Source organism: bacterium (genome assembly GCA_016699595.1).
GTDB lineage: Bacteria > Patescibacteriota > Dojkabacteria.
In genome coordinates this window covers 692,057-749,727 of record CP064982.1, presented here as the reverse complement: position 1 = coordinate 749,727, position 57,671 = coordinate 692,057, and the positions used below count along the sequence as shown (strand labels likewise).

The following is a 57,671-nucleotide window of genomic DNA, read 5'->3' as shown; positions in this document are numbered from 1 at the left end:
AGTCTTATGAAATATTGGGAATTCTTAAGTCTACAGCTAGAACAGGCAAAAGTGTCAGAGTTCAGAAATACAAGCTTCATCTACCAGTACAATCCATATTTGATCACGAAAGAAGCTTGGCGTACAACCTAGATTTGTTCTTAGATGCAATGCATTTGGATTTGAATCGAAAGATACTGGCTGAGTTTTGCATTTTTCATGATATGAGCGAACTTGTCATTGGCGATATTCCAGCTTATACAAATGAAGAGTTGGCAGGCATGAAAATTTTGAGTGCAGACGAACGGGAAAAACTTGAAGCAAGTGTAAATATGCATATTTTGAACTCACTCCCATTCAAGCTGAAGGAACCTTTTAACGACTTTTTGCAAAATTTCAAACCCATTCAGTTGATACAAAAAGATATGGACCTCTATTATAACTTCGAACTAATTGATGAACTTGAACCCATAGTCACTGTATGGAGGTATGTCTATTTCAACCGTACGAATATCAATATTTTTCAGTTTCTAGAAGCAATGTATAATTTTTTTACCAATCCAAGACCTGCCAGCCTTTGTTACAGTGAAGACCTACGAAATCTCATGGAATTTTTGCAATCAAGTGAAAACGCACAACATTACTTCGAAATTGGCAGTGAAGTTTTTATGAAAATGAAATCAAGTGTTTTCAATTGCGAATTTTGCACAAAGTTAATTGAAAATAATCCCATAGAATATATTTTCTAAGGTAATAAGGTATAGACGCACTAAGCATTGGACTGTGCAAATATCTTCAAGCCTTGACCACCCTATGGCACAAAGTCTTGATCAAGTACACTAAGTTCACATGATCTAGTTATAGAGTACCTGAGTAAGGCATTTCGAAACATTACGAAGTCAAAGATATCAACCTTTTTATCATCATTGAAATCTCCAAGTAAATTTTCATTTGTGGTTGCAAATGATTCTAAGAACTTTGTGAAATCTCCAAGTATTTGAACTGCACCATCACTATTGAGGTCATACATTGTACATTGCTGTTGCAAAGAACTAGAAGATGCACTTGTCGCAGGTGTTGATGTTGTAGCAGTCGCTGATTCAGGCAAAACTTCAACCATGTGGAGAGCCAGATTATTTGTCCTATCATTATTTACAATACAGAAATCATTACCCGAAATCGAGTTTCTAAATTCAACACTTCCAAGATTCAAACTGACCTTTGTCCAATTAGAAGAATTGACTGCAATTGCTTGTTGCTTATTCGTATCATAAAGCAATGCCAGATTTCTTGAATTAGTCTTCAATGTAATATTTATTGCCAGATTAAAGTTTGATGCAAATTTGCTTCTATAAGCATCTTCTATATTGAAGCAGAATCTATCGTAACCATTAATTATATCTGTCTCTCTGTAGGCAAAGTCTTCTTTTGCTATTGCAGAGTTTGGAATTCCATTAACTGGATTCCATAGATTTGAATATGCTGATGGAAAGTTCCACTTTGGTAAATTTTGACCATTATTCCCAGATTTCCCATCATTACCAGTCATAAAGAAATTATAGTTCCCCATATCACAGTAGTAACAACCTCCAGAACCTTGCTCCTTAGCCAGCATACTACTCACTTGACTTGGATCATGCCACTGAGCATTAGTTATATTTTCATGGCTAAGTAATGCATTTTCTCTCAAAATTACAAATGCACCTGGACTACTAGAGATATTTACTCCAAGATACTTCTTTGCCCAGTTAGTATAAGTGGAACTTACTCCTAAGTTCCATGTAGAGTCTCCTCTGGCTGGTTCAAAATGATTTGACAAGTACTGAACTTGATCCGCATGCATAGAAAGAGATGTCAACAGTAGCCAATAGTAGCCAAATGGATGTATTTGTGTTGCAAGCCTATGAAATGCAGGCTCTGCTGAGGTCCCATGTTCGTGTATAATGTTCGTATCTCCACTATTGTCCCAGTACATTCTATGTATCGACCACCAGTTTGCAAATGTAAAACCATTTGGACCAGTTCCCCAAGTAGCATACTCTTTGCCACTACCCGGCCCTAGTACACCGGATAATCCAGTAGACTTCAATCCTATTCCTAGTGATAATGCATATGGGACTACTTGACCTGCCTCAGTAGCAGAATCCAAAGCTCCACTGTGTATATAGTATAAATCAACTTCTGTACCAGAGAATACCTCAGAATACTTTTGCAAAAGCCACTTTTGCCAATTTGTCCAAGTATCACCGTTATACCCATTTTGTATATAATGACAGTAATCTGAGTACTTTTCTGGAGTAGCAGGATTGTATTGGTCACAAGATAAAAGAGGAAACGGAAAATCCGAATGAACATTCTTGCTAATTGGTCTTGCCTCACCTTGATGACCGATACTTATCTCAATATCCGGAACTGCATCAATGAGTTTTTTACCCGTGCCATCAAGATCAGTTTCCTTTAGATGGACTTTCAGTGCCAATACTAGGTTTGATATTGCATTCTTAACTTCACCGTCTAAATAGTTGACTTGTTTATATGGTATATCCCAAACAAAATGCGGACCTAGTTCACATTCAGATTCTCCTTGATCATCGCCCTTTGAAGCCATATACCTATTTCCAGGAATTGGGTTATAGTTACTATCACTTAGCAAAAACTTAGGCATTTCTTGATAATCGTTATATGTAGCACATTGATAATAATAATCACCTCTAAACATTATTGAAGGTATTGAGTACTTACCATAAGAATAGTTTGACCGTATCCAGTTATCAAGACTAGAAAAGTCAAAATCAGACATCCTAAGTTGTGTAGATGAAGTTGCAGCACTATAGTTTCCAGATCCATGACCTAACTGAATATCATTCCATGGCATGCGACAATGAAGAGCATCTATGTCACTAAAGTATTGAGCCGTTGACGGATTTATACCAGAACATGCCGATGCAGCGACAGTCTTTACATCATTTTTGTTTATTTGAGGCGGTGAGCCTGCACTACTTTGGGTAGGTGCTAGATCAGATTTTCGATCAAGATAAGAAGCAAAGAACATCAGCAATCCAAATAGAATTATTATCACTACAACTAGGCCAGCTATTCTTTTTTGTTTATTTTTATGATCCAATTTACGGTCTAAACTCTGTCTCTAAAACAGATACGTCACAGCTCTTCGTAACAGCATATTGATACAATGCATTTCTGAACATTACAAAATCTACTATATCCACCTTACCATCTTTTGGATTACTAAAGTCAGCTACAGAATTTACAGCTGGATTCGAAAATTCTAACAAAAACTTAGTAAAATCACCCATAATAGTTACCTTGTCATCGTTATTTAGGTCGTACTTTGTACATTTACTAACAATTGGAGGTTCAGGTATAGAAGGGATATCTGAAGTTACATAAAAATTCAATGCACCAGATCCAACAAACATACTTACCGTAAGATTACTTGTAGATAGAGATAGCGTATTGTTTACATGTGTACCAAAATCGACATTTATACCTTCAACATAAGATGTTGTCGACAAATGTTTTATTACACTCTGAATAAAGCTTCCTTCTCTCCATAGAACTTCGCAGTAATTTGCATTACAAGAAGAATTTGATATAACTGACGAACCCGTCAATGAAATCGCGCTTTTTTTGATACCATCTTCTATAGTTATAATTTTAAGCTCAGGATCTAAAACAGCAAATCCGATAGATCTATTTTGCACCTCATCTACTTGATCCCAAGAGATAAAGTAATTTGCTGAATTCGGGATATTGTGTAATTTTACAAATGCACTAGAACGAATACCTTCATTTGTTCTCACGACAGGAACATTAGTACCAATGAAGTTTGCATCTTTGTCCAAGATCTGTCCCCAAATCTCAGCCGTTGTATTTGTATTTGTTTTTGTAGTTCTACTATCATGCCATAGAACGATGTAATGCTTCGTGCTTTCATCGTAAATCAAGCCGGAGTACTCTTGGTAGTATTTTGCATTTGAAGTGCCCTCTTTAGTTATTACAAAATTTGACCCTTTCCTATATAGCTGCCCTTGGGGATCAAATCCAAGTATTTGGGCATATATATCTTTTTGAGGGTCAACACCAATTGCACCTCTATTTCTATGATCATGCCAAGTCAATAAATATTCATTATTATCTTTGTTGTATGCTATTTGAGGAACCCATTGACTATCTTGTGCATTTGAGACCAAAGATTTCGAGCCAAGCTTACTTACTTGTCCATTTTGAATTTTTATCCTTTGTGCGTATATATCATAACCAACCTCGAAACTTCCTTCGTAGCCATTATAGTTAAATCTACTTGTATTTGCAGGCAATTCTTGCCACGCTACTAAGTATTCATCCTTTAATGAATTGTAGATTATCGAAGCATATTCCTGGTTCAAGATGCCTTCCGCATTATCATCTGCTAGTAAAATTTGCGATACTTGCCTTTGTGATGCGATGTCAATAATTGTGAGGTATATATCACCATTACCACACAAACCTCCGCCTTCAGTAAGTCCATTACATTCGGGAATGCCAGTGCGAACATTTGGATTCCAAGAAGTTGAAACTATAGCTATTTGATTTGCATTTGGAAGAATTATTCCTGAAATTTCATCAAATTTATCACCATTGATCTCGAAATTATAGCTATCGGGCAAAGCATAAACTGTACTATTGATAAAAAATATCGCCACAATTATTGTTAGAAATACTTTTATTGTTACTTTCATAATATCTATTATCATATAAAATTACATGCTCAATTACAACCAAAATTGATATAATGAGATATTTGAAATAACAAATGTCTCATCCTACACAAACAAAAGACTGGAAAAGCATTCTAATTAGGTCGCAAATTCAATGTGTTGAACATACATCAAATGACGGAAGGTATTTTTTGATCAAAATCGAAAATTATAGAAATGTTGTCAAAATGGCTGATTTGTCTATGTGTGAAAATCTATATGTAGAGGATCTACGAGAAATATTGAAAATCCTTCCCAAAGGTATAGCACACCTACATATCGAACCTAATATTGACAAGGAGGTTTTGCCTGATAAAACCAGCATAATTGATGGCAAGCCTGTAATTCTATCTTTTTATCATAACTATTATCACTATACTTCGAGAATTGACCTTGAGCTAGATGAGGGCCAAATCTATAGTAACTTTAGCTCAAGCAATAAAAATAATTACAATAAAGCTAAAAAAGTTTATACTTTGGAGACAAATTCTGAAAGTAATGAAATAGAATTGAATTTAGTAGAAAAGTTTTTTGATTCATATAGTTCTAGCAAGAATCAAAGTTTTAAAGGACACGAACTAGAGTTTTTTGTAAACCTTGCTAAATCAGCCTCCAGAAGTTTCATTTTTAATGTTTTGAATGATACTAAAGTTATCTGTTCTGCATGGTTGATTGTAAGTGGAAATACAGCTTACTATATCTATGGTGGCAAGATGAAATTCGAACCAGTCAAAGGATCTTCTGTTTTTTTGCATTTTGAAATAATGAAATTCTTGAAATCACTCAATGTCAAGTACTATGACCTTTGCGGCATCATTGGAAGAGACTTGATCCCAGATCCTACATGGGATGGTTTTACAAAATTCAAACTTTCGCTTGGTGGATCAGAAGAACAGTTAGATCCCGGAGTAGATATAATCCTCAATAAAAGAAAGTACTTATTTTTCAAATTGACTAGGTCAGTAGCAAAGTTAGCCAAACGCAATAGTAACTTGTAAGCCTGGTTAGCTTAATTTTGGACCTTTTTATTGAAGTGAGAAATAATTCAATGGATTGACTATAGCACCATTCACTCTTAATTCATAGTGTAAATGTGGTCCAGTGCTGTTTCCAGTACTTCCCAAACCTTGTACTGCTTGACCTGGAACAACCCTATCACCAACTTTTACATAATAAGTTCCATTACCATGGTAATATATTGCTCTTGTCCCATTATCATGCTCAATTATCACCGTATTTCCACAAGCACCACAATAATAACTGGCAACAACTACAGTACCACTCCAAACAGCCAATTCTTTGCACCCAACAGATCCCCAAATATCTATACCTGTGTGTGTCATATAATTCCCACTCCACTGCAGTCCTCTCGAAAATCCATGATTACATGAAGTATCTAAAGGAAAATTGGAAGTAGAAGACACAGTCGCAGCACTTACATTTGTTGTTTTCACATTAGTTACAGTAACTTTGACCGGTGCAACATATTGTTTTCCGGGTTCAATATATGGCCTAGGAAGTAGCAAGACTTGATTTGTAATAAGCGATATTGATTTATCTTCACTATATTCAAGTTCATTTATCTGAACGACATCTTCTATAGTGATTTTAAACTTTTCTGCAATACTGGATATATTATCTCCGTCTTTGACTTGATAAACCATACCATCAAAATGATAGATCTGAAGTTGTTGACCTACTTTCAATACTGGATTTTCATAAATCAAATTATTGGCATACCTAATCACATCTTTTTTTGCCTTAATCATTTCTGGTGTTACTTGAATATCAATCATTTCTTTATACATATCTGCAAATTTATATGCCATCTTCTCGGCGATTTTTTCAAGTGTATCTCCTTGCTGAACTGTGTAAGTTTCCGTTTCCACAGATATTATCTTTCTGGATTGCGAGTCAGCAATGTTTTTTAGGGAAGCAGATTCCCTGATAATCAGATCTGATGATGGATTGTAGTATGAATCATAGTTTTCACTAGCATATGCTACTGAAAGAATAGATGTCAGATTGTAAAGAGCAATCAATACTGTGAATATAAATATTCCACCCTGAAGACCAATTTTATAAACTGGGCTTCTACCCCAAAACATTTTTTTGACTAGGAAATCTTTTGTTAATTCTACAATTTCAAGAAGCCTAAAAAAACTATAGTAAAGATAAGTGAGAAATGATTTGAACTTATACAAGACATATCTGAAAATAGATAGTAGAAAATTGTCTACATCGCTATTAGGCAATGGATCAGCTTCCTCAACAACAGCTATTTCTTCATGTAACTTGTTTTGTAGTTTGTTGTAACTAACAAAAAATCTGCTCATAAATACTACATTTTACTATATTTGCGAAAATATGACAACAGTGTTAGTATTTTAGGATATATTAATAATCTCCAAGTAGATTCAGCGAAAAGAATCCATAGAAAAGAGTAAATACTACAAATTAGCCTTCCACTAATGATTGAAGAAATTCAGTATTGTTTTTTGTCTTCTTCATTCTTTCAATTATCACATCATTCTTCTCATTACTATTTAGAAGTTCCATCATTCTTCGAATTCTCCAGCTTTGAGATAGTACTTCCTGACCCAAAAGAAGTTCTTCATTTCTTGTTCCAGATTGTTCTATATCAATAGATGGAAAAACTCTTTTGTCAGCGAGATCCCTACTTAACTTCAGTTCCATATTTCCAGTTCCTTTGAATTCTTCAAATATAACTTCATCCATCCTAGACCCCGTTTCAACCAATGCTGTAGCTAAGATAGTTAGTGAACCACCTACTTCAAAGTTTCTTGCAGCTCCATAAAATCTTTTCGCAGGATACAAAGCTATAGGATCCATTCCGCCTGATAGTGTCCTACCAGAAGCAGGTAACGCTACATTATAAGCTCTTGCTAATCGAGTCAAAGAATCCATCAAAATAACAACATTTCTACCAACCTCAACTAGTCTTTTTGCTCTCTCTAATGCAAGTTCTGCGACTTTGACTTGATCTTGGGGGGATTCATCAAAGTTCGATGCAAAAACTTCAGCACCTTCAACTGTTCTTCTCATGTCTGTGACTTCTTCGGGTCTCTCGCCGATCAAGACTATCATTAAGTGATATTCGGGATAATTTTTACGCACTCCAAGAGCTATATCTTTCAATAAAAATGTTTTCCCTGATTTTGGAGGTGCTACAATCATGCCTCTTTGTCCATTTCCTATAGGTGCAAGTAAGTCAATAATCCTGGTAGAGATAATTTCTTTGGTAGTTTCAAGCTTGATTTGCTTGTCTGGAAATATTGGAGTTAGTTTTTCAAAAGTTGGTCTGCCCAAAGATTTTTCTGGATCAACTCCATCAATTGCTTCTATTTTCAATAGAGACAAGTATCTTTCTCCTTCCTTTGCTGCTCTTGCTTGCCCAGTGACAAAATCACCCTTTCGTAGGTTAAATCTCCTTATCTGTGATGAACTTATATATACATCATTCTCACCTGGTAGTAGTGAATTTGAGTGTAGTATCCCATGCGAGTTATCATTGACAATTTCTAGAAATCCATTCACGAAAATATTACCTCCTTTCTTTACTTGTTCTTCAACAATTTTCAATATCAATTCCTTTTTTTCGAAATTTTCAACACCCCCAACAGACAAATCTTGTGCAACTTTCCTAAGTTCCAAAAGTGTTTTATCTTCAAGGTCTGAGACTCGCATTGTCTCACTTGTTCTATCAAACTTTTCTTTTCTTTCTTGATATCTACTATCAGTATTCTGCATCTCTTCTGGGCTAAATCTAGATGTAGCTGTTGTTCTTCTCTTTCTGTTGGTTACTCCAGATTTTGATTTTGAACTTTCCTTTTCCAAGAAATCTTTCTCATCGGTCTTGTTGTCATCAGTAGGAAAAGATTGAAAATCAATAGCAGATGATGTGGTATTATTCATTTGAGTTTGTGATAAATTATCTTCGTCTAATTTCGATATGTCGTTGATTGTAAGCATAGTTATTTTATAAATTATTTATAGATATTTAGTAATATTGTTATTAAATTTAATTTCGTTTAACTTTTAAAATATTCAATAATCCACTCAATTCCATATTATCTTGAAACATGCCAAAACACGAATTTCAAGAGCTATCTCCAATTGGTACTTCTATCTCACCTCATTCGGAAAGTAAATCAAACATTCTTTCAGCCTCTTCTTTGCTTTCTAAATTTATTGCAATTTTACTTACACTTTCTCTTTCATTTACTTTACCCCAAAGCTCGGGGACATCATTACCTATGAGTAAACCGTTGTCAATTGATAATACTACATGCATTATTTTTCCTTCTCAGCTAGAGCAACAGACATTTCAGGACCGTCAATTTCGTTCGTATAAATTATATTGGAAAATTCACCGCCAAAAACCGCTTTAAAAAATTAGACGCTTCTAAGCAGTGCCCATTAAAATTGACGTGGGGATTTATCCTAAGCATAATTACTTTGATCAATGTAAATAATTTTTGAAAAGATGAAACTAGTCAAAAGCAGAAAAGTTGGTTGAAAATAATTTCTTAAAGCACAAAGTTTCTACAAACATCATTTATTGGTAAGCAGTTCAGCTTCATTGGCATATATATCAGCAGTTCGACCACCAAGTACAAATGTACTTACAGCCTGAACTCCTAATGATATACCTCCAGCTAACATTGGATATACAAACCATATATAGTCCTTGGAATAAAGTAAATTTATAACAACAAAAATAATGGTTGTCAAAAGAAAATAAAACAAATTTATGAAAAAAGATTTTCTTTGCTTGCTTTTTATTAGATCTTTATAAATGTCTCTAAATGACCTTTTTTGAATTGGAGTTTCGTTTTGAATTTGATCCATAAGAATTTGAAGTTAAAAAATTTGTAGAAAGTAAAAAATTTCTTTAGTGGGATGCGCCACTGCCCCAAACGCATCCCACTAAAATCATCCATCCTCAACTTCACCGAGAATCCAGTAGCATTTCTGTCAACCAGACTCTGGATGAAACTGAGGATGATGTATTATACCAAAACTATTCCTTATTGTCAACATTGTCGATATTCTCAGTCTCCGACTTCTTCTTTGATCTTCTTACCTTTGGTTTGACATCCTTATCTTCATCTTTATTTATAAGTTCTGATTTATCTATATTGCTGTTTCCACTGTCTGCATTAGCATTTTCTTGAATTTCAGCACCTACTTGCTCCACCTCTTTTTTCATCATATTGCGAATTGAAAGTGCTATTTGTCTATCTGGCACAGAAATATGCAATATAATTGCACTTACATCTTGACCATCTTGCAAAATATCAATTGCCTTTGCACTTGAACTTTCAGATACTTCAGAATTATGTATCAATCCATTGACACCATCCTCAATTTTGACAAATGCACCATAAGGAACTACTTTCGTAATTTTTCCTGCAATCACATCCCCTACATTATATTTTTCTTTTATTGATTGCCAAGGATCCTTCTCCAACATTTTGACAGAGAAGCCAACTCTTGCAGTAGCTTGATCTATAGCTATAACCTTAACTTGTATTTTGTCACCAATTTTATAAAGATTTGAAACATCTTCAACTTTCTCCCATGAAATTTGAGATATATGGATCAAACCTTCAAGACCTTGTGAATTTACAAAAATACCGAAAGGAGCAAAACCAGTTACCGTAGCTTCCACAACATCACCTACCTTGAAATTTTCAAGAATAGTTTTCTGCTGTGATAGTCTTGCTGCATCAATCATTTCACTAGAAGAATTCCTATCATCCGAACCAACAGAATGTGATTCCATCAACATTTTTTCAGAGAGAAGAATTTTTTGCTTTTTTTGATCAGCTTCCAAAAGACCGAGTTTCAGTTTTTGACCCTTGAGAGGCCTCAAAATTTCAAGAATTTTATCTTGCATACTTATTCCATCATTTCTGTTTGTATTTAGAGTAGCAAATCTTGCTTGATCTAATTGAGATGCAGGCAAAAATCCTTTGATGTTTCCTGGTAAAGCAACCATACATCCTCCAGTATTTACTTCTATCACAACACCGGTAACTTCAGTACCGTTTTCTCTAGCTTTTTCAAGATTCTCCCAAACTTTGACATTTCCAGTTTTTTTTATGGAAAGCCGAGGTGTGCCTGAATACGCACCATCATTCATAACATAAATTTGGACAATTTCACCTACTTTAGGATATTCCCTAAATCCTTCAGTAAAAATTTCCGGCCCCAAAATCTCACCTTCTGAACGATAGTTGACATCAAGAAGTATCCTACCGGGTTCGACAACGGTTACTACTCCCTTGATCAAAGTATCCCTCTTTATAGCTGTTGGGAATTTCTCAATTTCTTCGATCCAATTTGGATCTAAATTATTATTCATAAAAATAAGGTGACTCAACTGTTTGAATTTATTCTGAAGAATAGCAGAAGAGTGGCAAAGAAACTTTGCTTTTGCAATTATACCAAGTCATGACGATTTTGCAAGTAAAATCTTTTCCAAAAGTCTGTTTAACTTGACATACATATATATATAATCCATACATGACAACAAAACCAGGTAGTATTAATTCACAAAATACAGAACTAATCCATCTCGAAGCTAAACAAGACCCACTCGAAGGTATCATTGAGAAGTATTTCGGCGATTATTTTCCACAAACCGAATCTCAAACTTTAGCGCTCCAAACCATCGCTAAATTACTCAGCGATATAATAGATCACAAAGAAATTATACTACCTTCGGCACCATATTCAAACCCTTTTCAATTTAAGTTACCTCTGTGGTTAAATCTTTTTGGCAAATCAGGAGTTGGAAAAAGCCACTTAATTGAAAGCTTACAGAACGCTTTAAGTGCAGAGGGTTTTGTCTCAAGAAGACATTTTATAAAGTTTTCAAATAATGCATGGATTATTGACAGCCACGAAGTCCCTATTGTATTAGTTGATGATTGGTTCTCTGAGTTATCAGGGTCAGATCGATCGTTTGGAGACGAACAAACGAGACAGATAGCAAAAGTATTACAATACGTATATGAACATAAGGTCCTATTGATCACGGGATCAAACTTTGACATTATGGGAGATCCTAACTTAGCAAAAAGAATCGCAGCATTTGATACAACTGGTAGACTAAGAAGTAGAATGGAGGAATTTGCGAATGGTCAAATTGAGATGATTGTACCCGATTATAGAACAACCAAAAGAAAAAATGGTACCATCGTTATTTTGAGATTTTTTCATAAAGACGGATATATTCCTCTATGCTTAGTTCCCAGCTAAATATCTCACTCATTGCATTTTCGACTATTAGCTTCCATTCATCCTTACTATTATCAAATATCTTGTATGCAGTATTGAGTGTATTGGTCAAATTATCCCCATTATTACCATCGTAAAGAAAGCCTGTTCCGGTCTTTAAGTGTAGATCATAATTATCTATCGAATCAGCAAGCCCGCCAACACTATTTGCAACAGGTATAGTGCCATACCTCATCGCCTTCATATGCGCAAGACCACAAGGTTCAAAAACTGAAGCACAAATGACTACATCTGCACTAGATATAAGCTTTTCTTCCATTTCTATTGAGAATGGATGTATAAATTTGAATCTTTCAAAGTTCTTATCCAAATCTCTAGCTTTGTTAATGTAATAATTATCACCATCTCCCAACACTATCATGTAAACAGGCAATTTCATCAAGTTTTCTATCTCTTGAAAGATATAGTCAAATCCCTTTTGGTAACAAAGCCTATGAGTCGTTATTACAAGTAATTTGCTTAAATGTGATTTTGGTATTTGCAGTTTTCGAAACAATCGTTTCTTGTTTTTCCTTCGTTTTTCCCAAAAATTGGTTTTGTCATAACGAAATGACAAGCTTCCAGGTAGAGATGGATTATATTTCTTGTAATCAATTCCATTTCTGATACCATACAGCACTTTATTCCTTTTTATAAACGCTGCAAGCCCTTCACCAAACTTGCCTGAAATCACTTCTCTTGCATAAGTATTACTCACAGTATTTACAGCATCAGAGAATTTTATACCTTGTTTAAGAAAGTTCACATTATCCCAACTCTCGTTGTCATTAAAATTCGGTAATCTATTTACAATCCTTCCAAATCCTTTTTCAAACCTATGTAGATTGACATTGTTCGCGCCTTGATATGCAGCATTGTGTATTGTGAGTAATGTTTTAGGAGGGTTGGCAATCTCCTTTCTTAGAATTTGAGGAACAAGTCCCGCCATCCAGTCATGGATATGGACTATGTCAAAGTTTAGGTTCAATAGTTTAATTACTTCTACTGTTGCTTTTGAGAAAAAGTACATTCTCTTGTGCGTCTCAGGATGATAAAACAGGTTTTGGGAATACTTTCCAAAAAACTCATAGTGTGCTATGAAATAATATTCTATAGAATTATCTTCGTCAATTTCAACTTTATGCTTGATGCAAGAAAACTTAATCTTTGTCTCATTATCAAGCTCAAGCTGAATATCTTTCAAGATCACTTCTCTTTCATCTAAATCTAGCCTTTTGACAGTGCTTCCCCAAAATGGAGCGAAAACACTCACATTATAACCTAGTTTTGCTAAGTTATTTGAAATGTCTGCACTAGAAAACGCCAATCCACCTGTTCTAGAAAATGGATAAACTTCAGGTGTGATCTGGGCTATGGTTTTTATTTTCTTTAAATTATGCACTTGATTCAATTTGCCTAATTAGTTCTTGATATAGTTTATCTACAGAAGATGAAGAACTTTTTGCAAAAGCTTGCCTATCTCGTACTTCCAAGCTCTTCTTGTTGACTTGACTAAATGCATCAATCACATTTTTGTATACAAGTTCATATTGCGATGCCATTATCTTGTAGTTAAATTTTCTTCTAAAGGATGTTGCTACCACACCTCTGTCAATTGCTTTGATTTCTTGCAGTTTGAATATTGCTTCATCAAAATCTTCAACCAATACGCCTGTTCTCCCATCTTCAATCAACTCTGCCATAGAACCTCTTTTTATTGCTAAAGTTGGAGTACCCATATAGCCAGCTTCAAGAACGGTCAAACCAAAAGGTTCCCGAAATTTGATGAAATGCAAGTTTGCCAAAGCATTTGAAAGCAAATCTATCTTCATCTTCATATCAGTTTCTCCGATAAATTCAACATTATTTCTTGTAAGTAGTTCTTCAACTTCATTATGGAAGTAGTCATTATCTTGAAAATTATAGTTACCTGCCAATTTTATTGGCACATTATTTTTTATCGCCCACCAAATTGCCAAGTTTGGAGATTTCACTGGACTAAACCTACCTATGAATGCGAAGTAATCCTTGGGGTCAGTATTTATTGGGAACTCATCTGGATCTAATCCATTGTAAATTGTTGCTACATAGTTTAGTATTGGAAACGCCCTGCGTTGATTGTGCGAAATTGAGTTGTAAAAGATTTCATCTTTTGCTTGGTAGTATTTGTCGGTATTGAATCCATTCGAGAAAGGGTTGTGTAATGTTTGCAAATGTGGAAAATCTTTAAAAGGCAACAGGTCAAATTGTTCTTCATGTGAATTTATAATATCTAGCCTGCCTATATTTTCCTGAACTTTACTTGATATTTCCTGCAAAACTTGGCTAGTTTGCAGATTATATCTCGATTCCTCTTCATTGGTCATTGCATAACTTATAGTATCGGCGACAGAAATTACTTCACAATCAACTTTTGAGTCTCTCGGTCCAAACAATGTAACTTCATGCCCCAGCTCTTGGAGTCCTTTTATAAGAAAATACACTACTCTTTCTGCACCTCCGTATCCGATTGGTGGGACGCATACTCGGGGTGAAGATATTATGCCAATTTTCATATAATTATTAGTCCAAGTATCTTTTTACGATACTTGCAAAGTTTGAATTGCTACTTTTGATAGATTCTTTAGTTAAATCTTTCAGATAATCATAACTAGATGCATTGCCCCATAAATGAAAGGCATAGCATCGGTCAAAACTTCCATCATAGTCTTCTAGGAAAAAATGATTTAATTCTTCAGGTGTATAATTTGGGTAGTAAAAATACCCTCTGCTAACCTCAATTATTTCTTCTGGATACAAAAAGCCTAGAAACTTTGAGTACTTTACTGACAATTCCGTATAAAACTTGTCATACCCTTCTGACCTTAAGCCTTTCCAAAGAGATTTGTCTTTATCAAACCCATCAAGCCAGCGATTCAAGAATGTAGACTCTGCAGAAGCAATCATAACTGCATTTGCATAACCTACAAACTTACCATAAACTTCTTCTTTTCCAAGTATTACCGTACTATTCATTATTGAACTAGCTTGACTTCCTAACAAATCATCGATAAGCCCAAAAAATGGTCTATTTGAAATAACATCTGTATCAAGGTAAATACCACCTGTAGCATACAGTATTTGCAATCTAAGTATATCTGCCTTGTGAGCAAAACTCAGCTTTGCATACTCTACATTTCTAATTTTGTCAAAACTTGGGATATCCATAACTTTCAGGTTGTGAATTTTTGTTATAGCTCTTCCCCAGTCTCCTGGCAAACTTTTGTTGTCAGTATAGAGTATTACCTCACAGTCTTGATTTGCCTCTATTGCACTCTTGATTGCTAAATAAGTTATCAACGAAAGATCCTTGCCCGAATCAAAATGAATAAAAAATATTGTTTTTGGTATTTCCCTTTTGAAAGTTATCATGATATATCATAAAACTCGTAAAAACACTTTGTATCTCCCTCTAACTTCAATATCTTGTACTTCCAGATATTTTCAGCATCCTCAATAGTTTCCATATTGGACATCTTGCTTCGAAATTCATTAGCCATACTAGTTTTTAAGTTACCTTTTGCATCTTGTAATTGCCACCAGATCGATGCATGATAATGAGGGCTATCTGTCGCTTTGGCAGTATCTAAATATTGAACAGGAAAAAGTGCCCTATAGTTTTCTAAATTATATAGCCAAGACTCGCCATTTACTATTTTGCAATGCGGATGTCGAATTTTCAGAACCCTAAAAAGTTTTCTTAATTCCATTTTCCTCAATGGTAACTTGGAAAGATGTAGTGGTCCCCTACCGTCATTTGCATCATTGTTGAGAAAATGGAGCTTTGCATTTTCTATTCCATTTGCGTCATACCATGTCTTGTATGAGAAACAGCCAAATTCAAAATTATACGGAAACAAATCTTGCGAAGAATATTTATCGAAAAAAGCTTTGAGGAAAGTATTTCTGTCAAATATATCGACACTTTGCGAAAATTCAACCCAAGCTGGATCCTCAGGATTGTATTGTGTGCCTTGACAACCTAAGTAGTTCCATATCTGAGTCCATTTGGGCAGCATTTCTACAATCGAAGTGCCTGCAATTTCTGAGAGTCTTTTTGCAAAATCGTACTGCAAAAAAAACAAGTCTATTGAGCTTTTGGGTTGAAGATTTCTCTTGCTAGTTGGAACTTTGATTTCGGTCCAATGTTTCTCCCATATTTTATAACTGATTTCTGCGTACTTTTTTTCAAACTCTAACTGTGTTTCGAGTTTCAAACTTTGCAAGCTTCGAATTACATTTATCATAACCCCCAGCCCCTTTTCAATCTCTTGGGGAACATATCCCAAGATTCTGCCATCGGCCCACCACCAAGTACAGCTTGCAATAGCTTTGTCAAGTTCTCCTCTGACAAATTCATAATTCATATCATCCACATTATCACGAACTACATTTCTAATTTGACTGACGAATTGCCATAATTGCTTATGGACTTCATTTTGTGAATCATCCCAATTTGCAAAACAATTTCCCGCTAACTTCTCTTCATTTGTCATTTGCCAAGTCGAATTTGTTACTTCAACTATTTGTGTCGCTTGGAAATTTTCCAAGTACTCCTTTACCGTCAGAGTTTGAACTTCATTTTTATAACTCACAACTTTCTGAATCTTTGCCAATTCTCCATTTTGGACCTGATTTTCACCATCGCTAACAATCGTTAGATATTCGTACTGTTGAACTTCAGAATCAGAGAACATTTCTAGATTTCTGTTGTTGACAAACAAGTCAATTTGCAGCTCTCTTTCTTGCAGTTTTTGAGAATAATCTATCTTCAAACTTTCATTACCTTCACCTTGGTGTATTCCTGAACTGTCGATAACTATGTAGCTATATCCAAGGTTTTTGATGATATTTGCAGCTTCCTTTGAGTATGCAAGTTCAGGGAGAAAAAATCCCTGCTTTTTGAGCTTTGACAATGTCCATGCTGTTGGCAAGTACTTGAGGCTGACTTCCTCATTTAGTTGTATTTGGCGAATGACTTCAATCTCAGGAATCAGTGGCAATATTGGGTGATACATAGCACTGCTTGTAAGTTCTATATTTCCAACTTGTACTAGTTTTTCCAACTTATCAGAAAAGTCAAACTTGCCAAGTCGTGCCAAATGCTCAAGAAGCGAGCCAGAAATATTTAGAGTTATATGCAAATTATCTTTTTCTACTATATCAAGCAGTGGCAAGTAATCTTTGTGATAATGTTCAAGTATAGTTTTGTCGTCTTGCCATGGTGGCTGATAAATGTGAAAGAGAAGAACCATTTTTTTCACACTAGCATTTTAGCACAAGTACAAGCTTTTGGATAGCTATATCTTTGTCAAAGCAGGATACTTGACAAAAACTGCTTCCTGTGCTACTATCGTGACAATAAAGAAACGCTCCCCAAACGGCTGCTCAAAAATATATATCATCATACTTCCCAAACTCTAGCAATTTGCTAGGAGAAAGGAGGAAAAAAGATATGAGCGAAATCAGAAAAGTGAATAACCTTCCAGACTTTTTAGCAGATCCAACTGCACAACGTTGCTTAGGAGCTATTAGTTTGATTCCCGAAATTCGTGACAAGCAGTGGCAATCTAATGAAAACATAAGAAACATTGCCACATGGATGAGATTTTACAGGAATTTCAAAGATGCTGACCCTAAAGTCTTTCGTTTGATTGGTTGGACTTTAGGTCAAGATCCAAATGTTACATTAGAAAATGTAGGACTTACATTTGCTAAACATGGAGCATTCATATTCTTTCACAACCACCCGCATTTGCAAATAAGGACAGCACCGCCTGACTACTACACTGCTCAACTACCTGGAACCCTACCGAACGGACGAGGTGAATTCCTTTATAGGCTGGAAGCCAGTAGAAAGTCAGCTTCTGCACGAGTTACTGCATATAAGCATATGCTTTTACAGCTAGTAGGATGGTTAGGAAATTATCCTTGTGGTCTTGATTTTGTTCGTGCTATTCACCAGGCTAATCCAGTGGCCCCAAACTTTGGTGGTCTAAGCTCTTTTAGTCATTTGTATCGTCCAAAACCTCAAATCCAAGAGTACACCATTTTTGCAAAAAAGGCAGAGATGTGTATCGTGTGTCACGATGGTAATGTTGGCAACGAAATATATGCAAAATATTTAAATGCAATTACAGTATTAAGGTTGACTGACTTCAAGGACTAGACAGTCACAATCACTGCCCTAAGACTTGATTTATCTCACTAGTTAGCATCCCTAAGTTCCTCATCCCAATAAACTCACCCACAACCTTTCCACCTTTGAAGAGTTTCATGTTTGGGATACTTTGTATTTGATACTCCATCGCCAAGACTTGATTCTCAGGTTCATCAGTATCTACTTTCGCTACTTTGAGTTTCCCATCCATTTGCTCTGACAATTGTTCTAGTATCGGAGCCATCATCCTACATGGCATACACCATGGTGCCCAAAAATCGACTAGAACTGGAAGTTCACTACTTATAACCTCAGCATTGAACTGATCTCTGCCTGAAAGGTCCATAACTTTGTTTGTTTGTGATGTGTTTGTGTCCATAGTTTTGTTTTAGTTTGAATAAACTTTGTAAATAATGTGTAAATTGATTGCCAACTTTTGCTTTGCCAAAACTTCATGTCATTTTCAAAAGATCTTTCGCAACTTGACCGAGCTTTTGATTTGTCAAATTGTAAATCCTCTTCTTCCCAACAACTTTTGAAGTTACAAGCTCTGCATCTTTCAACTTTTTCAAATGTTGAGATACAGCTGACTGTGAAAGTTCGCAATTCTCTATAAGCTCACTCACACTTTTCTCTTTGCTTGACAGGCATGCAAGTATCTTGACCCTTGTCACATTTGAAAAAGCTTGAGTAAAATCGAGCATAAGATATATTAGCAGAGACTAATATGAATGTCAAGAATTATAATTCAAAATAATACTTGCAAATCTTTTTTGCCATCAAAACCTGCCTATCCTCCAAAAAACTAAAGTAATAAGCATGATCCGTAAGCATAGCTGGTATAGAATGCAATCTTCTGCCAAATTTTGCAACATCTCCTCTCCCGAAATAATTCTTGATATTGCTTTTGAATCTAATAATTCAAAGTATTTGCAACAGAAACTTGAAAATTAGTAAGTAAAAAAATCTTGCTACTAACTACCTGAGTTGACAAGTAGTTTTTCAAGTAATTTCTCTAAAACTCCACCACCTTTCCTCCCATATTTTTCCGGAAGTAATTGTCATGTGATACATACAAAACTGCACCTTGATAATCTTTCAACATACTTTCAAACTCTTCAATGCTTGATAAATCCAAATGGTTTGTCGGTTCATCTAGAATTAGTATATTGGGATTTGATATGAGCATTTTGATAAGTTGAATCCTGGCTTTTTGACCTCCTGAACAACTTTTCAACTTCAAGCCTTTGTCTAAAATTGGATCAAACAAATAATTTGCCAAAACCCTAGATAATTCTTGGTCATTAAATGCTAAGTTTTCACTATCATAAAGTTTCCGAATAATTTGAGCTAAAGTTAATTCAAGCTCAGAATTATCAATTTCTTGCTCATAAACTCCAACTTTCAATTTTGGATGTAATTCAATCTTGCCAGAAATAAAACCAATTATTTTATTTTGACTATATGAATTTATAATATATTTCAAAAAAGTACTTTTCCCAGCTCCATTTCTACCTCGAATTTCGACTTTATCACCCATTGATATCTGAAAATTTAAATTTTTAGTCAATATTCTTTCACCAAAACCTAAAGTTAAATCTTGAATTTTGATCAAAGTTGCAGTATTTAATGACTTATCTTCAACTAAAAATGATTTGAAGTTGATGCTTTTAGATTTAAACTTATCATAATCTTCCAAAACCTTTTTTGATTGACCAAGAAGCGACTCTTGATCTATCCAAAACTCAGGTTTAACGAGTTCTGCTTTTGCTTTTAAGTATTCTTGGTAATATCTTTCTTCCTTTTTTGCAGCTGAAGTTCTTGCTGCTGGACTTGCAACCATTTGTTTGATCTTTCTGAAATTTAAATACAATTCTTTAAGTCGTTCAATTTTATCAAGTTCAGTTTTATATGAATTTATATCACTAACATTTGAGATTGAATTTTGTTTGATATACTTGTCATAATTTCCAGAAAAAACTTTAGATCCATTAGGAGTTAATTCAATAATCTTATCAACTACTTGCAAAATATCACGATCATGTGTAATTACTATAACTAGTTTTTTGAATGACTTGAGCCATGCAATAAATTTTTCCTTTCCGACATAATCCATATGATTTGTAGGTTCATCTATCAAAACTATATCAGCTTGAGAATAAATCACTTTGCAAAGCTCTACAAATCTTTTTTCTCCACCAGACATTTTCATCATTGGATTCAAGCTTTGTTCCATATTTATTCCAAAACTTTCAAGAGTTTGGATAATTTCATTATCAATTTGAGAAAAATTTAATGAATGAAACTCTTCGATTGCATCAGAAAATTTTGTGATTTCATCCATGTCATGACTTGGATCAAGTTCATAATCTTTCATAACTTTGTGAAGCTCTCTATACTTAGGAACAAAGTTCAAAATGTAGTCAAGTGGTGTAATTTCATGATCTAAAAAGAATTCTTGCTCAGTTTTGATAATTTTGTAATCTCGAGATTTGGAAATTTCTCCTGAATAATCTTTGTCTTCTTCGGTTATTAGTCGAAATAATGTAGTTTTTCCAATTCCATTTCTACCAATCAAGGCAACTTTTTCAACTTCGCCAAGCTGAAAAGTCAAGTTCTCAAAAAGAAGCTTTGAAGAAATGGTTTTTGAAATAGAAGAGAGAGAAAGCACGAGCAGAATTATAGCAGAAGCAAGTACATTAACTATAAAAGTGCAACGGAATTATGCCGAGCTAAATCCCAGCAGCGGTTTTGATTGTTTAATATAGTAACAAATAATTTGATTGTTTATTGCTTTGGAAAAATCTTGCATATAGTCAAAAATGAGATACATTGGTAGAGATTGGTACTTTTCATAACCGAGTTTTGAATGTCAATACACTAACTCTTCAATAAAAAGATATTATTAGCAACTCATGTCACACATATATTCTAAACAACAAAAAATCCCACTTTCGTGGGATTTAAATTCTTGTTTTGAAAACTAAATAGAAGGCACAGGCAATTTCACCATTTATGCAAAATCTTCGGGCATTAGTACGGCTCGGCTAAGTATCTCACGATACTTACACCTGCCGCCTATCAACGTCGTGATCTTCGACGAGCCTGATAACGAAACCTCATCTTGAAGTTGGCTTCACGCTTATATGCTTTCAGCGTTTATCCTAATAGCAACTCAGCTACTGAGCGACGCTCCTGGTGGAACGACTCATATACCGGAGGTTGCCTGGCCCTGGTCCTCTCGTACTAAGGGTCAATCTTCTCAAGTTTCGAACGGATCTACCGGATAGAGACCAACCTGACTCACGTCGGTTTGAACCCAGCTCACGTGCCGTTTTAATGGGCGAACAGCCCAACCCTTGGAACCTTCTACAGCTCCAGGATACGACGAGCCGACATCGAGGTGCCGAACCTTGCCGTCGCTATGGACGCTCGGGCAAGACTAGCCTGTTATCCCCGGGGTAACTTTTATCCTATAAACAATGCCACTTCCAATTGTAGACAAAGGGTCACTATGTCCTACTTTCGTAACTGCTCGACTTGTGGGTCTCACAGTAAAGCCGACTTATGCCATTGCGCTCTACACTCCGTTTCCATTGGAGTTGAGTCGACCTTTGAAATCCTGCGGTACTTTTTAGCAGGAAACCGCCCCAGTTAAACTGCCCACCTAGCAATGTCCTGATGACCGGATCACGGCCTCAGTTAGAGATAAAAAATATACTAAGAGGTGTTACACTTTCGCATTCACCCTTCCCAAAGAAAGGGTTTCATCGCTCCCCCTTACACTATGTAGTATAAGTCTTATCACAATACCAAGTTGCAGTAAAGCTCCACGGGGTCTTTTTGTCCGGGTAGATCTAGACCGCATCTTCACAGTCAATTCAATGTTCACCGTGCACTTCGTCGGGACAGCGCCTCCCTCGTTAAACCTTTCATGCGGGACGCCTATTAAGCGCCGAGGAATTTCGCTACCTTAGGACCGTTATAGTTACAGCCGCCATTCACCAGGACTTAACTCATCGCCGTGAAGCAACTCGCTTAATCTTCTGGCATTGGGCAGGTCTCAGCTCCTATACATCCACTTTCGTGTTAGCAGGAACCTGTGTTTTAGTTAAACAGTCGAGGAGGCCTATTTTCTGAGAGTTCGATCAACAAAAGTAAAACCAATGTTGCGAACCACCCCTTCTTGCGAACGTACGGGGTTATTTTGCCGAATTCCCTGACGAAGTATCACACGATCGCCTTAGTGCATTTACACTTATCCACCAGTGACGGTTTCCGGTACGATTTGAATAAGTTCTCACTACGAAAATTTTCTAGTCTGCCTAATTGCTTATCTTCAGTTTTGAACGAATCCAAAACCTTTGCATCATAACTCGCATACATTACACCTAAGCGTAACTGCAAAAATACGGATTTGCCTGTATTTTCTAACTTGTTATTTACTGATCCACCTATGGACCAGAAAGCTTCTCAGTCAGCGTCCTTCCTTAGTTAATAACGAACTTATCCAAGTAGCAGAATATTAACTGCTCATCCATCGCCTACGACTTTCGTCCTGAGCTTAGGATCGACTAACCCGACCCTGATTAACATTGGATCGGAACCCTTGGATTTTCGGCGTGAAGGTTTTTCACCATCATTCTACGCTACTCATACCGTCATTCTTACTTCTATACACTCCACCATGCCTTACAGCTTTGGCTTCATTGCAGTATAGAACACTCCCTTACCAGACTCCACATAGTGGAGAATTCACAGCATCGGTATAACGCTTGAGCCCCGTTGATTTGTGACGCAATCGACCTAGACCAGTGAGCTATTACGCACTCTTTAAAGGATTGCTGCCTCTGAGCAAACCTCCTGGCTGTATTAGGTCAATCACTTCCTTTTCCACTTAGCGTTAATTGGGGACCTTAGCAGATGATCTGGGATGTTTCCCTCTTGCCCACCGGACCTTAGCACCCGGGGACTGACTCCTGAAATATACACACTAGCATTCGCAGTTTGCGAGAATGTGGTACCTCCCGAGGAAGCCCACGATTCAAGCAGAGCTCTACCTCCAGTGTTTAAATTTCAAGGCTAGCCCTAAAGCTATTTCAGGGAGAGCCAGCTATTTCCGTGTTCGATTGGCTTATTACTACTAACCACAAGTCATCGGATAGTTTTGCAGCACTAACCCGTTCGGACCTCCAACCCACTTTCGTGGGGCTTCATCCTGCTCATGGTTAGGTCACACGGCTTCGGGTCTATTTCATTTAACTAATTCGCCCTATTCAGACTCGCTTTCGCTATGGCTACATTACATAATAACTTAACCTTGCTAAATAAAATAACTCGACGGTTCATTCTTCAATAGGCACGCAGATATGGAATCTTTTCAAAAAGAAAAGTCCACTTCCACGGATTGTAAGCGTACGGTTTCAGGTTCTATTTCACTCCCCTAACAGGGGTTCTTTTCACCTTTCCCTCTCGGTACTAGTTCACTATCGGTCTGACAAAGTATTTAGCCTTAGGGCTTGGTTACCCTAGATTCATACCAACTTTCACCTATTCGGTATTACTTAAGAAATCTTTTTGAGAAGATTTTTTACCTTTCGTTCACGGGACTATCACCCTCTATGATTCAATTTTCCAAGAGAATTAAACTAGATAAAAAATTTTGTAACTTCACTCCGAGTTTTTCGGTTCTCGAACAAAAGCTCTTGCAACACCCAAGATGTTTAGACTGCCGAAACAGTAGTTGAAAATCCTCCTTGCGCAAAGCGCAACTTGAATAATCCCCTAAGCTATCTTAGGTTTGGGCTACTCCGATTTCGCTCGCCACTACTTTCGGAATTATTTCTTTTCCTCTGGTTACTTAGATGTTTCAGTTCACCAGCTTGCTTCCTCACAACTTATGTTTTGGGTTGTGGGTTTACAGGCATTACCCTGTAAGGGTTTCCCCATTCGGAAACCTCCGACTTAAAACGAGCATTAGTCTCTAGTCGAAGATATCGCCACTTTTGAGCGTCCTTCTTCAGCTTTGTCAGCCAAGGCATCCACCATACGCAGTAGTTAATTTCGCATAAATGATGAAAATTACCTAACAAAATAATATTCAAATATTGAACATTAAATTTTTATTTATTACAAATTCCACAACTTTGAATTTTTCAATCCTAGTCTAGATTTTGTAATAACTGTGCCTTCTATTTAATTTTCAAAGAACATTGGAATTGGGTTAACCACTCGAAAGAAATTAACCCTACTCCGTATTATGAAATCGAAATTTCATAAATAGCATTCAAGAAACTCAAATGCTATAGAATGAAATTCGGCGACTACCTATCTTCCACAATCCCAAAGGAAAAAGTATTGTCGGCTCAACAGTGTTTCACTTCTGAGTTCGGGATGGGATCAGGTGGTGCCACTGCGATAAAGTCACCGAATGAGTAAGACAAAAGAATCGCAATAAATTGCAACCCAATTCTCCAACAAGTTAGAAAATCATCTTACTCATTCGAAAACTCTACTGCACTTAAAAACTTTTTGAACTATTAAATTTTGAAATGGACCCTAAGAGATTCGAACTCTTGACCCCCTCATTGCAAATGAGGTGCTCTACCAACTAAGCTAAGGGCCCTAGTTATCATCAAAATGGGCGTGCCAGGGCTCGAACCTGGGACCTCAGTCTTATCAGGACTGCGCTCTAACCACCTGAGCTACACGCCCTGGAATATCCTCATACAGTATAACTTTCAATTCTTAAAAGTGCTAAAGATCTTCTGAGTGATGCTTGAGAATTCAAGCAAATTGTACAACAATATCTATTTCGTGTATAGATTTTCAGAACTCCTTAAAAGGAGATAATTAGCCGCAGATTCCCCTACGGCAACCTTGTTATGACTTAACCCCAGTCACCAACCCTACTGTATTTACACATAATGCACTTTTCAGTAAAGCCGGCTTCCATGATTTGACAGGCGGTGTGTACAAGACCCGAGAACGTATTCACCGCGACAAGCTGATTCGCGATTACTAGCAACTCCACGTTCAAACAGTCGAGTTTCAGACTGTTATCCCTACTGTGGAAAGGTTTGATGCGATTGGCTCCCCGTTGCCGGTTGGCTACGCATTGTCCATACCATTGTAGCGTCTGTGTTGCCCAAGACATAAGGGCTATGATGACTAGACATCGTCCCCTCCTTCCTCCCGTCTGAAAACAGGCAGTATCTGAAGAAATTATAACATCAGATAGGGGTTGCGCTCGTTACTGGACTTAACCAGACATCTCACGACACGAGCTGACGACAGCCATGCAACACCTCTGTATCACCCTCGAAGGCTACCGAGCTTTCACCCAGTATGCAGATACAGTTCAAGCCTTGGTGAGGTCCTTCGCTTATCATCGAATTAAACCAGGCGCTCCGCTGCTTGTGCAGGTCCCCGTCAATTCCTTTAAGTTTCAGTCTTGCGACCGTACTCCCCAGGCGCCCTGTTTAACGCGTTAACTACGACACTGATCTTACAAAAAGTCCCAATTCCGCAAGCGGAAAAGTTACAAGTAAAACCAACATCTAACAGGGAAATTTTAGGGCGTGGACTACACGGGTATCTAATCCGTTTCGCTCCCCACGCTTTCGAGCCTTAGCGTCAACACATACCCAGCAAACTGCCTTCGCATTTGGTGTTCCTACTAATATCAAAGCATTTAACTGCTCCACTAGTAATTCCGTTTGCCTCTATATGGTTCTAGTAGAATAGTCTTATCTGCAATTATGAGTTAAGCTCATAAATTTCACAGATAACTTATCCTACAGCCTACGCATCTCTTTACGCCCAGTAATTCCGGATAACGCTTGCAGCCTTCGTATCACCGCTCCTGCTGGCACGAAGTTAGGAGCTGCTTATTCATCTGTCGTTCAGAATTACTAACAGATAAAAGGAGTTTACAACCCGAGGGCCTTCTTCCTCCACGCGGCGTCGCTGCATCAGACTTTCGTCCATTGTGCAAAATTCCCGATTGCTGCCTCCCGTAGGAGTACGGGCCGTATCTCAGTCCCGTTCTGGGTGATCATCCTCTCAGACCACCTACCCGTCGTAGGCTTGGTAGGCAATTACCCTACCAACTACCTGATAGGACTTTGGCTTCTCTTGAAGCGAATTTCTCCTTTAAACCATAGTTCACATCTAGTATTACCCTCACTTTCGCGAGGCTATCCTAAACTTCAAGGTAAATTCCAAAGCATTACTCAGCCGTCTGCCGCTGATCCTAATTTGTATTGCTACAAACTATTCTCCGCTCGACTTGCATATCTTAGGCACGCCGCCAGCGTTAATCCTGAGCCAGGATCAAACTCTCCATAAAATTGGAAAATAATCCAAATTACTCAAAAGAATAACTTTAGCACTTTTAAATTTTCAAAGAACTCGCTTGTTTGTAGACAGCCTTACGGCTACCTACTTTCAAGCAATACTGTATTTCTACAGCAGAGACCGTTTAATTTCTTAAAAAGCCTCTGAATAAAAATTCAGAAAACGGGGTCATTCTACCAAGTTAAAAATAGAATGTCAACAATAAAAATATATATTATGGAAATTTCAAATGTTATCAACAAATTGAACCTTTTGAAATGAGCTTGAAGAAATAGAAAATATTTCAAAGCTTAGAATTGTTGTCAACCCAACTAAAAAACCAAAGATCTTTCAGTTATAGTGAATCGAATAACCGAAATTAAAGACTCAACTACTTGGTTGACAAAATAATGTTACCATAAAAAATTTTAATGTCAAGAGAAAATTCATGAAAAGTATCATTTTCTAAAGTGTATTAATTTATATACAAATACAAAGGCAATATTTACAAATCGTTGAATCTCCAAGTTTACAATTTTGTAGTCCTGCTATTCTCTATATCCTTGAATTTACAACAGCGTGAGATTCGAAATGAATATCACTACTTGAAACAGCTTGAGTTATATGTATTGCATTAAACATCTTTGCTTATGACTCGCTAGTTTTAAAATCTATCCTTATTTTCGATATCTATATTTTCAGCATAAGTAAGCTCTTCACTTTCGAACCAACCAAAGGTAAAATCACCGAAGAAATCATAGTTTTTGTTTATGACATCTTTTTCTGTAATCCAAATATTTTCTTGAACTCCATTATTTGTCTTCAATTCACCTGTTATACCCTTTACTTCCATCACGAAGAATATCGAGTCATTCAAACAATTTCCATTTGCGTCATTTCTAACTTTTCTATATATCCTTCTTAACATAAATTCCTGCGCTTCAAGATTGGTTTCTTCTTTGAGTTCTCTACTTGCAGTATCATAAATAGATTCACCTTGTTTTATTTTACCGGTTAATCTTCCAACTTTACCAAAATATGGATGTTTGAGTCTACGACAAACTAAAGCCATTCTTATGCTATTTACTTCAGTGATTACAGAAAGTATTACTGCAGGTTTAGGTTGAGCTTCTTCTTTTTTAGATTCACTATCAACTTTGTTTACTAATTTTTTTCCTTCAATTGTCAAGAAATATTGACCCTTAGATTTGGAAACTAAATTTAATTTTACGAGAGTTTTTAAGTGATAATTCAGATGCTCACTTTCAATTTTCTCCATTTGTAAATCTGAAAATTGTGCAGACTCACACCTTGAAAGATAGTTTAAAATGTGTTGTTGGATGAAGTGTAGTTCGTTCATGATGTGGATTATAAACCAAACACAAGAAATTTCTACTCAAGTTGGTTTTAGTAGGTTTATGAAGAAGATTGAAAACTCAAACAACTCTCTAGATTAGTGAAAGTGAACCTTTATTTACTTGCCTAAGTGTAGCTAGAGTTAATAACTAGCTATTCACTCATTATATTCTCTCGTGAATATTTACTAATCTGATCTGGCTTGTATTGCATTCTACGAAGATCGACAATTATATCTTCAAACAATTCAATCTTTTCTGTCAGATAGTATTTTCCTACACCAAGAAGGGTTGTTTTTGATAAGAGCTCGGAGTACAAGAGCCTTTGTTTTACCTTGAAAGAGTCATCCTCTGGTTCCAGCATTGTAAATTTGCAATACTCAAATATCTGATCATCCAATTCTCTAAGCTGAATCTCTTTTGTAGGGTCATTAGTAATATTATAATTCACACTAAATTTTAACATAAAATCCTTGTTTCAACAATATCAAACCATTATCTTAGAGTGATAGCTTTTCGAAGTTTGTTGAATTGCTTAACCTTGTTATACGAAATCGACCTACCTTTTGATTTGTAACTCAATAAATACAAAGCGAAGCAATTGATTTAGGCAAGGGCCTATGCTATAAACAGAAGATGGTTTTTTGCCACCTATGATTTGTTACTTAAACTATAAATCCGCAGGGCAAGAATCTAAAAGCAATTTAATTATTACAAAACAAGGCAAGTACAAAATGACCAAAGAGCCAGATCAAAATTTACATTCGTTCAGAATTGAGGGTATGCATTGTGCAAGTTGCGAACTTTGGCTTGAAGAAGCAATCAAAAAAATCCCAGTCGTAAAGACAGTTAAGGCAAAGTTAAACTCAAACGAAGTTCGAGTTTGGAGTACAGATAATGTCTCTGAAGCAGAGTTGCTAAAACAAATCCAAGAAGCTATTTCTTTGAGGTCAGATGAATACAAAGTTTTTGCATTGAATGCCACAGTGACTGAAACTCACAAAGAAACTTTTGAACCTGTAGCTAGAAATTACTTTAGTTCATTTATGTTTGCCCTTATCTTCACTCTTCTTTTTTTGTTGTTACAGAAGTTAGACTTTATCAACCTATCCAGCTCCACAATCAGTTATCCATACATCTTTTTAGTTGGCCTTGTTGCAAGCATATCAACTTGTACTGCCACAGTAGGTGCTTTGGTCTTATCTATGTCTGCAAATTTCACCAAAGCCAAAAAAAGTGAAAAATTTGCAATTTCCACTTTCCATATAGGAAGACTTTTCGGGTTCTTCGTTCTTGGAGGACTTTTCGGGTTAGTCGGTAACTTTGTTTCTTTTAGTTGGGAAGTTGAGATATTGCTTCGTATTGCCATTCAAGTTGTTTTGATAGTTCTAGGGCTTAATTTACTTGGAGTAAACTTCACAAAGAAATTTCAACCGCGATTGCCAAAATCATTATCAAGAATCACTTTCAATCTAAGCGAAAAGTCAAACATTGTAGTTCCATTTCTTCTTGGAATTACAACTTTCTTTTTACCTTGCGGGTTTACTCAAAGTATGCAACTTATTGCTTTGGAATCAAAGTCCTTTCTTGAAGGTAGTATGATTATGCTAATTTTTGGGTTAGGAACTTTACCTGTATTGCTTTTGATATCAAAAACCTCTGCAATGTTTGGAAATTCAAAGTTCAAAGATGTTTTTTTCAAAACTGCTGGATTTATAACCATATTTATGTCGATTTACGGATTCTACTTGTCAAAAAATTTATTTTTTTAAAATGCTTTCCTTACCAAACTTATCAAAAAGTACAATTATTTATTTAATGTTCATCTCAGCTATGCTCTTGGTAATGCTTGCAACATTCACACTTCTATCCAAAGATTCGGTTGCCACTACTGATTCAATTGGCTACTCAATTGTTGAGAACGAAAAACAAACCCTTGAAATTAGAGCCGTTGGAGCGGGATATGAACCAAAGAAGATATACGCTAAATCAGGGATCCCGGGCACGATAAAATTTCCACCAACTACAACTTTTGGGTGCCAGAATTCTGTTGTAATTCCTGAACTTGATGCATCAAAAGTACTTTCCAGAACTAGTGACACCGAGTTTGAGTTTGCAGCCCAACCTGCTGGCAAAACTGTCAAAGGAAGTTGTGCAATGGGTATGTATGATTTTGAGATTGTGTTCAATTAAACTCTGCTTTCACCTATACTACCCGTTCAGGGTTTTAGAATAATCAACACAGCTCAGATAATAATACTCTCCAAAAACATCTACCTCTGCAAGTTTTTCCTACTGCAAAATCGAATAATCTGTGTTTGAACTTTCGAAATCAAGCATCTTGTATACTTTAGAAAAATAATTCACAAAGAGAATTCTAGTTTAGTTCGGTCAAAATTATATATTAAAAAAATTTAGGGAAGTACTAAAATGTAAAATTAGGCAAGTAGAACTGGTCTACTAGGATTCGAACCTAGAAAAACTCCTTAACAGGGAGCCGTGTTACCGTTACACCATAGACCAACGAAAAGGCAATTTATTTTAACTCATCAAATTCCCTTTTGCAATATTTATTTCAAATCAAATGCAAATTTACATAATATCAGTTGACCTCAACTATTTTATTATCTAAAATCTAATGTGTTTCTTTTTTATAAACTACATTGCAATATTGTAATAATAAATTATTTATAAACTAACTTTATATACATGAACAAAATTAGAAAAGCAGTTATTCCTGCAGCAGGCTTAGGTACAAGATTTCTACCTCAAACAAAAGCATCTCCCAAAGAAATGATGCCTGTGATTGATAAACCAATTATTCAGTATGTGGTAGAAGAAATAGTGTCTTCGGGAATAGAAGATATAGTTATTGTGACTGGGGCCAATAAGCGAGCAATTGAAGATCATTTTGATGCTCCTTCACAAGAGCTTGTAAACTTGCTAATTAGTAGTCACAAATTTGACCATCTTGACAATGTAACTCGAATTGCAGAGCTTGCAAACTTCATATACATAAGGCAAAAGGGGAAATATGGAAATGGCACTCCAGTTTTGAATGCTGAACATGTCATTGGGAACGAACCTTTTGCAGTTCTTTGGGGAGATGAATTCATCTATTCAAAACCACCTAGGCTTGCTCAAATGATAAATGTATATGAAAAATACGGAGGCATTATCATCTCTGGAGTTGAAATTCTTGAGAAAGAAAACCTAAGAAAGTATGGAATTGCTGAAGTAAGAAACTTAGAAAGCAATATTTATGAAATACTAAACATAATCGAGAAACCAGATCCTAATTTGGCACCATCAAATATCGCTACTCATGGTGCATATATACTACCTCCAGAGATTTTTGAGGCACTAAGAGATATCGCACCAGGCAAAGGTGATGAGGTTTGGCTGGTTGATGCAATAAACTTACTCCACAAAAAAGGTGTGCCTTTGTATACTGTAGTTATTGAAAATGGGAAATACTTTGATACAGGCGATAAATTTGAATACCTAAAGACTATCACCGAATTTGGACTTAATAACCCTGAATTCGGTGATATGTATAGAGAATTCTTAAGTAAACTAATCGAGAATTTCTAATCATAAGACTCAATTATTCTATAGATTTTCATGGTTAAGACTGTTCACTCTGTTTCTTGCCCTTCTAATTCTCGATTTTGTTTCAGACATTCTGGCATGTTTCAATATATCAAGACTCGGAGCAAGTCTGTTTTTGCTTGTCAAGATTTCGACTATATCACCTGTTTTCAATGTATAATCTGCAGAAACTATCTTTCCATTCACCTTAGCCCCTGCATAACTGTCCCCAACCTCTGTATGAACTTCATAGGCAAAGTCAATTGGGACAGAACCTTCACTAAGGACTTTTACATTGTATTCTGGTGTAAATACAAAAACTTTTCCCTTAAATACATTTTCTTTATAGCTACTAGAATCAGTCTCCGTTTTTTGTATAACGGTATAGTCTTGTAAGCTGCGAACCCAAGAATAATCTTTACCTCCGTTTTTATAAGCTATGTGAGAAGCAGGTCCATATTCATTGTAATCATGCATTTCGTAAGTCTTGATTTGAATCTCAACTTGTAAATCCTCCTTTGGTAGAACAACCGTATGCAGTGATTTGTATCCGCTCTTCTTAGGCTTGGCTATATAATCATCATACTCCTCTACCTTCAGTTTAAATTTAGCAGAAATGAGCGATAATACCTCGTAACACATCTCGACATTATGAACAAGTATCCTATAAGCAAATATATCAGGAACCAATTCAAATTGATTTTGCACTTGTTTGTCTCCTGCTTTTCTTGCCACCTTGTCATAGAAACTTCCTATAGACTTAACCCTGAAGTCTACTTTGAAACCCTCAAGTTTATATTCATTTAGTAATTCGACTATGTCAGTCTGTAAGTTTTTCGCATCAGTTAAGTGCTTTTCTACATACATATCATATTCACCTTGTACCTTCAGGTAATTTTCCTTGTCTAAGATGTTGAAACAAATATCTTGATATTCTCTTTTTATCAAAAACAGACCTAAGTATTCAGATATCGGTTCCCACAAAGCTTTGACATTTTCAGCAGATTTTATTTTCTTTTCTTCACTATAAGTACTCATATTTGATAAGTTATGAAGTTTGTCACATAATTTGATAATAATTATGCGAATATCATCAACCGACTTCAATATCATCTTTTGAAAATTCTCAAGATCGTCATACTTTGTACGATCTTCAAGATTGTGCACATTTGTCAAACCGTCAACAATATAGGCTATCTCTATACCAAATTCCAATTCAAGCTCATCTAGCAAAACGCCACAATCTTCAACAGTGTCATGAAGTAACCCAGCTATAACTGAAGTGGTATCCATACCCAATTCTACCAAGTACTTTGAGACAGTAAGTAAATGAGATACATAGGGAGTACCATCCATTCTAGTTTGGCCGAAGTGCTTCTCAGCAGCAAAAAGATAGGCTTTCTGTATTGCAGATAAGTCATATTCTAAACCTGAGGATTGAATCAAAGATTCTAATTCAGAAAAATGAAAAATAGTAGAGGTATCTAACTTTATCTTTATTTCGTTTTTCATAACTGTAACTGAGATAATTTCTGTAAGAACTGGGCGTACATGGACTCGAACCATGGACTTCGGCTTTATAAGAACCGCGTTCTAACCGACTGAACTATACGCCCTGTTTGAGTATTATAATAAAACATTGAGAGTTTATCAATATTTTATTACGAAGATTTATCTGTCGACAATTTTGTCAACAATCCGATCAAATGTGTTTTTTATTTTAGTTGAAAACTTACTATTGAATGCCTCTTCAAGTCGAATAATTTTGTTTCTTGCTTTCTCAAGCTCTAAATTAAAGTTTTGAATTTGTTGATCAAGTTCTCTTATTTCATTCGATTTATCAGCTACCAATTCTTCCCAACCTTTGTTTGTGTTTTCTAAATCTACTTGTTTCAGTTGCATATCCTCCATTTCCTTTTTTAGCCGTTCATTTTCAATTCTACTATTTATGATTTCATTTCTTGCATTCAATACTTCAAGATGCTCGCTATCAGAAAGCATTTTTTTTACTATTTCAATTTCTGGTAACTTTGACTGGAGCAATGTAGAGAGATCAGATTCAGAAGGTATCCTGCCAAATATAAGTTTGTACCAACTGATAATTTTGTCTTTCTTTTTGGAAACATCTTCTTGCAACTTTTGTTGACTTGAAGCTTGATTTGCTGATACTTGAGGTGGGGATGGTTGATAACGTTGATAACCAGAGAAGTTATCCAGATTATTCAAGTTTTGGGACTGAGGAACATAGTACGGTGGAGCAGGTTGGGGATTGAAGTTACCTAATGGAGGAAAAGAGTTTTGGTTATAATTTGGATACAATTTATATTAAATCGGCAGTTTAGTAGTATTTTACTACATTTTTCCTTTTTTACAAGCCTAGTATCAGTTAGAAGTTATCAGTAAAACGAAGTTTCGATTAGACTACACCCTTTCGTATCTCAAACATCCTTTTCAGCTCTTTTATTGTTGTTACTTGTTCAAAACTCTTGTCTCTATTCCAATTTTTGATCCTTGGAAATCTAAGAGAGTATTTCGCACTATGCAGTTCTGAGGCAGTTATTTCATCAGCTTCTATTTCGACAACTATTTTGGGTTCTACTGTTACAAGACCATCTTGTAAACTCATAGCAATTTCAGAATTTTCTTGATTGTATTGCTTGGCTGAAACAAGTGCGTCTAGTTCTACTAGATACATTCTCAATTGCTCGTCACTAAATCCAGTTCCGACTTTACATACCGTATAGAACTTTTGGGTATCTTTGTCATAAGTTCCACATAAAATACCTCCAATTCCTATGCCTGCTCTTTTGCCCTTGCCTAAATAGTATCCCAATACCAACAAGTCCGTAGAGTCGTTTAAATTTGAATCTGCAGATCTTTTTAACTTCACCCAATCAAAGTTTCTAGTGCCCGGATCATAGGGCGTGGATAACTTTTTGGCAATAACTCCTTCTTGTCCCTCTATCCGAACGTATCGGTCAAATAGTTGTCGTAAACTTTCTGTCTCAGAGACTTTGTCCGTTTGTGTAAGTAGAATACTTGCTGTCCAAGAATAACTTCTTAATTTTAAGAGCCTTTCTTCTATTGGACTTGCGGTCATATCTACCCCATTTTCAAAAAGAACATCAAAAACATTATATACCACCGGGATTTCCGAAGTTCTCTCTTCATTACTGGATTTACGTCTTCGCTTTGAAGTATCTTGAAATGGCAGTGGCTTACCGGAGACTTGATCATAACCTACAACTTCTCCATCAAAGATTGCCGATTCCAAGCCATTTAGTTTTGCGAAACTTTTCAATGCATCTACCAGATCTGGATACGCAGCAGTATTATTCTCCATGTTTCTTGAGTAAAATTCTACTCTATCAACATTGAAGTGAGCTTGTATTCTCAAACCGTCAAACTTTGGTTGCACAAAACAGACCTTCATTCTCTCTATTACTTCTAGCTCATCCTTAACCCTTTCTACGAGCTTTGAAGCTACAGGAGTAAATAGTTTTACTTTCAGTAACGATAAATTAGCTTTTATTTCCTCTAATGACAACTCCGATTTCCAGTCATATGTGAGAGCTGCGATCTCTGCAATATCAGACCTGACACCTACTGCTTTCTCGATAGATTCAGAGCAATTTTTATCACCTACCAGGTAAATAGAAATGGCATCAATTATCCCCTTTTCCGAAAGCCCTAGTCGCATACTCCCTAAAATTATCCTCGTAATCCATTTTCGGCTAACATTATCTTCTCTTAATAGCATCCGAAGAAGCATTTTTGCCTTTCTCTCATTTGAACCCGGCCCAGTTATACTCGCAAAAGTATATAACTCTTCAAACATGGATTGTAAATCCGTTCCTTGCCCCAAATTTTCACCATATATACTTCCAGTCTCTCTTGAAGTTTCTATAGCTGAGCCTATATCACCAACATCTTTATACTTTTCTTCGATATCTAAATAAATATGCTGTAAAGTTTTAAGTAGTTGCTTTTGCGCAAAGTTGAACTCCAATGAACTATATTTTGGCGAAATTCTTCCTGTAGTCATTGTAACAGCCATATAAACTTCTTCTTTTGAACTACAAAGACCAATCAACCTCGAATACTCTGTAGATATCAAAGTTCTAGAAGACATTCCTTCTAGTTTAGATAGCTTTTGTGCAAAAACAGAAAACTTCATTATGAAAATAGTATATCAAACTTTTTGTTCAACAGCTAGAAGTTTATGTCCAATGTTATATTTGCAACTGATTGTGAAACGTAGTTTCACAGTGTTGCCTAACCGTAACGCCACTTCAAACTTGGTTAATACATCAGTCAATCAAAACTTGTCGTCAACCTTGCAAATTTGGTCAAATTAAAGTACAATACTTACCATATTAATTTGTACAGCTAGCTTTTTGAAATTCTTAAAAGCTTAATTTTATATAACCTAATGCCTTACAACATAACCTATCTACTTTACACACTTCCAGGATTAGCTCTTGCATTACTAGCCAAATATTTTTTGTCAAGTTACTACAACACTTACTCAAAAGTTCCAACCCAAACTGGTTTGACTGGACTTGATGCAGGAAAAATAATTATTTCAAACGAAAATTTGCCAATTAGTTCAGAAGTTATACCTGGTGAACTGACAGATCATTATGATTCTCAAAGAAACATTGTTCGATTTAGCAGTGGCAATGCCGCATCCAGCATTGCTGGAATTGCAATAGTTGCTCATGAACTTGGTCACGCCTGCCAAGATCGTGACAAGTTCGGAATGATGAGTATAAGAACTGCGCTTGTTCCTGCTACAAATATCGGCAGTAATCTGGGCTTTTTTTTGATAATTTTGGGACTTGCACTGCAATTTTCAGGGCTTGCAACTTTAGGTCTGATTTTGTTTTCTTTGACCTTTATCTTCACGCTTGTTACATTGCCTGTAGAATTTAATGCATCAAAAAGAGGTATTGATATGATCAAGAAGTATAACTTGCTTACCCCAGACGAGATACCTGGAGCGAAAAAAGTTCTTATGGCAGCAGCTTTTACTTATGTCGCAGCAACCGTGACTTCTTTAGGTCAAGTGCTTTATTATGTAATGATGTTAAGTGGGAAAAGTAAAGATTAGCAGTAGTAATTACTTTTACTAAACTAAAAATATTGTTACTCATTTTGAGTATAATTTAGCCAAATTCTCAAACAACTTTGCAACAGTCAATGGTCCAATCCCTTTCGGAACAGGAGTTATAAATTTACAGAAATTTTGATTTGCAAGAGCGTCAAAATCAAATTTATTGTTAAATTCAAAATCTCCTTGTGGCGCACCACAGTCGATACAAACTTGATCTAAAGATAAACTCGCAATCTTGATGAGGTTCCTGACTCCAGTACCAGATACTATGATTTCACTCTCACGGATTTGGTCTTCCAAGTTGACAGTGAATCTGTTCAACACCTTCACTGTTGCACCCAAATCCAGTAACTTCATTGCCAGTGGCCTTCCCAATATTATGGAGTCATTTACTATACTCACAACCTTTCCTTTCAAAAAGTTCTGCTTTGAATTGCTTACCTCATAGGCCTCTTGTATCGCCTCAAGAATTGACTCTACAACAGCAGGGTAAACTACTGAGCTCAAAGAAACATTCATCCCGTCAACATCTTTTTCAGGAAGTATATAACTTACTAAACTTTTCAAGTTCAATTCTTTAGGTAATGGAGACTGAACCATAAATCCAGTTACCGAGGGATCTTCGTTGAGTTCGTTTATCTTAGCTAGAAGGATACTTTCACTTATGTTCGTTGGGTATCTATAAAGCTCAAATGCAACTTGCAGAGTTTTTGCCGCACTTTGTTTGAGTTCAATATATTTGCTAGATGGTAGATCATCACCCACTTGCAAAATTACCAGTTTCGAGCCAAGAAGAGTTTGACTTATCACATCATATACTCTTTGAGCATGCTTTTTCCCATCAAAAATATTCATCTTTTTGAATTTAGTTTCGCTAATATATGCTTCCGAAGCATGAGCCCTTCAAACTTTCCTAAATACTGAGTAAACTCAAAACCTAGCTCTTTTGTAAACACCTCTTTTAGAGTATCATCATTTGTAATTAAATATGTTATTTTATTCTGCATATCTATGATATTCACAAAGCCCATACTTAAATCATTTTTTCTATTATATTCAGCTAAAATTTGCAAAATGTCAGCTTTGCTATTCAAAATTTCATCTCCCATCACCTCTACTTGCAAAGCTGACAACCTGAAATATCTCAAGTCTTCTATTTTTCCATTATCAAAAAGAACAGTTTTTAAATTTCTAAGCGCATACTCAGTTTTAAACTCAAACATTTGCCTGATAAATTCTAAGTCAAATTCGTATGTGGACTTAATGTAATTCAAGATTGCGACATCCCGATCCGTCAATATCTCACTAGATAAGTTTTGCGTATGCGAATAAATAGCTGCCAGTATTAGCTTTGAGGTTTTTTCCTTTGGGACTCTCGACATTGCCAAAAACTTTTCGACTACGAGAGTTACTGCTACTCCCACATTTTCATTTTGAATTTTTGCATTTGGAAATCTTTTGGCCAGTATATTTACCGACTCCAAAAATCGATGATCAATAACTTCTATAACTTGAGTAGGCACAAAATCTGTTCTAAGCCCTACAGTACTTGAAGCATCAACCAATATAACTTCATCCCATTTCAAATAAGCAGTTTCTTCTTTCGTCTTCAAAAAGTCTACTACAAACCTTGCTTCAGGTTGAGATTGATATATTTCTCCTGTGAAGTAAGTATTGGATGGGTTAAGCTCTTGCAAAAGTTCTTTATAAGCGACCATTGATGATACTCCATCAAGATCTGGCATGTTCTTTGCTGTAATCAAAATTTTTGACATTGCTTAAATACTAAGTTCTTAGCTTACAAAATACCTCTAGCTTGAACTTAGACGCGTTGATACCATTATATCACTAGATATTGTCTTGCCTAGCTACAACAATCAACCTTTTTGTATTATTGCCTGGAGGAGAACATGTCATTAGGGTCAAAACATTATCAACGGTATTCTCAAGAACACTTACATCAGTTGGCGAGACCTCTTTGACCTTGAAAATTGTATATGAGTAATTTACACCATCTCTTTCGATAAATATCTTCTCGCCAATTTTCACTCTAAACAACTTTGTAAACGCAACATAAGGATTTTTGGGATCATCAAAATATGCAGATTCTTGGATTGAATGCCCATAGACAAAAGTATTCCCTGGCATACCAGGAACTGGGGTACCTTTGAAGTGTGCTAAATTATGCTGCAGTATAGGGTTGTAAACATTTTCACTTGCAGAGTCAACATTTGCTTGAATTGGCAATGAAACCAAATTTACTGAAGGAATGCTAAGTTTGAATGTACCTACATATGTTTCAGATATAGTATCTTCTGACTTACCCAAAACTTTATTCGAAACTTCTGCAGATTCAATAACACTAGAAAAATATCCTTTTTGAACCGAACTTATAAGCTCTGCTTTCTTTATATAATAATCCTCTGGAACTACCGAGAGTATCTCTTGATCGTATTTATTATAAGCACTATCGAGTTTATACTTTATATTTGGATAGATTTGATATGTAAGCAAACCAACTCCAGTTAGAAAAAGAAATGTGGGAACGATCTTACGGAAGACATTTGAATATATTATTCTATCAATTGAATCATCAATATCAAAACTTTCCTTTTTTGGGGCTTTTTTGATTTTTGGTTCTGCTTTTTTGTATGACTTTGTATAGAGGGGCAATATTGTCAGATAAAATCTATTTTCTCTAAAAAATTAACTTACCTATTTTATAAAATCCGAAAGCTGTCAGCAAGTGCCAAAGTGTATGACCATTCAAAAACGGCAGATTCGAAAAACATAAAATTGAACTATCAAGGAGCCAACAAATAAACGCGATTAGAAAAATCAATACAATCACTATTGATTTTTGTTTGTAGGTTTTAATAAGTAAAAATATTGTTGGGATTATAAAAGACATTACTAAAAACCTCCCGCTATCTGGGATAATGAAATTCTTTAAGAATGCTAACACGGCCAATAACATCGAGATTACAGTGCTTGACTTTGTACTAAACTTCAAGAGTTTGAAAAAAACATAAGAAACTATTAGATGTATCGCTGTCAAATCCAATATCTGATAACCCCTTATAAATACTGAATGGTAGAGAAAAGACGAAATTCCAACCCAAGTTAAAAGTAAAGAGTAAGTTCTATCTTTTTTATTTAACAAAGCTAAAAATACTGCAAAAATCACATAACCAATATTTGAAAACGAGTTCCAAATCTCAACTGGAAAACTAAGGTTCTGTTTTTCGCAAAACCCTCCAAACATTGCTTTTTGAGATAATTTATTAAAAATTGAATTAAACATTTTATTTTAAATATTGATTTATAAAATTGACATGTTCTGCCCAAGTCTTTGAATAATGCAGAATTCCTTTTTTATCAGCTAAAAAGTAGAAATAATCAGTATCTGTTGCATTTAAAACATTTTGAAAAGTTGAGATTGAAACATTTGATATTGGAGTTGGCGGTAGACCAACTTTGGTATATGAATTGTAAGGGTAATCTTTTGTTAAATCAGTTTGTGTAAGCTCATAAGTCCAACTTTTGAAGTGATAGTGATTTATAGTGTCACACTGAAGTGGATAACTTTGGTTTAGCCTATTGAGTAGTACCCCTGCAATTAGCTTATCATCCTCAACCTTATGGCTGGATTCTCGAGTCACAACTGAAGTTAGTTTCAATATATCATAAAAGTTCAAATCTAACCCTTGTATGTTTGTGCTTGAGCTATAGAGTGAATCAAACCTGCTTGCGAAGTTAGCAAGAATTTTTTGGAGTACTTCTGAACTTGTCGTATTTGCATTGAAGTAGTAAGTATCAGGGTACAAAAAACCCTCCAAGGTTTTGCCGGAAGGTAATGATTTTTGAATTAAAGTTGGTAAAGTTGCGTCATCTGGATTTTCAATAAGCTTTCTAAACTCTTCTTTGTTGAATTTCCTTGCAATTTCATCAAAACAGTCTTCTTCTTCTGTTTCACATGTTTGAGCTACGATTTGATTTGTAACTTGATCAACTACTTCGTCATACCTAAAACCTTCTGAGATTTTTATTGTAATTTCCATATTTACAGGTTTAGATAACTGACCTACGACTTCTTCAATACTTAGGTTTTTCGCAATTCGGAAAATACCTGCTTTGAAGGTTGGGTATTTTTTGTAAAGTTTTGTATATAGCTCAAACTTATACTTATCTTGAACTAAGTCACTTTCTTCCAAGTCTCTGGCAATGTTTGATAATGACTCTCCTTCTGTTACTTTGAATGTTATAATATCTGTTGATTCGGAGTTTACTTTCTTGAAAGAATTCATTGTTGAATATACTGTGCCAATTGCAAGAACTATTAACGTAATTAGTAATGTCAGGAATTTTTTCATAATTTATTTTATTAACTTTAGATAAATATGATCAGAACTATCTTTTTTGGTACACCATTATTTTCAAAAAATATTCTAACATATCTACTCGAACAAAGGGAGATTGAGATTGCTTCAATTGTTACCAAGTTACCTAAAGGAAAACCAGACAAAAAGAATAATGCTGTATATGACTTTGCGAAATTGTCTCAAATTCCATATCTCACTCCATATAAGTTTAATAATGAATTTGAAGATAAATTGAGACAGATCGACCCAGATCTAATAATTGTTGCATCGTACGGGAAGATTCTTCCCAAATGGATTATTGACTATCCAAAACTCGGAAGCCTAAATGTTCATGGAAGTTTACTTCCTACATTGCGAGGAGCAACTCCGATTGAATCTGCTATATTATCTGGATTACAAAAAACTGGATTAACACTTCAAAAAATGTCTGTTGAACTTGATGAAGGTGATATTATAGGTCAAGTTGAATTAGCCGAAAGTCTAGATAATATCAACGCAACTGAGCTATATGCGAAATTGTCAAACCTATCAATTCATTTGCTCGACGAGTTTTTGCTTAGCTACTTAAATGGCGAAGTAACTCCGTTCAAACAGGCTAACTTAACTGATATTCAGCCTACATATTGTTATACTAGCGACTTTAGCTTTGAGAAAGCCGAGTTACATTTTGATTATAAGATAGAGTTAGACAGGAAAATTCGAGCATTTTCTGAAATTGGGACATGGGTCAAAAATATTGAGATTGTAGATGTTCAAAGTGGAGAAAAAACTTTTTTAACTAACTTAGTCAAAATAAATAGTTGCAAATCCGACTCCACTCAACTTAGTTTATTATGCATCACAAATGAAAAGTTAGAAGAAAAGCTTAAACTATCAATCATAAAGGATCGTCTTTTTTTATCTTGCAGAGATGGTGTTTTAGAAGTTTTGGAAATTACGCCGGAGGGAAAACCAAAGCAAAAAGCAAAAGATTTCATAAATGGCGTTTGGAACAGACTTAGATAATTATTTACTAAATGTTATAAGTTTGTGTCCAATGTAGTTCCAAATAAGACCCAAAATTATAACTATCGGTGTTACGAAGTAAGGAGATACGCCAAATTTCTCTATAAACACAGTAGTTAAGCTCAAGTTGAAAAATAGTCCAGTCAATGAAACAAGAAAAAACTTTGGAATTCTTTTTTTATGATTAGTTTCTACATTATCAAATACATACTTGTCATTCCAGTAATAGTTTACCAGTGCTGAAATAGTGTAACCCCAAAATGCACTTAAGTGATATGGTCTAGCGATCATTACAAATTCGAGTAACTTTCCAATTACAAAATCTTGTGCTTGAAACCTAGTCATCAAGAACTGATGACCAGCCATTATACCCCAATTAATTATTGCAGTAATACCACCTACTATCAAGTACAGTATCAGTTTAATGTTTTTGAAAAAAAAACTGTTGCCTTCTCTTGCAGGACAACCTTGCTTCACTTTTTGCAGTAGTTTCTTAATTTGAACTAATTTGTCTTTGCTCATGTCAATGTACTATATTATTTCAATATTCAGCCTCTAGCTAAGATGGATAATATAATTGGCTCAACGATTGAATCTCAATAACCAAATTAGTTTTGAAAGTCAGCAAACTTAACTCCTAAATATTGCAGGAGTATCAAAATCATCCATATTTGTATTTGGATCTATATCTTCTTGCTTTTTTGCAAATGGAAACCTCATAAATCCTGCTTTAGGTTCATTTTTTTGCGTTTGAGGATCAATACTTTCTTGCTTCACATAATTTACATAATTTGGATACTCCGCTTTCTCCTCATTATCAACTTCATCAAATTCTATAGTGTCATCAACCAGCGCATTTTCTCGATAATCCCCTAAGTTATATTCATCAGCTTTATCTTTTTGACTTTCGTTAATATTGTAGCTAGGAATTGAAAATGTTGGTGTATAGAAATCCTGACTTGTAGTATGAGCCTTGCTCATATCAGCAAGATCAGTGCGGTCTTGATAATCACCATATTGATTTACATCTTCTCTAAACCCTGTAGCAATAACTGTTATTGAAACTGTACCTTTCATATTCGGATCGATTGTTGCACCAAATATAATATTCGCCTCTGGATCAACTACTTGATGTATAAGCTTTGCAGCATCATCAATTTCTGTCATTGTCAAATCATCTGGACCACCAGAAATATTGAACAGCACCCCAGTTGCTCCATCTATAGTCACATCAAGCAACGGTGAGTTTACTGCCATTTTGGCAGCCTCAATTGCCCTATCATCACCTTGAGCTGTACCAATTCCCATAAGTGCAGTTCCTGCATTTGTCATTACGGTCTTAACATCAGCAAAATCGACATTGATAAGACCTGGAGAAACTACAAGCGAAGCTATTGACTTGACAGCTTGGCCCAAAACATCATCAACCTTCCTCATTGCTTCAAAAAAACTTACATTTTTATCTACAATATCTAGTAATCTCTGATTTGGAATAACAATTAATGTGTCAACAGCTCCTACCATTTCTTGGATACCCTCTAAGGCATTAACCATCCTTCTTTTGCCTTCGAATTCAAATGGTTTTGTTACCACCCCAACTGTCAATGCTCCTGCCTCTTTTGCAATTTTAGCAATAATTGGTGCAGCACCTGTGCCAGTTCCACCACCCATACCAGCTGTAACAAAGACCATGTCAGCTCCTGCAACCATCTCTTGAATTGCGCTTGTAGATTCTTCTGCCGCCTTTCTTCCCACGCTAGCATTTCCGCCAGCACCAAGCCCTCTAGTCGTTTCTGGTCCAAGTTGAAGCTTTACTTCTGCATTATTGTTTGCAAGTGCCTGTGCGTCTGTATTGGCTGACACAAATTCTACACCTTCAATCATGTAGTTCAAAACCATATTATTCACAGCATTGCCTCCTCCTCCTCCTACTCCCACTACTTTTATTTTTGCAAAGTTGTTGTTTGATGATTGTATTAACATTTATTTTTTATTTCGGCAGTTTGTGTATTTAATATTTTAACTAAAATTCCTTAATTTTCACTATTTCTCTTTTAATTATATTATCCTCTAGATCAAATTCAAAGCTGGCTTGTAACTTTTCAAAGTTTAAAACTAATGGTAACCATTTTTTGTCATCACCCCACATCTGATCATAGGGGATATTCTGAATATCATATAGTTTTGGCATCATTTCTTCTGATTCTGCAGGATCGTTGCTCCAACTATCAGAAAGAAAAACTTCACTAAATATTTGAAGCCCATTTTCGAATTTGAAACTTATCTCTGCATATTTGCTCAAATTTAGTATATCAATTCCAATTTCTTCCTTTGCTTCACGAATAGCGGCTTCTTCAAATGTTTCAGCTCCAGCAAGCTTGCCTCCAACACCATTCCACTTATTTACTCCGAATCCCCTTTTCTTCATTGCGAGCCAAACTTGTGTAATTGACCTCTGCTCATCTCGAATAATCGGAAAAAGTATTGTGGTTCTTTTGATCTCTTGCATAAAGTATTTAGTATCTCACAAACTTTTGGATCAACATCTTTTATACTTTCATTCCTCCGAAAATTCTTTTTACTTTATCAAATATTCCTCCTTTCATTTTTCATCTAAGTTTGCTCCACCCCATTCTAAAACATTGTATCCACTTCTATCAAACTTTGTAATGCTTTGTTCGGTTACTCTATACTTACTAGAAACAGACTTAATAACCATAAACAATCTATTAAAATTATCTGGTTTAGGACTAATCTCTATAGGAAGTATATCATCGTATTCTCCCTTTGTTGCGAAATGAACTAAAGTATTTTCATTTCCCTGCATTATTGGTGCCCAGTAAATTATAAATTCCGACTTTTCTTTATCGTTTAGTCCAAACTTACTTAAATTTTCTTCAAGAAAATTTACTACATTTTCTTTTTTAACAATAAATCCTTTAGTAAGGTCAAAGTTTAAACTTGCCTCAGTTTTTCCTTCCCAAAATAAATAATCATAACTTCTATCTCCAACATTTAATTCGCCTGTTGGTTTAGCTACTATATTCCAACCAAGATCATTATCATAAGCTGGATATTTGAATATATTTCCTTCAAAGTTTAGTTTGACATTTATTTCTTCAGTTTGAACCGGATAAAAGTAAAGTGCAGGTTTCTTAACAATAATATCGCTAGTATCTCCACAGATTCTTCTAAGTATCGGAATATTTTGTAAACTGCACTTAATGTTACCAGAATAATTATCGCGGTTTTCATAAATAGCAATAGAATCTATAACGATTAACACTAGAAGTATTGCAAATATTACTCCCAAAATTATAAATATTACTTTTTTCGTGTTTAATTTCATTTTATTTTAATTTTTATACTTTCATTCCTCCGAAAATTCTTTTTACTTTATCAAATATCCCTCCTTTCAAATTATCCTCAACTGAACCATTGCCCCTCAATGTATTCCCTGTTTTCAACTGTGGTTCATTATCCATTCCATAAACAGCAGCATGCATTATCAAACCTTGAAGTGCAGAAAACTGAGGGTTTTCTACTTCTTCTATCATCCCGCCTAAACCTTTTGGATATGCAACTCGCGCTGGGATTCCAAACACAGACTGTGCAATTTGTGCAATGCCGGGTATCATAGCTGATCCTCCTGTAATTACAACACCTGCTGGCATTCTCGGATTGAAACCTGCTTGTTCAATTTGATCTTTGCACATTCCAAAGATTTCTTTGAGTCTTGCTTCTATGATTCTTTCAATCATTTTTTTCGAAACCATTTGCAAGTTACCTATGTTGAGAATTGAGATATCCAACATGTCCTTTTCTTCTTCAATACTAATTTGCTCATCTTCCTTTTTGTCTTTTTTTGGTGACATCAACCTTTGGTAAGCTGTTGCATCATCGGAACCTTTCAATTTTGTTTTAAGGTTATAATCTATTACTTTATTAAGATTTATTTTTAATTTCTCAGCATCCTCAAGAGTAGTCCTTAGAACTATAGCCATATCCGAAGTTAAGTTCATTCCACCATACTCCAACGAACCTGAGTATGTAATTGCATCTTCAATAAAAGAACAAATTGATGTAGTTCCGCCACCAATATCTAAAAGAGTTACACCTAACTGTTTCTCTGTTTCAGATAGTGTAGATATAGTTGAAGCCCAACCTGTAAAAACTATATCAGTAACATTCAAACCTAATGCCTCTACGCATTTGACTAAATTTTGTAGTGAATTCGATACTGCAGAGACTATATGAGCATCTACTTCCAACCTAGAACCACTCATACCTATCGGATCTTTTATACCTGGTTGTGTGTCAATTATAAATTCTCTTGGGACAACATGAATTATTTCTCTAGATGATGGGATAGATATTGTTCTTGCTGATTCAATTGCCCTTAGTACATCATTTTGCGAAATTTCATTTGGATCTGCCGTTGCAACAACTCCCTTATTGTTTGTTGAAGTCAGATGTTTACCATTAACGGTTATATAAACTGAATTAACTCTAACACCTGCCATTCTTTCTGCAGCCTCAACTACCATAGAAATTGCTTTTGTTGCTTGATCTATATTTACTACTACACCTTTTTTTATACCCATACTTGGTTGACTGGCAACGCCTATTACCTTTGGTTCTTCACCGTCTTTTACAGAAGATACTATACAAGCTATCTTTGTTGAGCCAATATCAATTCCTGCAATAATTTTTTTCATATTATTTATATAGAATAAATTAAGAAATCACATATTTGAAGTAATCCTTACGCAATTTTTATCAAAAAAAGATGTTCCTGTCAAGTTTCAAATTTGAACGGGCCAAACTTAGAGCTGTTTTTGTATACCTACCTTATTAACTGCTTATTTAAGGATTTTCCAAAATGGATTAGCAGTGTTTATAATTTATTTAAAGGGAAACTTTTCAAATTCAATTTAAATAAGTGTTAATATACTTTTTATACACACCTTTGTTTTCTACTTCATAAAACATGTTTTTCTCTATTGGTGATACATAAGATAATGTTGAATATGCATCAGCAAATGTAGTCAAAAGGCTGAGGTTACAAGTATCTTTATAAGATGCATAAACCAAAATTTGATCAAAACTTCCTGTAGGGTTTGCATCTTTGGGATTTAGTAAGTGATGGAAATTTCCTACTTGCCTAGCAGCTTTACCTGATACGCAAACTACATCCCCTGATAACATTGCAATTGCATCTGAAGTTCCATATATAGATGTCGTCCAATTTCTTTCTTCAATCTGTCCACAGCACCTTATATCACCTCCTATATCTATCACAAAGTTTTCAAGTGGTTCAAGTATATGATACATCCTATCTATTGCATATCCCTTGCCACAACCTCCAAATTCAATCCTTTGGTCTTGCGCAAGTATTATTTCAAACTGCAAGTTGTGTTGGTCATTTGGACCTAGCAATTTTTTCCTAAAAGTTTTTGTACTAAATTGATCTGCTTCAATTTTCTTTTGAACTTCATCGTTTGATACTTTATCTACAAAATCAATTAAACTTTTAAACTCATAATCTAAAAGGTTTTTGAGATCATTTTTCACTTGACCTTGAAATTCATCTATTGAAAACTTGAACTTCTCTATACCATTTTGGATTACTTTAAATTTCGTATCTTTTATACTTGGCCTACTTGCTTTCAGTTTTTCTATACTTTTTTTCAGTTCAATTTCATTATTCAGCTTCTCAAAATGATATCCAGGGCCATATCCATAGGCTTCCAAGAAATCTATAATTGTTGGATCAAAGTAATCCTCTGACTTGCTGGCGAAAAAAAACAAAAACAGTGCTATTTGAAAAAATTCTTTTGTGACTACTGTAAATTTCCTGTTATTGAAGCTTGATAAGTATGAATCTTTTTGAAATCTAGTATAGAGTTTTTCTATCCTTTGAATTTCTTGGATTGCTTTGCTAAAGTAATCTTTCACAGTAAGTTCGTCTTTGTCTGTCCAAGCAATAACTTTTACTTGGGTATTCATACTAGTAGATTGGAAAGTAAATTTTTGGTACATACTTAACTGAGCTCAACCTTAATTTCAATCTCAATCTTTTGAAATAGTTTTTTCAAAAATTTGTAAGTTTTTGTACTTAAAGAAGTTTAAAAATATTGATAGTAGAATGACAATTGTTGAAACAATTATAATAGTTGTTGAAACAAACCTTGATTCAATTGCACTATTTGGAAGTCCGCTTTGACTTGACATACTAGATAAACTTACTTGAGTACTTGATTTACTCGATACTGAAGATGTTTGTACATTTTGAGAAGTCAAGGTTGAAGTTTTCGTACTTGAAGTAAAGTAATTCTGAGCAAAGGTAGGTCTAGCTACAACATCGATCGTTGTTTGATTTTGAGCAATTAAGGGCATTACTAATTTCTTTACCAATATTGTTTAGTCAATCACAAAACTATTGGTTAATTTAAATTTATTGATGTAGGTTATCAATTTTTATAAAATAATGCAAGTAAACAATTTTTGTTTCGTTTTTTTAATTTATATATTTTCAAGTTTATTACTTTTTGCATTTAGTGTATAAATGTATAGCTATTTATAATCTATAAATAATCTGTTTGTAAATATTTTAGCTAGAATTATAATTCTAAATTTTTAGAATACAAGCATTACTGCTTCAAGTAAATTTAAAGTTTACATGACGTTTGTTTTACCTTTATATGATATAGTTAATATGAAAAAATATATATTTCTAACAACATTGTTGTTCTGTTTGTTTGTAACGCCTGCATGGGGTCTTACTTCACAAACCTCGGCAGAAGAGCTTGTCTCTACAACTAATAGTTCAATTGTTTCAGCGAGTTCAGTAACTGAAGACCCATTGATGAATTCAAGTTCAACAAGTATTAACCAGGGAAATTTTGTAATCAAAGATAGTACTGGAAATAGTTTTTCTCTAAAAATAAAACCAGGAATTCAAGATATTTTTTCTTTGAAAGTACCTATTGAACTAAATATTGAATCTTTCATTGATACTGACAGGTTTGAATTGAGCTATATCATTTCTCCCGATAAAAGTAGTGTTGAATTGTCTATTCCAAATAATGTTGTTGGTAAATTGAAGATTGGTGATAAAAAATCTTTTGTACTATATGTATATCCCAAGAAGTCAGGTTCAACAACTATATACATATATGGTCAAGCTTGGCAAAATGATTTGACTTTAACAGATGTAACTTCAATTACTATTAACTTTGACAAGGATTTGCAAGTTACACCTCAAAGTGATGAATTTAAGAAAAATTATCAAACTTGGGAAAGAATTAAATTCGGTTTGAAGTTCTTTGGGTTCATAATTTTGATTTTTTTGTTTATCTTTCTATTCAAAAAGTTTGCACTTTGGTGGAGGAGAGATTAACAAACCTTTCAGTTACAATATTTAATTTATCTAATATGAATATTTTTGTAAATACGAAAACTCAAATTACTAAAAGTATGATTAAGTTGACACAAGACCTCGTTGACCTAAATCACAAAGTTTTTTGGGCAAAAAATGACAAAGAGAAGTTTGATTTTGAACTTACCCAAGTAGATTTCTCAGTTGATAATTTAATATCTATGGGTAACATTGACAGTGGTCAAGCTGGTAGTTCAAGTACATCCGTTTCTTTAGAGTCTGATTTTGCTAATGGGTTGACTAATAATGTTTCTATTCCACCAATTGTTCAGAATAACTTGGAAAGTAAAAGTCAGGTTTTATCTGTTGATGACTTAATCTTGTTAACTTTTCAACCAAAGGACTTTGGCTTTGAACAATTTGATCCTAAGAAATTATAGAATTTCTTTATTGTGAAATTTCTTCTTTATAAAAGTTTATGTTTACTTTCCTTTCTTTCTCTTTTTGAATATTATTTCATAATTAACTTTCTTAGCTTTTATACACCAACTTAAAATTACATCCACAATGTAATTGACATATAAACTTCTTATTCTTTGAAAACTACCTTATATATACTTAACAAAATCTAGATATACTAATAATAAACTTTTGTCTACAAACTTTTCTATAACTTTTGTTTTTGAGAAATGTAGATGTTAAAATAGGTCAAAGTAATTTACTGTTTCATAATTATTGACTTATGCACATATATACAGTCTCTAATAAAAATACTTATCTTATTTAATTAATTTACATTATATTAATTTAACAAATCAAAGTGTCTAAACTCAAATTTTCATCATCAAAATTAACCAAGATACTAGTATCTATCTCAAAGTTCTCATCTACAAAGATGATAGACTCTTCACTTGGAAAACTCATTTTTTCATTTGAAGAAAGTAAATTGCAAATAAAAGCAACAGATCTTGAAAAATCAATTATTTATACTTTTTCAGAAATTGATAACTTAGAAAGTTTTGATAGTTTTGCAATTGGAACAAAAGATTTTCTAGGTTTTCTAAGCTCACTGCCAGAAGTTGATGTTGAGTTGAACTTTGGCAAAAATAAATTAGAGATGAAAACAAACTTTGCAAGTGGAGACTTTAGTATTTCTGAGTCAAACGAATTTCCAAGCTTTGACAAAAGTTTCCAAGATAACTTTATGACACTAAGTAGGCAAGAAGTTCAAAATATTGTTGATAAACTATTGAGTTCAATATCACAAGATCCTTCAAGACCAGCACTAGAGGGCATTTACTTTGATTTTCTAAATAGTGATAATAAAGAAAATGTGCATCTTGTTTCAGTAGATGGTTTTAGATTAGCCAAATTAGAAGTTTCTACAATGTCAAAATTGAAAAAGCCATTTATATTAAACGCATCAATATTTCAATCGTTACTTGATTTTGATTTTGACCAAGTAAAACTATACCCAATAGATGATAAAGAAGGAAATTTAAGTCAAGTTGAGTTTAGAATTGTTGAAAAGAATGAGATATCTTGTTTTGCAAGAATAATTGATGCAAATTTCCCAGATTACAAAAGTTTAATTCCAACAGAAGAAAGTTACAAATTTATTTTCAATAGAGATGAGATGTTGATGAATTTGAAAATTGTAAATAATGTGTCAAGAAATCTACTTGGTTATAAAACTATACTCTCACTAAGAGGAAAGAATTTAAAAATTTTTTCAACAGATATTGAGAAAGGTAAAATTGAAACAACAATGATCGTTGAAAACCAAGGACAAGAGGAACTAGATATTGCATTCAATCTAAAGTACTTGCAAGATGCTTTGAGATGTTTTTCAAAAGATGATATAATATTCCAAACAAAAAATGCCAATTCTCCAGCACTATTTTATGGGGAAGATAACTATCTTCATTTGATAATGACGATGAGAATTGATTAAAAGTATTAAGTTAATCTAATATGTACAAAGTCATTGAACAATTAAAAATATCAACTACTACTTTATTGTTGTTTGTATTCTTTCAAAAAGGATTGGTGGCAGCAAGTCTTGAAGTCAAAAATCCATTAGCGATTGATAGTATTCCTCAATTGATAGACAGGTTTTCGTCATTGATATTGCCAATGGTAGTCATATTTACATTTGTAAGTATAATTTTAACTGCTGGTTTTGGACTGTTATCATCGAATTATAGTCCAGAATCTAGAAAAAAGTTCTATTCGACAATAGGATTCAAAATAATATTATTAGGAGTAGCGTTATTTGGTAGTGTTTTGATAGCGTTGGTTCTTGCAGTCTTAGGTGTTCCTGCAAATTTGATTACATAATGAAAATGAAGAATCTTCTTGATATAAAATTTTACTTATTCAAACCAACAAAGGCATTTTTATTCTTAGCAATTACAATTTTTGCGTTTGTAGTTTTTTCTAGCAATTTAAACGCAGTTGATAAAGGGACATGTTTGAAAGACGATGGTTCATATATATCTTGGGCGGAATGTCTGAACTCAGACTCAAATAACATACAAACACAAATTAATTTGAAAAATAATATACTATTTACTGGGTTTGATAGCTTTTACAATGATTTTTGGAGGATTAAGTATGATGTCGCCTGTACTAGGTTTCAATGCAACAGTGCAACAGGAAGTTATGAAGCAGGTAACGAAGCATTTAACTTCACAGTACGAAGAATATTTGCAGATATAGCTTTTATAGTAGTTTCGGCAATAATAGTTATTCTGATTTTGAAGGTATTTTATGATATATTTATAGTTGGATTTGATGAAGAGAAGGGTATGGAAAACTTTATGAAGAGTAGCAAGTACAAGATTTCAGTATTACTTGGGTTGGGAATTTTTGTAATTGTTGCATCTGTCTTTACCAAGTTAGCAGATTTAGGTTACTTTTGGCAAGTTGGATTTAGACTTTGATCAATTCACATTAAATAACAGAAAATAAAATGGCACCGATAAATATTTTTAATAAACTCCTAGCATTAGCTTCAACAACTGACTTGGTTACTCAAATATTTGGAGATGCTAAGGCCACAACCTTGCTCTCGAAAATGTTGCCGGGGTATAGCTTGCTTTCAAACGATGCAAGTAGTTTAGTTATAGTAGCAGGTTTAGAGGTTGTGAAGATAATTATACTTGGACTTATACTTTTTCTATTTACTGCAAAGATTGTCAAGATATTGAATCTAGCTAGACAGTCAGACAATGAAAAGTCTCCAGAAAAGGCAAAAAAAGTTGTAAAATCACTTGTAACTATGATATTACTTATAGTATTATTTATTCCATTGATGAATTTAGCAATTTATGCTACAATTGGTAAAGGAATGAAAGTAAATGCATTTCAAGTTTGTGACAATGGTAATATGGCCATATATTATATTCGAAGGAACGAAACATTGCCGGCTGGGTGTGAAGGTGGTGGAGGATATACAATGTGTGAACGTTGTCAAAACGAATGTGCAAAGATTTTGACTGGATCACTAGCAGGAACTCCAGCAGCACAAGTAGAATACCAAGGCTGTTTGGATGCTTGCAATGAAACAGTTTGTAAATAAATAACAAAATTATTAAATGAAAAATTGCTAGAATCAAAACTGATTTCTAGGACAAAAATATATGTATAAAAGTATTTCAACAAAAGTAATGATGGTTGTGACCTTTGTCATGGCTTTATTTTCTCTTTCGGTACCTACAGTTTTTGCTGAGTCAACTCAAGCACAATCATGTTTGTTTCAAGGGATTCCTATTTTAGAAAGTATGTGTTCAAATAAATTAGGTGAAACGATTGTTACAAATCCAGGTGGTGCAGTGGAAACCACTTTCAATGTAGGAAAGACAGTTGCAACATGGGTAATCGTCATAATGTTTGCAGTAGCAGTTGTTTTGACAGTTTTGGGTATATTGTCAAACATGAGAAAATCTGACGATGAAAAAAGCAAAGAAGCAGCAATAAAGAGAACAAAGAATTTTGCAACAATGGCAGGTTTGTTATTTGGATTTGTTCTTGTAGGTGCAGTGGCACTTTATGCAATGAATATACAAAACGCAGATTTAGGTGAGAACCAAAATGTAAATGATTTTGTAAATTGTTTACTTGGAGGTGACGGTGAATGTAATATTTAAGCTGAGATAAATCAATTCTTTTTAAGAAGTCAATCAATTTAGATTGACTTCTTTTTTTTTTTGTTTTACACTTCTACATATGTTTCCAGCTTTGTCAGAAATACAAACAGTCATCAAGTATGCAATAGGTGCAATGATGACGCTGTCGATCTTTTTGTCAACGGTTCAGATTTCTTTGAGAGTTATTCAGTATCTTGTGAATACTGATTCTGTGAAGAATTATTCAGAATTACTTAGAGGAACTTTGTTTGCACCAATTATTAGGATAATTGTAACTTTTTTTGCTTGGCTTATAGTAAGCACATTTGCAATTATTGTAGGTATCAAAGATCCAGCAAACTGTTTTGACAAAAATACTAGTATAGTAAATGGAAAACAGATCAAGTTTGATTTCATTTTTCCTACAATTTGTAATTAATAATTTTATTTTATATTAAAATATGAAAAACTCACTAAATAAATCAATAGCCTTTGTGTTACTTGTCACCATAACAATACTTACTGGATTGATACTTTATAACTTACTAGGTCCAAGTCTTGATAACAGGACATCAGCGAAGGTAGATGATAATATTCAAAAAGTTATGGATGCATATAATTCGAAAAAGTCATCATATTATGCAAATTCAGAAAAAGAAAATGAATCTGAAATTCTTGAAACAGACTACAAAGCAGTTTGCTGGAATAATGTCTTAAGCGAAGAAGGAAAATTTTACTGGAAGAATGAATGCAGAGGACGAGTTTATGATGTAGCAAGTGCATGTTCAACAGCACAAAACAATAAACCAGAACTAACCTTGGGAGAAGCCTTTGGATATCTTTCTTGGATGGCTGACGAACTTCCATTAAATACTGCCTGTCAAGAATAAATTGAAAAATTAGAAATCTCTGGTATAATCTACTAAATATTTTTACCTTCAAGTGGATGTTTATCTGCCTTCTGCTTGATTGGCGTATAATTTCATGAAAACAACAAAAAGTACAACTCAAAAGGATACCATGTCAGTTATTGAAAAAATTAGACTACATGAGACTGATACTGGATCCCCTTCAGTCCAAATCGTTAAACTTTCCGAAAAGATCTCTAGCCTAGCAGAGCATTTAAAGGTCCATAAAAAGGACAATTCATCTAGAAGAGGTCTTTTGAAGATGGTTGGTCAAAGAAGAAGGTTGATAGAATATCTTAAGAAAACTGACTCAAAGTTACATTCCAAAGTAATTAAGGAACTTGGTTTGTAATTTATCAAATCTTAGTCAAAAAGACTCATCTACTCTGGGATACCTTTTGTGTGTATAGAAAAAGTCGTCAAGTTCTTTTGACTTGTGAATATCTTCAATATTTTCTACTTTTGATAAAAAAAGTAAACCATTCATATGGTCTATTTCGTGCAAGATAAGATGTGACATCCAGTTTTCTACTGTAAAAGTTTTTTTTTGTCCAAGTATGTTTTGGTATTCTACTGTGATTTCATTTGCCCTACTGACTGGTGCATATAGTGCAGAATCACCCACTCCAACAGATAAACAGCCTTCCCAAACTATTGATTCTTCTTCAGAACTAGCAAGAACAATTGGGTTGATTAGAACTTCAAGGAGATATGGAGCAAGCAAGTCTTTGATAAATTGAATTTGTTTTGTATGTAGCCTTTCAGAAGATAAAAGACCCATAAGCTCCTCAAAATCAACATTTTTCATGCTTCCTTGTAATTTTTGAACAAAGTCACCGTTATCAAGATCAAGAATGGACACGAGATCCCCTTTTGTATTCACATGGAACAAAGTCTCAATTTGTTCTTCCCAATCAAGCCTTTTCACTATACATATCCTATGCAAATATCCAATTTGGACAGCAGAGAGGCCAACACCTAGATCTCCTACAGATTGCAAAGTAGCAAAAAGGTAATTAATAACTTTTTCTAAATCTGTACGTAGTGGAAAGTTGACCTCATGAGATACTTTGGATAATAATGGATCTCCAATTTGCAAAATTTGTTTAACTCCACTCTTTGTCATGCCTAAAGTTTTTTGGTTAATAAATCTTCTTATTTAATTTGAAAAATTTTGTTAGAATATATGTATGCAAATACAAGATCAAACAAATTACAAGTACATTAAACTTGAAGAAATACGAAAGGAAGGTAAATATTGTTTCATTGACTTTGATTATACCATAGCGAACTTCGGAACAGCAAAGTTTGAGCTCCTTAGAATGCTTGAGGTATTTGGGCTTACAAAAGAACTTTGGGATAGGCTTTATTTGAAACACAAAAATGATATCCATGTTTTTATGGAAAAAGATTTCGTAAAGGAGCTTTCTGAAACTATAAACCTTGAAGAGGTGAAGCTTCGAGAGATTTTTGATTCTGTTTGGGATAATTACAGCAAGTATATCTACTATGATGTAGAAGATTTTTTGAGTAGAAATAAAGATGAAAATTTGTTTGTATTTTCTTTAGGAGCAGAAGATTTCCAGCTGCAAAAACTAGTATCCACAGGTTTGTCTAAATACTTTAAAGGCGCTTATTATACAAAAATTCCAAAAGGACAAGCGATAGTTCAGATTGCAAAAGACTTAGACATAAGTGAACTTACACTGATTGATGATAGGAAATTGAATTTGGATGAAATCAAAAAGACAATGTCAACAGGTGAAGTGACAGTAAATTACTACTTGCTACAAAGACCAAAGGGGCAATATTCAAGTTATATAGAAGAAGTAGATACAGAATATAATGTGATTAAGTCACTTTCTGAAATATAGTTTATGGACGATCCAAGGTATGACAAATCAGAAATATCTAGCAAAAGTGTGATTTTGTTAGTTTTGACTATAGCTTTTGTAGGTATAAGCTGTTCATTTTTTTGGGCATTAGTTAGAAGAAATATGGTTAATGACTATTTATCAAAGCAAGGTAGTTCAGAAGATATCCAAATATCTACAAATACAAATAGCACGAAGACTTTTTGGAATTCAAGTTCAGAACGAAGCTCCTCGACTAGCCAAATTTCAGATAGAAATACTTTGAAATAATATATCTTTAGAAGACTTCTAGCTAAAAAGCTTTTGCTAAAACTTCTTCAACAATCTTGTCAATAACCTTTGGATTTGCTTTGCCTTTGAATTTTGCCATAATTTGTCCAACTAAACTTCCTTTAGCTGCAACTTTTCCTGACTTATAATCTTCAACGATTTTTGAATTGTTTGAAATGATTTCTAATACTACTGGTAATATTTTAGTTTCATCTGAAATTTGAATTAAATCATTTTTTTCTACATATTCTGAAATTGCAATACTTTCTCCATTTAGATATGTTTCTAAAAGCTTTTTTACAGTTGCTCCAGAAATTTGATTTTGGATAAGAAGTTCTATAATTTGAGAAAGTTGAACTTGCGATAACTTCATACTTTCAAATTCTTCGCTTCGTTTTTTAAGTAATGCTGATAATTCTCCAACTATAAAGTTTGCACTTTGTTTTATAAACTCAGGATCTTCAGAATGATCTATAATTACACTTTCAAAGAACTTCATTTTTGCAATTTCAGATATTATGATTTCTGCTTGATCTTGTGGCAAAAACAATTTTGTAGTATATCTTATTAGTTTTTGATCTGGAAGCTCAGGAATAGAATTATTTATTCTTGTAAGTTCTTCATCTGCAATTTTGATAATTGGTAAATCAGGTTCTGGAAAATATCGATAATCTTCAGCATCTTCTTTTACACGCTGAGAATAAGTTTCTCCGGTTAGATCATCAATTCCACGAGTTTCTTGAATTGGAGTTTGATTTTGTTCGAGTAATTCTCTTTGTCTTTTTTCTTCAAATTCTATAACTTTTTGCAAAATCGAAATAGATGATATATTTTTTACCTCAACTTTGTAATTCGGCAATTTATTCCTATCTTGGGAGGGGTGTTCCGTAGGAACGGGGTGGGTTAATCCAACTGAAATATTTAGTTCAAATCTCATTTGACCCATTTCCATATTCGCATCTGAAATTTCACAATATCTTACAACTTGCTGAAGCTTTCTTGCAAACTCCAAAACTTGATCAGAATTTTCAAAATCTGGTTCAGTCACAACTTCAACTAGTGGAACTCCTGACTTATTG

At 34.6% G+C, this 57,671-nt stretch carries 54 protein-coding genes, 4 tRNA genes and 3 rRNA genes (2 of these 61 running past the window's edge); 21 read left to right on the top strand and 40 right to left on the bottom strand.

What is annotated here, in order from left to right:
* On the top strand, positions 1-728 hold the 3' portion of the coding sequence (locus tag IPJ91_03725) for an HD domain-containing protein (GenBank protein ID QQR93522.1). It extends 73 nt beyond the left edge of the window; only the last 728 of its 801 coding nucleotides appear in the window; its start codon lies off the left edge, out of view; its stop codon occupies positions 726-728.
* Positions 729-790: 62 nt separating this feature from the next.
* On the opposite strand, the gene IPJ91_03720 is transcribed toward IPJ91_03725, so the two are convergent.
* Complete coding sequence (locus tag IPJ91_03720) at positions 791-3,103, bottom strand: hypothetical protein (GenBank protein ID QQR93521.1); 2,313 nt, start codon at positions 3,101-3,103, stop codon at positions 791-793.
* 1 nt (position 3,104) lies between these two features.
* Positions 3,105-4,718: a hypothetical protein gene (locus tag IPJ91_03715; GenBank protein ID QQR93520.1), complete on the bottom strand. Its 1,614-nt coding sequence runs from the start codon at positions 4,716-4,718 to the stop codon at positions 3,105-3,107.
* A gap of 74 nt (positions 4,719-4,792) precedes the next feature.
* Between IPJ91_03715 and IPJ91_03710 the strand changes: the two genes are divergently transcribed.
* Positions 4,793-5,734, top strand: a complete 942-nt coding sequence (locus tag IPJ91_03710) for a hypothetical protein (GenBank protein QQR93519.1) — start codon at positions 4,793-4,795, stop codon at positions 5,732-5,734.
* A gap of 27 nt (positions 5,735-5,761) precedes the next feature.
* Here IPJ91_03710 and IPJ91_03705 read toward each other — a convergent pair whose 3' ends face one another.
* From IPJ91_03705 to IPJ91_03685, 5 genes are all read right to left on the bottom strand, one after another.
* A complete protein-coding gene (locus IPJ91_03705) occupies positions 5,762-7,072 on the bottom strand; it encodes a peptidoglycan DD-metalloendopeptidase family protein (GenBank protein QQR93518.1) in 1,311 nt (436 codons plus the stop codon).
* Between the two features lie 121 nt (positions 7,073-7,193).
* Positions 7,194-8,444, bottom strand: a complete 1,251-nt coding sequence (gene rho / locus IPJ91_03700; protein ID QQR93901.1) for a transcription termination factor Rho — start codon at positions 8,442-8,444, stop codon at positions 7,194-7,196.
* Positions 8,445-8,892: 448 nt separating this feature from the next.
* Positions 8,893-9,051 (bottom strand): hypothetical protein, encoded by a 159-nt coding sequence (locus IPJ91_03695; protein QQR93517.1) that lies wholly within the window; start codon positions 9,049-9,051, stop codon positions 8,893-8,895.
* A gap of 260 nt (positions 9,052-9,311) precedes the next feature.
* On the bottom strand, positions 9,312-9,608 hold the full coding sequence (locus IPJ91_03690) for a 2TM domain-containing protein (GenBank protein ID QQR93516.1): 297 nt from the start codon (positions 9,606-9,608) through the stop codon (positions 9,312-9,314).
* Positions 9,609-9,780: 172 nt separating this feature from the next.
* Positions 9,781-11,127 carry a 30S ribosomal protein S1 gene (locus IPJ91_03685; protein QQR93515.1) on the bottom strand — a complete coding sequence of 449 codons (1,347 nt, stop codon included), beginning with the start codon at positions 11,125-11,127 and terminating at the stop codon, positions 9,781-9,783.
* Between the two features lie 161 nt (positions 11,128-11,288).
* On the opposite strand from IPJ91_03685, the gene IPJ91_03680 reads away from it, so the two are divergent.
* On the top strand, positions 11,289-12,026 hold the full coding sequence (locus tag IPJ91_03680; GenBank protein QQR93514.1) for a hypothetical protein: 738 nt from the start codon (positions 11,289-11,291) through the stop codon (positions 12,024-12,026).
* Here the strand turns inward: IPJ91_03680 and IPJ91_03675 are convergent.
* The 4 genes from IPJ91_03675 to IPJ91_03660 are packed head-to-tail and all read right to left on the bottom strand — an operon-like array spanning position 11,968 to position 17,347.
* Positions 11,968-13,446: a glycogen synthase gene (locus IPJ91_03675; GenBank protein QQR93513.1), complete on the bottom strand. Its 1,479-nt coding sequence runs from the start codon at positions 13,444-13,446 to the stop codon at positions 11,968-11,970. The genes IPJ91_03680 and IPJ91_03675 overlap by 59 nt on opposite strands.
* On the bottom strand, positions 13,439-14,599 hold the full coding sequence (locus tag IPJ91_03670; protein QQR93512.1) for a glycosyltransferase family 4 protein: 1,161 nt from the start codon (positions 14,597-14,599) through the stop codon (positions 13,439-13,441). Before IPJ91_03670 ends, IPJ91_03675 begins: the two co-directional genes overlap by 8 nt.
* A 7-nt stretch (positions 14,600-14,606) precedes the next feature.
* Positions 14,607-15,455 (bottom strand): hypothetical protein, encoded by an 849-nt coding sequence (locus tag IPJ91_03665; protein QQR93511.1) that lies wholly within the window; start codon positions 15,453-15,455, stop codon positions 14,607-14,609.
* Positions 15,452-17,347 (bottom strand): hypothetical protein, encoded by a 1,896-nt coding sequence (locus IPJ91_03660; GenBank protein QQR93510.1) that lies wholly within the window; start codon positions 17,345-17,347, stop codon positions 15,452-15,454. The genes IPJ91_03665 and IPJ91_03660 overlap by 4 nt, the downstream gene beginning before the upstream one ends.
* Before the next feature lie 191 nt (positions 17,348-17,538).
* On the opposite strand from IPJ91_03660, the gene IPJ91_03655 reads away from it, so the two are divergent.
* Complete coding sequence (locus tag IPJ91_03655) at positions 17,539-18,252, top strand: hypothetical protein (protein ID QQR93509.1); 714 nt, start codon at positions 17,539-17,541, stop codon at positions 18,250-18,252.
* A gap of 10 nt (positions 18,253-18,262) precedes the next feature.
* Here IPJ91_03655 and trxA read toward each other — a convergent pair whose 3' ends face one another.
* The 10 genes from trxA to IPJ91_03605 form a co-directional block, all read right to left on the bottom strand.
* Positions 18,263-18,589 carry a thioredoxin gene (gene trxA / locus IPJ91_03650; protein ID QQR93900.1) on the bottom strand — a complete coding sequence of 109 codons (327 nt, stop codon included), beginning with the start codon at positions 18,587-18,589 and terminating at the stop codon, positions 18,263-18,265.
* Between the two features lie 106 nt (positions 18,590-18,695).
* Positions 18,696-18,947, bottom strand: a complete 252-nt coding sequence (locus IPJ91_03645; protein ID QQR93508.1) for a helix-turn-helix transcriptional regulator — start codon at positions 18,945-18,947, stop codon at positions 18,696-18,698.
* A gap of 311 nt (positions 18,948-19,258) precedes the next feature.
* Positions 19,259-20,914, bottom strand: coding sequence for an ABC-F family ATP-binding cassette domain-containing protein (locus IPJ91_03640; GenBank protein ID QQR93507.1), 1,656 nt, complete (start codon positions 20,912-20,914; stop codon positions 19,259-19,261).
* A 343-nt stretch (positions 20,915-21,257) separates the two neighbouring features.
* A 23S ribosomal RNA gene (locus tag IPJ91_03635) occupies positions 21,258-24,311 on the bottom strand.
* A gap of 246 nt (positions 24,312-24,557) precedes the next feature.
* Positions 24,558-24,674, bottom strand: a 5S ribosomal RNA gene (gene rrf / locus IPJ91_03630).
* Positions 24,675-24,795: 121 nt separating this feature from the next.
* Positions 24,796-24,868 (bottom strand) — tRNA-Ala (locus IPJ91_03625).
* A gap of 15 nt (positions 24,869-24,883) precedes the next feature.
* Positions 24,884-24,957, bottom strand: a tRNA-Ile gene (locus tag IPJ91_03620).
* Between the two features lie 127 nt (positions 24,958-25,084).
* Positions 25,085-26,593: ribosomal RNA gene (locus tag IPJ91_03615) — 16S ribosomal RNA — on the bottom strand.
* Together the 16S, 23S and 5S rRNA genes with 2 tRNA genes alongside form the textbook arrangement of a ribosomal RNA operon.
* A 651-nt stretch (positions 26,594-27,244) precedes the next feature.
* Positions 27,245-27,940, bottom strand: a complete 696-nt coding sequence (locus IPJ91_03610; GenBank protein QQR93506.1) for an NUDIX domain-containing protein — start codon at positions 27,938-27,940, stop codon at positions 27,245-27,247.
* Between the two features lie 149 nt (positions 27,941-28,089).
* Complete coding sequence (locus IPJ91_03605; protein ID QQR93505.1) at positions 28,090-28,401, bottom strand: hypothetical protein; 312 nt, start codon at positions 28,399-28,401, stop codon at positions 28,090-28,092.
* Between the two features lie 187 nt (positions 28,402-28,588).
* On the opposite strand from IPJ91_03605, the gene IPJ91_03600 reads away from it, so the two are divergent.
* Complete coding sequence (locus IPJ91_03600; protein QQR93504.1) at positions 28,589-29,707, top strand: sulfite exporter TauE/SafE family protein; 1,119 nt, start codon at positions 28,589-28,591, stop codon at positions 29,705-29,707.
* A gap of 46 nt (positions 29,708-29,753) precedes the next feature.
* The gene (locus IPJ91_03595) at positions 29,754-30,128 is read left to right on the top strand and encodes a cupredoxin domain-containing protein (GenBank protein ID QQR93503.1); all 375 of its coding nucleotides are present in this window, start codon (positions 29,754-29,756) and stop codon (positions 30,126-30,128) included.
* A 259-nt stretch (positions 30,129-30,387) separates the two neighbouring features.
* On the opposite strand, the gene IPJ91_03590 is transcribed toward IPJ91_03595, so the two are convergent.
* Positions 30,388-30,458 (bottom strand) — tRNA-Asn (locus IPJ91_03590).
* 186 nt (positions 30,459-30,644) lie between these two features.
* Between IPJ91_03590 and IPJ91_03585 the strand changes: the two genes are divergently transcribed.
* Positions 30,645-31,529 (top strand): UTP--glucose-1-phosphate uridylyltransferase, encoded by an 885-nt coding sequence (locus IPJ91_03585; protein QQR93502.1) that lies wholly within the window; start codon positions 30,645-30,647, stop codon positions 31,527-31,529.
* Positions 31,530-31,547: 18 nt separating this feature from the next.
* Here the strand turns inward: IPJ91_03585 and IPJ91_03580 are convergent, their stop codons facing one another.
* From IPJ91_03580 to IPJ91_03565, 4 genes are all read right to left on the bottom strand, one after another.
* Positions 31,548-33,092: a bifunctional (p)ppGpp synthetase/guanosine-3',5'-bis(diphosphate) 3'-pyrophosphohydrolase gene (locus IPJ91_03580; protein ID QQR93501.1), complete on the bottom strand. Its 1,545-nt coding sequence runs from the start codon at positions 33,090-33,092 to the stop codon at positions 31,548-31,550.
* A tRNA-Ile gene (locus IPJ91_03575) sits at positions 33,069-33,142 on the bottom strand. Before IPJ91_03575 ends, IPJ91_03580 begins: the two co-directional genes overlap by 24 nt.
* A gap of 55 nt (positions 33,143-33,197) precedes the next feature.
* A complete protein-coding gene (locus tag IPJ91_03570; GenBank protein ID QQR93500.1) occupies positions 33,198-33,845 on the bottom strand; it encodes a hypothetical protein in 648 nt (215 codons plus the stop codon).
* Positions 33,846-33,942: 97 nt separating this feature from the next.
* A complete protein-coding gene (locus tag IPJ91_03565) occupies positions 33,943-35,703 on the bottom strand; it encodes an ATP-dependent DNA ligase (protein ID QQR93499.1) in 1,761 nt (586 codons plus the stop codon).
* Between the two features lie 255 nt (positions 35,704-35,958).
* Here IPJ91_03565 and IPJ91_03560 point away from each other — a divergent pair, with 255 nt between their 5' ends.
* Positions 35,959-36,639 carry a zinc metallopeptidase gene (locus IPJ91_03560; GenBank protein QQR93498.1) on the top strand — a complete coding sequence of 227 codons (681 nt, stop codon included), beginning with the start codon at positions 35,959-35,961 and terminating at the stop codon, positions 36,637-36,639.
* A gap of 39 nt (positions 36,640-36,678) precedes the next feature.
* Here the strand turns inward: IPJ91_03560 and IPJ91_03555 are convergent, their stop codons facing one another.
* The 5 genes from IPJ91_03555 to mltG form a co-directional block, all read right to left on the bottom strand.
* Positions 36,679-37,497: a bifunctional 5,10-methylenetetrahydrofolate dehydrogenase/5,10-methenyltetrahydrofolate cyclohydrolase gene (locus IPJ91_03555; protein QQR93497.1), complete on the bottom strand. Its 819-nt coding sequence runs from the start codon at positions 37,495-37,497 to the stop codon at positions 36,679-36,681.
* Positions 37,494-38,417, bottom strand: coding sequence for a DHH family phosphoesterase (locus IPJ91_03550; protein QQR93496.1), 924 nt, complete (start codon positions 38,415-38,417; stop codon positions 37,494-37,496). The genes IPJ91_03555 and IPJ91_03550 overlap by 4 nt, the downstream gene beginning before the upstream one ends.
* Before the next feature lie 73 nt (positions 38,418-38,490).
* Complete coding sequence (locus IPJ91_03545; protein QQR93495.1) at positions 38,491-39,315, bottom strand: sortase; 825 nt, start codon at positions 39,313-39,315, stop codon at positions 38,491-38,493.
* 25 nt (positions 39,316-39,340) lie between these two features.
* On the bottom strand, positions 39,341-39,946 hold the full coding sequence (locus tag IPJ91_03540) for a ceramidase domain-containing protein (GenBank protein QQR93494.1): 606 nt from the start codon (positions 39,944-39,946) through the stop codon (positions 39,341-39,343).
* A gap of 1 nt (position 39,947) precedes the next feature.
* Positions 39,948-41,015 carry an endolytic transglycosylase MltG gene (gene mltG / locus IPJ91_03535; GenBank protein QQR93493.1) on the bottom strand — a complete coding sequence of 356 codons (1,068 nt, stop codon included), beginning with the start codon at positions 41,013-41,015 and terminating at the stop codon, positions 39,948-39,950.
* A 27-nt stretch (positions 41,016-41,042) separates the two neighbouring features.
* Between mltG and IPJ91_03530 the strand changes: the two genes are divergently transcribed.
* Complete coding sequence (locus tag IPJ91_03530; protein QQR93492.1) at positions 41,043-42,029, top strand: methionyl-tRNA formyltransferase; 987 nt, start codon at positions 41,043-41,045, stop codon at positions 42,027-42,029.
* Here the strand turns inward: IPJ91_03530 and IPJ91_03525 are convergent, their stop codons facing one another.
* From IPJ91_03525 to IPJ91_03495, 7 genes are all read right to left on the bottom strand, one after another.
* A complete protein-coding gene (locus tag IPJ91_03525) occupies positions 42,030-42,551 on the bottom strand; it encodes a GtrA family protein (protein ID QQR93491.1) in 522 nt (173 codons plus the stop codon).
* A 108-nt stretch (positions 42,552-42,659) separates the two neighbouring features.
* Positions 42,660-44,012, bottom strand: coding sequence for a cell division protein FtsZ (ftsZ, locus tag IPJ91_03520; GenBank protein ID QQR93490.1), 1,353 nt, complete (start codon positions 44,010-44,012; stop codon positions 42,660-42,662).
* Positions 44,013-44,052: 40 nt separating this feature from the next.
* Entirely contained in the window at positions 44,053-44,538 is a 486-nt protein-coding gene (locus tag IPJ91_03515) for an 8-oxo-dGTP diphosphatase (protein ID QQR93489.1), read from the bottom strand.
* 93 nt (positions 44,539-44,631) lie between these two features.
* Complete coding sequence (locus tag IPJ91_03510; protein ID QQR93488.1) at positions 44,632-45,378, bottom strand: hypothetical protein; 747 nt, start codon at positions 45,376-45,378, stop codon at positions 44,632-44,634.
* Between the two features lie 13 nt (positions 45,379-45,391).
* On the bottom strand, positions 45,392-46,747 hold the full coding sequence (ftsA, locus tag IPJ91_03505; protein QQR93487.1) for a cell division protein FtsA: 1,356 nt from the start codon (positions 46,745-46,747) through the stop codon (positions 45,392-45,394).
* 211 nt (positions 46,748-46,958) lie between these two features.
* A complete protein-coding gene (locus IPJ91_03500; protein QQR93486.1) occupies positions 46,959-48,038 on the bottom strand; it encodes an FAD:protein FMN transferase in 1,080 nt (359 codons plus the stop codon).
* Between the two features lie 63 nt (positions 48,039-48,101).
* Positions 48,102-48,428, bottom strand: coding sequence for a hypothetical protein (locus IPJ91_03495; protein QQR93485.1), 327 nt, complete (start codon positions 48,426-48,428; stop codon positions 48,102-48,104).
* A gap of 319 nt (positions 48,429-48,747) precedes the next feature.
* On the opposite strand from IPJ91_03495, the gene IPJ91_03490 reads away from it, so the two are divergent.
* The 10 genes from IPJ91_03490 (at position 48,748) to rpsO (ending at position 54,800) form a co-directional block, all read left to right on the top strand.
* The gene (locus IPJ91_03490) at positions 48,748-49,431 is read left to right on the top strand and encodes a hypothetical protein (protein ID QQR93484.1); all 684 of its coding nucleotides are present in this window, start codon (positions 48,748-48,750) and stop codon (positions 49,429-49,431) included.
* Positions 49,432-49,508: 77 nt separating this feature from the next.
* Positions 49,509-49,850: a hypothetical protein gene (locus IPJ91_03485; protein ID QQR93483.1), complete on the top strand. Its 342-nt coding sequence runs from the start codon at positions 49,509-49,511 to the stop codon at positions 49,848-49,850.
* Between the two features lie 380 nt (positions 49,851-50,230).
* Positions 50,231-51,364, top strand: coding sequence for a DNA polymerase III subunit beta (gene dnaN / locus IPJ91_03480; protein ID QQR93482.1), 1,134 nt, complete (start codon positions 50,231-50,233; stop codon positions 51,362-51,364).
* Positions 51,365-51,384: 20 nt separating this feature from the next.
* Positions 51,385-51,750, top strand: a complete 366-nt coding sequence (locus IPJ91_03475) for a hypothetical protein (protein ID QQR93481.1) — start codon at positions 51,385-51,387, stop codon at positions 51,748-51,750.
* Positions 51,750-52,355: a hypothetical protein gene (locus tag IPJ91_03470; protein QQR93480.1), complete on the top strand. Its 606-nt coding sequence runs from the start codon at positions 51,750-51,752 to the stop codon at positions 52,353-52,355. The genes IPJ91_03475 and IPJ91_03470 overlap by 1 nt, the downstream gene beginning before the upstream one ends.
* 29 nt (positions 52,356-52,384) lie before the next feature.
* Positions 52,385-52,993 (top strand): hypothetical protein, encoded by a 609-nt coding sequence (locus IPJ91_03465; protein QQR93479.1) that lies wholly within the window; start codon positions 52,385-52,387, stop codon positions 52,991-52,993.
* A 61-nt stretch (positions 52,994-53,054) separates the two neighbouring features.
* Positions 53,055-53,561, top strand: coding sequence for a hypothetical protein (locus tag IPJ91_03460; GenBank protein ID QQR93478.1), 507 nt, complete (start codon positions 53,055-53,057; stop codon positions 53,559-53,561).
* A gap of 79 nt (positions 53,562-53,640) precedes the next feature.
* Positions 53,641-53,979 carry a hypothetical protein gene (locus tag IPJ91_03455; protein ID QQR93477.1) on the top strand — a complete coding sequence of 113 codons (339 nt, stop codon included), beginning with the start codon at positions 53,641-53,643 and terminating at the stop codon, positions 53,977-53,979.
* Between the two features lie 22 nt (positions 53,980-54,001).
* Positions 54,002-54,430: a hypothetical protein gene (locus tag IPJ91_03450; protein QQR93476.1), complete on the top strand. Its 429-nt coding sequence runs from the start codon at positions 54,002-54,004 to the stop codon at positions 54,428-54,430.
* A gap of 130 nt (positions 54,431-54,560) precedes the next feature.
* Positions 54,561-54,800, top strand: a complete 240-nt coding sequence (gene rpsO / locus IPJ91_03445; GenBank protein ID QQR93899.1) for a 30S ribosomal protein S15 — start codon at positions 54,561-54,563, stop codon at positions 54,798-54,800.
* Between the two features lie 15 nt (positions 54,801-54,815).
* Here rpsO and IPJ91_03440 read toward each other — a convergent pair whose 3' ends face one another.
* Positions 54,816-55,574, bottom strand: coding sequence for a peptide deformylase (locus IPJ91_03440; GenBank protein ID QQR93475.1), 759 nt, complete (start codon positions 55,572-55,574; stop codon positions 54,816-54,818).
* A 64-nt stretch (positions 55,575-55,638) separates the two neighbouring features.
* On the opposite strand from IPJ91_03440, the gene IPJ91_03435 reads away from it, so the two are divergent.
* Positions 55,639-56,322, top strand: coding sequence for a hypothetical protein (locus IPJ91_03435; protein QQR93474.1), 684 nt, complete (start codon positions 55,639-55,641; stop codon positions 56,320-56,322).
* A gap of 3 nt (positions 56,323-56,325) precedes the next feature.
* Entirely contained in the window at positions 56,326-56,592 is a 267-nt protein-coding gene (locus IPJ91_03430; GenBank protein QQR93473.1) for a hypothetical protein, read from the top strand.
* Between the two features lie 22 nt (positions 56,593-56,614).
* On the opposite strand, the gene gatB is transcribed toward IPJ91_03430, so the two are convergent.
* A protein-coding gene (gatB, locus tag IPJ91_03425) for an Asp-tRNA(Asn)/Glu-tRNA(Gln) amidotransferase subunit GatB (GenBank protein ID QQR93472.1) crosses the window boundary here: on the bottom strand, positions 56,615-57,671 show its 3' portion. Its footprint extends 437 nt past the window's final position; the window shows 1,057 of its 1,494 coding nt (coding positions 438-1,494); the start codon falls outside the window, past its right edge; its stop codon occupies positions 56,615-56,617.

What these genes read in the sequence shown, in the direction of transcription:
- IPJ91_03515 (QQR93489.1), bottom strand. Translation starts at nt 44,538, where the DNA reads ATGCAAGAGATCAAAAGAACCACAATACTTTTTCCGATTATTCGAGAT.
- IPJ91_03680 (QQR93514.1), top strand. Translation starts at nt 11,289, where the DNA reads ATGACAACAAAACCAGGTAGTATTAATTCACAAAATACAGAACTAATC.
- IPJ91_03565 (QQR93499.1), bottom strand. Translation starts at nt 35,703, where the DNA reads ATGAAGTTTTCTGTTTTTGCACAAAAGCTATCTAAACTAGAAGGAATG.
- IPJ91_03610 (QQR93506.1), bottom strand. Translation starts at nt 27,940, where the DNA reads ATGAACGAACTACACTTCATCCAACAACACATTTTAAACTATCTTTCA.
- IPJ91_03495 (QQR93485.1), bottom strand. Translation starts at nt 48,428, where the DNA reads ATGCCCTTAATTGCTCAAAATCAAACAACGATCGATGTTGTAGCTAGA.
- IPJ91_03600 (QQR93504.1), top strand. Translation starts at nt 28,589, where the DNA reads ATGATTTGTTACTTAAACTATAAATCCGCAGGGCAAGAATCTAAAAGC.
- IPJ91_03595 (QQR93503.1), top strand. Translation starts at nt 29,754, where the DNA reads ATGTTCATCTCAGCTATGCTCTTGGTAATGCTTGCAACATTCACACTT.
- IPJ91_03690 (QQR93516.1), bottom strand. Translation starts at nt 9,608, where the DNA reads ATGGATCAAATTCAAAACGAAACTCCAATTCAAAAAAGGTCATTTAGA.
- IPJ91_03540 (QQR93494.1), bottom strand. Translation starts at nt 39,946, where the DNA reads ATGTTTAATTCAATTTTTAATAAATTATCTCAAAAAGCAATGTTTGGA.
- IPJ91_03705 (QQR93518.1), bottom strand. Translation starts at nt 7,072, where the DNA reads ATGAGCAGATTTTTTGTTAGTTACAACAAACTACAAAACAAGTTACAT.
- IPJ91_03580 (QQR93501.1), bottom strand. Translation starts at nt 33,092, where the DNA reads ATGGTTCGAGTCCATGTACGCCCAGTTCTTACAGAAATTATCTCAGTT.
- IPJ91_03455 (QQR93477.1), top strand. Translation starts at nt 53,641, where the DNA reads ATGTTTCCAGCTTTGTCAGAAATACAAACAGTCATCAAGTATGCAATA.
- IPJ91_03525 (QQR93491.1), bottom strand. Translation starts at nt 42,551, where the DNA reads ATGAGCAAAGACAAATTAGTTCAAATTAAGAAACTACTGCAAAAAGTG.
- IPJ91_03510 (QQR93488.1), bottom strand. Translation starts at nt 45,378, where the DNA reads ATGAAATTAAACACGAAAAAAGTAATATTTATAATTTTGGGAGTAATA.
- rpsO (QQR93899.1), top strand. Translation starts at nt 54,561, where the DNA reads ATGTCAGTTATTGAAAAAATTAGACTACATGAGACTGATACTGGATCC.
- trxA (QQR93900.1), bottom strand. Translation starts at nt 18,589, where the DNA reads ATGGACCTTTCAGGCAGAGATCAGTTCAATGCTGAGGTTATAAGTAGT.
- IPJ91_03555 (QQR93497.1), bottom strand. Translation starts at nt 37,497, where the DNA reads ATGAATATTTTTGATGGGAAAAAGCATGCTCAAAGAGTATATGATGTG.
- IPJ91_03670 (QQR93512.1), bottom strand. Translation starts at nt 14,599, where the DNA reads ATGAAAATTGGCATAATATCTTCACCCCGAGTATGCGTCCCACCAATC.
- IPJ91_03475 (QQR93481.1), top strand. Translation starts at nt 51,385, where the DNA reads ATGTACAAAGTCATTGAACAATTAAAAATATCAACTACTACTTTATTG.
- IPJ91_03655 (QQR93509.1), top strand. Translation starts at nt 17,539, where the DNA reads ATGAGCGAAATCAGAAAAGTGAATAACCTTCCAGACTTTTTAGCAGAT.
- IPJ91_03485 (QQR93483.1), top strand. Translation starts at nt 49,509, where the DNA reads ATGATTAAGTTGACACAAGACCTCGTTGACCTAAATCACAAAGTTTTT.
- IPJ91_03490 (QQR93484.1), top strand. Translation starts at nt 48,748, where the DNA reads ATGAAAAAATATATATTTCTAACAACATTGTTGTTCTGTTTGTTTGTA.
- IPJ91_03665 (QQR93511.1), bottom strand. Translation starts at nt 15,455, where the DNA reads ATGATAACTTTCAAAAGGGAAATACCAAAAACAATATTTTTTATTCAT.
- IPJ91_03465 (QQR93479.1), top strand. Translation starts at nt 52,385, where the DNA reads ATGGCACCGATAAATATTTTTAATAAACTCCTAGCATTAGCTTCAACA.
- IPJ91_03605 (QQR93505.1), bottom strand. Translation starts at nt 28,401, where the DNA reads ATGTTAAAATTTAGTGTGAATTATAATATTACTAATGACCCTACAAAA.
- IPJ91_03430 (QQR93473.1), top strand. Translation starts at nt 56,326, where the DNA reads ATGGACGATCCAAGGTATGACAAATCAGAAATATCTAGCAAAAGTGTG.
- IPJ91_03440 (QQR93475.1), bottom strand. Translation starts at nt 55,574, where the DNA reads ATGACAAAGAGTGGAGTTAAACAAATTTTGCAAATTGGAGATCCATTA.
- IPJ91_03530 (QQR93492.1), top strand. Translation starts at nt 41,043, where the DNA reads ATGATCAGAACTATCTTTTTTGGTACACCATTATTTTCAAAAAATATT.
- IPJ91_03470 (QQR93480.1), top strand. Translation starts at nt 51,750, where the DNA reads ATGAAAATGAAGAATCTTCTTGATATAAAATTTTACTTATTCAAACCA.
- IPJ91_03645 (QQR93508.1), bottom strand. Translation starts at nt 18,947, where the DNA reads ATGCTCGATTTTACTCAAGCTTTTTCAAATGTGACAAGGGTCAAGATA.
- IPJ91_03685 (QQR93515.1), bottom strand. Translation starts at nt 11,127, where the DNA reads ATGAATAATAATTTAGATCCAAATTGGATCGAAGAAATTGAGAAATTC.
- IPJ91_03460 (QQR93478.1), top strand. Translation starts at nt 53,055, where the DNA reads ATGTATAAAAGTATTTCAACAAAAGTAATGATGGTTGTGACCTTTGTC.
- IPJ91_03585 (QQR93502.1), top strand. Translation starts at nt 30,645, where the DNA reads ATGAACAAAATTAGAAAAGCAGTTATTCCTGCAGCAGGCTTAGGTACA.
- mltG (QQR93493.1), bottom strand. Translation starts at nt 41,015, where the DNA reads ATGAAAAAATTCCTGACATTACTAATTACGTTAATAGTTCTTGCAATT.
- IPJ91_03550 (QQR93496.1), bottom strand. Translation starts at nt 38,417, where the DNA reads ATGTCAAAAATTTTGATTACAGCAAAGAACATGCCAGATCTTGATGGA.
- ftsA (QQR93487.1), bottom strand. Translation starts at nt 46,747, where the DNA reads ATGAAAAAAATTATTGCAGGAATTGATATTGGCTCAACAAAGATAGCT.
- IPJ91_03715 (QQR93520.1), bottom strand. Translation starts at nt 4,718, where the DNA reads ATGAAAGTAACAATAAAAGTATTTCTAACAATAATTGTGGCGATATTT.
- IPJ91_03450 (QQR93476.1), top strand. Translation starts at nt 54,002, where the DNA reads ATGAAAAACTCACTAAATAAATCAATAGCCTTTGTGTTACTTGTCACC.
- IPJ91_03560 (QQR93498.1), top strand. Translation starts at nt 35,959, where the DNA reads ATGCCTTACAACATAACCTATCTACTTTACACACTTCCAGGATTAGCT.
- IPJ91_03695 (QQR93517.1), bottom strand. Translation starts at nt 9,051, where the DNA reads ATGCATGTAGTATTATCAATTGACAACGGTTTACTCATAGGTAATGAT.
- IPJ91_03710 (QQR93519.1), top strand. Translation starts at nt 4,793, where the DNA reads ATGTCTCATCCTACACAAACAAAAGACTGGAAAAGCATTCTAATTAGG.
- IPJ91_03435 (QQR93474.1), top strand. Translation starts at nt 55,639, where the DNA reads ATGCAAATACAAGATCAAACAAATTACAAGTACATTAAACTTGAAGAA.
- IPJ91_03500 (QQR93486.1), bottom strand. Translation starts at nt 48,038, where the DNA reads ATGAATACCCAAGTAAAAGTTATTGCTTGGACAGACAAAGACGAACTT.
- ftsZ (QQR93490.1), bottom strand. Translation starts at nt 44,012, where the DNA reads ATGTTAATACAATCATCAAACAACAACTTTGCAAAAATAAAAGTAGTG.
- rho (QQR93901.1), bottom strand. Translation starts at nt 8,444, where the DNA reads ATGCGAGTCTCAGACCTTGAAGATAAAACACTTTTGGAACTTAGGAAA.